The organism is Trinickia sp. Y13, assembly GCF_029522115.1.
Lineage (GTDB): Bacteria > Pseudomonadota > Gammaproteobacteria > Burkholderiales > Burkholderiaceae > Trinickia.
In genome coordinates this window covers 1-57,527 of the sequence record NZ_JAKWFK010000016.1, presented here as the reverse complement: position 1 = coordinate 57,527, position 57,527 = coordinate 1, and the positions used below count along the sequence as shown (strand labels likewise).

Annotated in this window: 50 protein-coding genes, 1 other RNA gene and 2 pseudogenes (1 of these 53 running past the window's edge); 38 read left to right on the top strand and 15 right to left on the bottom strand. The window is 64.0% G+C overall.

From position 1 onward, the window contains the following. From MMB74_RS22945 to nagZ, 10 genes are all read left to right on the top strand, one after another. Positions 1–755 carry the 3' portion of a DegQ family serine endoprotease gene (locus MMB74_RS22945; protein WP_277430956.1) on the top strand. 754 nt of this gene lie to the left of the window's left edge, so only the last 755 of its 1,509 coding nucleotides appear in the window; its start codon lies off the left edge, out of view; it ends in the stop codon at positions 753–755. After that, complete coding sequence (locus MMB74_RS22940) at positions 752–1,018, top strand: glutaredoxin family protein (RefSeq protein ID WP_277430955.1); 267 nt, start codon at positions 752–754, stop codon at positions 1,016–1,018. Before MMB74_RS22945 ends, MMB74_RS22940 begins: the two co-directional genes overlap by 4 nt. Before the next feature lie 152 nt (positions 1,019–1,170). Next, on the top strand, positions 1,171–2,964 hold the full coding sequence (gene lepA, locus MMB74_RS22935) for a translation elongation factor 4 (RefSeq protein ID WP_277430954.1): 1,794 nt from the start codon (positions 1,171–1,173) through the stop codon (positions 2,962–2,964). 15 nt (positions 2,965–2,979) lie between these two features. After that, positions 2,980–3,873, top strand: coding sequence for a signal peptidase I (gene lepB / locus MMB74_RS22930; protein WP_277430953.1), 894 nt, complete (start codon positions 2,980–2,982; stop codon positions 3,871–3,873). Positions 3,874–4,002: 129 nt separating this feature from the next. Then, positions 4,003–5,238: a ribonuclease III gene (gene rnc / locus MMB74_RS22925; protein ID WP_277430952.1), complete on the top strand. Its 1,236-nt coding sequence runs from the start codon at positions 4,003–4,005 to the stop codon at positions 5,236–5,238. Positions 5,239–5,341: 103 nt separating this feature from the next. Next, positions 5,342–6,205: a GTPase Era gene (era, locus tag MMB74_RS22920; protein WP_277431032.1), complete on the top strand. Its 864-nt coding sequence runs from the start codon at positions 5,342–5,344 to the stop codon at positions 6,203–6,205. Further along, complete coding sequence (gene recO, locus MMB74_RS22915) at positions 6,192–7,133, top strand: DNA repair protein RecO (RefSeq protein WP_277430951.1); 942 nt, start codon at positions 6,192–6,194, stop codon at positions 7,131–7,133. Before era ends, recO begins: the two co-directional genes overlap by 14 nt. Beyond that, entirely contained in the window at positions 7,130–7,894 is a 765-nt protein-coding gene (gene pdxJ / locus MMB74_RS22910; RefSeq protein ID WP_277430950.1) for a pyridoxine 5'-phosphate synthase, read from the top strand. Before recO ends, pdxJ begins: the two co-directional genes overlap by 4 nt. A gap of 17 nt (positions 7,895–7,911) precedes the next feature. Then, a complete protein-coding gene (gene acpS / locus MMB74_RS22905) occupies positions 7,912–8,325 on the top strand; it encodes a holo-ACP synthase (protein WP_277430949.1) in 414 nt (137 codons plus the stop codon). Between the two features lie 78 nt (positions 8,326–8,403). Then, positions 8,404–9,432, top strand: coding sequence for a beta-N-acetylhexosaminidase (nagZ, locus tag MMB74_RS22900; RefSeq protein WP_277430948.1), 1,029 nt, complete (start codon positions 8,404–8,406; stop codon positions 9,430–9,432). A gap of 130 nt (positions 9,433–9,562) precedes the next feature. On the opposite strand, the gene MMB74_RS22895 is transcribed toward nagZ, so the two are convergent. From MMB74_RS22895 to earP, 3 genes are all read right to left on the bottom strand, one after another. Continuing rightward, positions 9,563–10,942: a sigma-54 dependent transcriptional regulator gene (locus tag MMB74_RS22895; RefSeq protein ID WP_277430947.1), complete on the bottom strand. Its 1,380-nt coding sequence runs from the start codon at positions 10,940–10,942 to the stop codon at positions 9,563–9,565. 320 nt (positions 10,943–11,262) lie between these two features. Continuing rightward, positions 11,263–11,820, bottom strand: coding sequence for an elongation factor P (efp, locus tag MMB74_RS22890; RefSeq protein WP_277430946.1), 558 nt, complete (start codon positions 11,818–11,820; stop codon positions 11,263–11,265). Between the two features lie 133 nt (positions 11,821–11,953). Beyond that, positions 11,954–13,120: an elongation factor P maturation arginine rhamnosyltransferase EarP gene (gene earP / locus MMB74_RS22885; protein ID WP_277430945.1), complete on the bottom strand. Its 1,167-nt coding sequence runs from the start codon at positions 13,118–13,120 to the stop codon at positions 11,954–11,956. A gap of 151 nt (positions 13,121–13,271) precedes the next feature. Here earP and uvrC point away from each other — a divergent pair, with 151 nt between their 5' ends. Next, positions 13,272–15,458 carry an excinuclease ABC subunit UvrC gene (uvrC, locus tag MMB74_RS22880; protein WP_277430944.1) on the top strand — a complete coding sequence of 729 codons (2,187 nt, stop codon included), beginning with the start codon at positions 13,272–13,274 and terminating at the stop codon, positions 15,456–15,458. A 185-nt stretch (positions 15,459–15,643) separates the two neighbouring features. Next, positions 15,644–16,237, top strand: coding sequence for a CDP-diacylglycerol--glycerol-3-phosphate 3-phosphatidyltransferase (gene pgsA, locus MMB74_RS22875; RefSeq protein WP_277430943.1), 594 nt, complete (start codon positions 15,644–15,646; stop codon positions 16,235–16,237). 33 nt (positions 16,238–16,270) lie between these two features. Here the strand turns inward: pgsA and MMB74_RS22870 are convergent, their stop codons facing one another. Next, positions 16,271–18,154, bottom strand: coding sequence for a tetratricopeptide repeat protein (locus tag MMB74_RS22870; RefSeq protein ID WP_277430942.1), 1,884 nt, complete (start codon positions 18,152–18,154; stop codon positions 16,271–16,273). A 223-nt stretch (positions 18,155–18,377) separates the two neighbouring features. On the opposite strand from MMB74_RS22870, the gene MMB74_RS22865 reads away from it, so the two are divergent. Next, complete coding sequence (locus MMB74_RS22865) at positions 18,378–20,075, top strand: FAD-dependent monooxygenase (RefSeq protein WP_277430941.1); 1,698 nt, start codon at positions 18,378–18,380, stop codon at positions 20,073–20,075. A 19-nt stretch (positions 20,076–20,094) separates the two neighbouring features. Here MMB74_RS22865 and MMB74_RS22860 read toward each other — a convergent pair whose 3' ends face one another. Genes MMB74_RS22860 through MMB74_RS22845 form a run of 4 tightly spaced genes read right to left on the bottom strand, consistent with a single transcriptional unit; the run spans position 20,095 to position 25,445 of the window. After that, positions 20,095–20,337, bottom strand: a complete 243-nt coding sequence (locus tag MMB74_RS22860) for a formate dehydrogenase subunit delta (protein WP_277430940.1) — start codon at positions 20,335–20,337, stop codon at positions 20,095–20,097. Between the two features lie 52 nt (positions 20,338–20,389). Continuing rightward, complete coding sequence (fdhF, locus tag MMB74_RS22855) at positions 20,390–23,344, bottom strand: formate dehydrogenase subunit alpha (protein ID WP_277430939.1); 2,955 nt, start codon at positions 23,342–23,344, stop codon at positions 20,390–20,392. A 14-nt stretch (positions 23,345–23,358) separates the two neighbouring features. Continuing rightward, a complete protein-coding gene (locus MMB74_RS22850) occupies positions 23,359–24,921 on the bottom strand; it encodes a formate dehydrogenase beta subunit (RefSeq protein ID WP_277430938.1) in 1,563 nt (520 codons plus the stop codon). Continuing rightward, the gene (locus MMB74_RS22845; protein WP_277431031.1) at positions 24,918–25,445 is read right to left on the bottom strand and encodes an NAD(P)H-dependent oxidoreductase subunit E; all 528 of its coding nucleotides are present in this window, start codon (positions 25,443–25,445) and stop codon (positions 24,918–24,920) included. The genes MMB74_RS22850 and MMB74_RS22845 overlap by 4 nt, the downstream gene beginning before the upstream one ends. Before the next feature lie 154 nt (positions 25,446–25,599). On the opposite strand from MMB74_RS22845, the gene MMB74_RS22840 reads away from it, so the two are divergent. Next, the gene (locus MMB74_RS22840) at positions 25,600–26,703 is read left to right on the top strand and encodes a substrate-binding domain-containing protein (protein WP_277430937.1); all 1,104 of its coding nucleotides are present in this window, start codon (positions 25,600–25,602) and stop codon (positions 26,701–26,703) included. A gap of 146 nt (positions 26,704–26,849) precedes the next feature. Further along, positions 26,850–27,116 carry a hypothetical protein gene (locus MMB74_RS22835; RefSeq protein WP_277430936.1) on the top strand — a complete coding sequence of 89 codons (267 nt, stop codon included), beginning with the start codon at positions 26,850–26,852 and terminating at the stop codon, positions 27,114–27,116. 106 nt (positions 27,117–27,222) lie between these two features. On the opposite strand, the gene MMB74_RS22830 is transcribed toward MMB74_RS22835, so the two are convergent. From MMB74_RS22830 to ompA, 5 genes are all read right to left on the bottom strand, one after another. Beyond that, positions 27,223–27,582, bottom strand: a complete 360-nt coding sequence (locus MMB74_RS22830) for a sugar ABC transporter ATPase (RefSeq protein WP_277430935.1) — start codon at positions 27,580–27,582, stop codon at positions 27,223–27,225. A gap of 262 nt (positions 27,583–27,844) precedes the next feature. Continuing rightward, positions 27,845–28,201: a transfer-messenger RNA gene (ssrA, locus tag MMB74_RS22825) on the bottom strand. Positions 28,202–28,325: 124 nt separating this feature from the next. Beyond that, positions 28,326–29,039, bottom strand: coding sequence for an HAD-IA family hydrolase (locus MMB74_RS22820; protein WP_277430934.1), 714 nt, complete (start codon positions 29,037–29,039; stop codon positions 28,326–28,328). 84 nt (positions 29,040–29,123) lie between these two features. Further along, on the bottom strand, positions 29,124–29,822 hold the full coding sequence (gene ubiG / locus MMB74_RS22815) for a bifunctional 2-polyprenyl-6-hydroxyphenol methylase/3-demethylubiquinol 3-O-methyltransferase UbiG (RefSeq protein ID WP_277430933.1): 699 nt from the start codon (positions 29,820–29,822) through the stop codon (positions 29,124–29,126). Positions 29,823–30,066: 244 nt separating this feature from the next. Beyond that, positions 30,067–30,720 carry an outer membrane protein OmpA gene (gene ompA / locus MMB74_RS22810; RefSeq protein WP_277430932.1) on the bottom strand — a complete coding sequence of 218 codons (654 nt, stop codon included), beginning with the start codon at positions 30,718–30,720 and terminating at the stop codon, positions 30,067–30,069. A 497-nt stretch (positions 30,721–31,217) separates the two neighbouring features. On the opposite strand from ompA, the gene gyrA reads away from it, so the two are divergent. From gyrA to MMB74_RS22720, 18 genes and pseudogenes are all read left to right on the top strand, one after another. Continuing rightward, positions 31,218–33,845: a DNA gyrase subunit A gene (gene gyrA / locus MMB74_RS22805; RefSeq protein ID WP_277430931.1), complete on the top strand. Its 2,628-nt coding sequence runs from the start codon at positions 31,218–31,220 to the stop codon at positions 33,843–33,845. A gap of 192 nt (positions 33,846–34,037) precedes the next feature. Next, complete coding sequence (locus MMB74_RS22800; RefSeq protein ID WP_277430930.1) at positions 34,038–34,640, top strand: DUF2059 domain-containing protein; 603 nt, start codon at positions 34,038–34,040, stop codon at positions 34,638–34,640. 196 nt (positions 34,641–34,836) lie between these two features. Continuing rightward, on the top strand, positions 34,837–35,919 hold the full coding sequence (serC, locus tag MMB74_RS22795; RefSeq protein ID WP_277430929.1) for a 3-phosphoserine/phosphohydroxythreonine transaminase: 1,083 nt from the start codon (positions 34,837–34,839) through the stop codon (positions 35,917–35,919). A gap of 55 nt (positions 35,920–35,974) precedes the next feature. Next, positions 35,975–37,057, top strand: coding sequence for a prephenate dehydratase (gene pheA / locus MMB74_RS22790; RefSeq protein ID WP_277431030.1), 1,083 nt, complete (start codon positions 35,975–35,977; stop codon positions 37,055–37,057). Between the two features lie 111 nt (positions 37,058–37,168). Further along, positions 37,169–37,315 (top strand): annotated as a pseudogene (locus tag MMB74_RS22785) (histidinol-phosphate transaminase); the annotation flags it as partial. 92 nt (positions 37,316–37,407) lie between these two features. Next, positions 37,408–38,343 carry a prephenate dehydrogenase/arogenate dehydrogenase family protein gene (locus MMB74_RS22780; RefSeq protein ID WP_277430928.1) on the top strand — a complete coding sequence of 312 codons (936 nt, stop codon included), beginning with the start codon at positions 37,408–37,410 and terminating at the stop codon, positions 38,341–38,343. An 11-nt stretch (positions 38,344–38,354) separates the two neighbouring features. Next, positions 38,355–39,659 (top strand): 3-phosphoshikimate 1-carboxyvinyltransferase, encoded by a 1,305-nt coding sequence (gene aroA, locus MMB74_RS22775; RefSeq protein WP_277430927.1) that lies wholly within the window; start codon positions 38,355–38,357, stop codon positions 39,657–39,659. Positions 39,660–39,673: 14 nt separating this feature from the next. Continuing rightward, entirely contained in the window at positions 39,674–40,348 is a 675-nt protein-coding gene (gene cmk, locus MMB74_RS22770) for a (d)CMP kinase (protein WP_277430926.1), read from the top strand. Positions 40,349–40,480: 132 nt separating this feature from the next. Then, on the top strand, positions 40,481–42,193 hold the full coding sequence (rpsA, locus tag MMB74_RS22765) for a 30S ribosomal protein S1 (RefSeq protein ID WP_277430925.1): 1,713 nt from the start codon (positions 40,481–40,483) through the stop codon (positions 42,191–42,193). Between the two features lie 23 nt (positions 42,194–42,216). After that, the gene (locus MMB74_RS22760; protein ID WP_277430924.1) at positions 42,217–42,540 is read left to right on the top strand and encodes an integration host factor subunit beta; all 324 of its coding nucleotides are present in this window, start codon (positions 42,217–42,219) and stop codon (positions 42,538–42,540) included. A gap of 338 nt (positions 42,541–42,878) precedes the next feature. Continuing rightward, entirely contained in the window at positions 42,879–43,172 is a 294-nt protein-coding gene (locus MMB74_RS22755) for a LapA family protein (protein WP_277430923.1), read from the top strand. 48 nt (positions 43,173–43,220) lie between these two features. Beyond that, positions 43,221–44,396, top strand: a complete 1,176-nt coding sequence (lapB, locus tag MMB74_RS22750) for a lipopolysaccharide assembly protein LapB (RefSeq protein WP_277430922.1) — start codon at positions 43,221–43,223, stop codon at positions 44,394–44,396. A 22-nt stretch (positions 44,397–44,418) separates the two neighbouring features. Further along, positions 44,419–45,825 carry a UDP-glucose/GDP-mannose dehydrogenase family protein gene (locus tag MMB74_RS22745; RefSeq protein WP_277430921.1) on the top strand — a complete coding sequence of 469 codons (1,407 nt, stop codon included), beginning with the start codon at positions 44,419–44,421 and terminating at the stop codon, positions 45,823–45,825. Further along, the gene (rfaE1, locus tag MMB74_RS22740; protein WP_277431029.1) at positions 45,812–46,807 is read left to right on the top strand and encodes a D-glycero-beta-D-manno-heptose-7-phosphate kinase; all 996 of its coding nucleotides are present in this window, start codon (positions 45,812–45,814) and stop codon (positions 46,805–46,807) included. The genes MMB74_RS22745 and rfaE1 overlap by 14 nt, the downstream gene beginning before the upstream one ends. 77 nt (positions 46,808–46,884) lie before the next feature. Further along, the gene (gene rfaD, locus MMB74_RS22735; RefSeq protein ID WP_277430920.1) at positions 46,885–47,877 is read left to right on the top strand and encodes an ADP-glyceromanno-heptose 6-epimerase; all 993 of its coding nucleotides are present in this window, start codon (positions 46,885–46,887) and stop codon (positions 47,875–47,877) included. Positions 47,878–47,950: 73 nt separating this feature from the next. Beyond that, positions 47,951–48,340, top strand: coding sequence for a helix-hairpin-helix domain-containing protein (locus tag MMB74_RS22730; RefSeq protein WP_277430919.1), 390 nt, complete (start codon positions 47,951–47,953; stop codon positions 48,338–48,340). 211 nt (positions 48,341–48,551) lie between these two features. Beyond that, on the top strand, positions 48,552–49,454 hold the full coding sequence (gene cysM, locus MMB74_RS22725; protein ID WP_277430918.1) for a cysteine synthase CysM: 903 nt from the start codon (positions 48,552–48,554) through the stop codon (positions 49,452–49,454). 162 nt (positions 49,455–49,616) lie between these two features. Beyond that, positions 49,617–50,651, top strand: coding sequence for a hypothetical protein (locus MMB74_RS22720; protein ID WP_277430917.1), 1,035 nt, complete (start codon positions 49,617–49,619; stop codon positions 50,649–50,651). On the opposite strand, the gene mltB is transcribed toward MMB74_RS22720, so the two are convergent. Further along, positions 50,640–51,917: a lytic murein transglycosylase B gene (mltB, locus tag MMB74_RS22715; protein ID WP_277430916.1), complete on the bottom strand. Its 1,278-nt coding sequence runs from the start codon at positions 51,915–51,917 to the stop codon at positions 50,640–50,642. The two genes, MMB74_RS22720 and mltB, sit on opposite strands and share 12 nt — an antisense overlap. A gap of 310 nt (positions 51,918–52,227) precedes the next feature. On the opposite strand from mltB, the gene MMB74_RS22710 reads away from it, so the two are divergent. Then, complete coding sequence (locus MMB74_RS22710; protein WP_277430915.1) at positions 52,228–53,151, top strand: histone deacetylase family protein; 924 nt, start codon at positions 52,228–52,230, stop codon at positions 53,149–53,151. A gap of 203 nt (positions 53,152–53,354) precedes the next feature. After that, positions 53,355–54,170 carry an enoyl-CoA hydratase gene (locus MMB74_RS22705; RefSeq protein ID WP_277430914.1) on the top strand — a complete coding sequence of 272 codons (816 nt, stop codon included), beginning with the start codon at positions 53,355–53,357 and terminating at the stop codon, positions 54,168–54,170. A 57-nt stretch (positions 54,171–54,227) separates the two neighbouring features. Here the strand turns inward: MMB74_RS22705 and MMB74_RS22700 are convergent, their stop codons facing one another. Further along, positions 54,228–55,148 carry an alpha/beta hydrolase gene (locus MMB74_RS22700; protein WP_277430913.1) on the bottom strand — a complete coding sequence of 307 codons (921 nt, stop codon included), beginning with the start codon at positions 55,146–55,148 and terminating at the stop codon, positions 54,228–54,230. A 240-nt stretch (positions 55,149–55,388) separates the two neighbouring features. Between MMB74_RS22700 and MMB74_RS22695 the strand changes: the two genes are divergently transcribed. The 3 genes and pseudogenes from MMB74_RS22695 to MMB74_RS22685 all read left to right on the top strand — a co-directional run. Then, positions 55,389–56,423, top strand: coding sequence for a methionine ABC transporter ATP-binding protein (locus MMB74_RS22695; RefSeq protein ID WP_277430912.1), 1,035 nt, complete (start codon positions 55,389–55,391; stop codon positions 56,421–56,423). Continuing rightward, positions 56,413–57,066, top strand: a complete 654-nt coding sequence (locus tag MMB74_RS22690) for a methionine ABC transporter permease (RefSeq protein WP_277430911.1) — start codon at positions 56,413–56,415, stop codon at positions 57,064–57,066. The genes MMB74_RS22695 and MMB74_RS22690 overlap by 11 nt, the downstream gene beginning before the upstream one ends. A 315-nt stretch (positions 57,067–57,381) precedes the next feature. After that, positions 57,382–57,527, top strand: a pseudogene (locus tag MMB74_RS22685) (electron transfer flavoprotein subunit beta/FixA family protein); the annotation flags it as partial.

Sequence of the window (57,527 nt, the reverse complement as noted above, 5' to 3'; positions counted from 1 at the left end):
TCGGCATCAATTCGCAGATCTACAGCCGCACGGGCGGCTTCATGGGGATTGCGTTCGCCATTCCGATCGACGAAGCGATGCGCGTGGCCGATCAGCTCAAGTCGACGGGCAAGGTGGTGCGCAGCCGCATCGCCGTCTCGATCGGGCAGGTGACGAAAGACGTGTCCGATTCGCTTGGTTTGCCGCGCGCACAGGGGGCGCTCGTGAGCAGCGTCGAGCCCGGTGGCCCCGCCGACAAGGCGGGCATTCAGCCTGGCGACATCATCCTCAAATTCAACGGCGTGCCGGTCGAAGCCGAAACGGACCTGCCGCGCATGGTCGGCGACACCAAGCCTGGCACGCGGGCCACGGTGACGATTTGGCGCAAAGGGCAATCGAGCGAGTTGCCGATCACGGTGGTGCAAACGCAGCCCGAGAAGTTGGCCAAGACCGACGAGCAGCAGGCCCCGGCGCCGAAGGCCCATCCGTCCAATCCGCTGGGCGTGACGGTGTCCGATCTCTCGGCCGACCAAATCAAATCGATGAAACTGCACACGGGCGGGGTGCAGGTCGACGCGGTCGACGGCCCGGCCGCGCGCGTGGGGCTGCAAAAGGGCGACATCATTTTGCGCATCGGCGATACCGATGTGACGAGCGCGAAGCAGTTCGACCAAGTCGCGGCGCACGTGGATCCGCAAAAGATGGTGCCGGTGCTCGTGCGTCGCGGCGAGAACACGCAGTTCGTGCCCATCAAGCCGCGCCCGCAAGCCAAATGAAAAATACGGCCCCCGCAGCGCCGTCGCTGACGCTCTACTCGCGCTCTTGGTGCCATCTTTGCGAGGAGATGTTGACTGAGCTCGAGCCGCTCGCGCGCGCTTTCGGGGCGAGCGTCGAAGTGCTCGACGTCGACGCCGACCCGGCGCTGGTCGAACGCTACGACGAACTCGTGCCCGTGCTCGTGTACGAGGGCGTCGAGTTGAGCCGTTACCGCCTCGATGTCGAACGCGTGCGTGCTGCGTTGGCCACGCGCGCAGCGTGAGTGCGCCCGCCGCGTGCGCGCGCATCGGCCGCCCGCACCGCAAAATGTCCCGGCCAAGGCCCACTTCGGCTAAAATAGCCCGGTTTTTCACGTACTTACAAGGCGTGCTCCGCAGTCGTACGAGCGCGCCTTTTTCGCTTGATCGGCCCTGAATGGATCACATACGCAACTTCTCGATTATTGCCCACATCGACCATGGCAAGTCGACGCTCGCCGATCGCATCATCCAACTGTGCGGCGGCTTGTCCGACCGCGAAATGGAATCGCAAGTGCTCGACTCGATGGATCTCGAGCGCGAGCGCGGCATCACCATCAAAGCGCAAACGGCCGCGCTCCACTATCGGGCGCGCGACGGCAAGATCTACAACTTGAACCTCATCGACACGCCGGGCCACGTCGATTTCTCCTATGAAGTCAGCCGCTCGCTCTCGGCCTGCGAGGGCGCGCTGCTCGTCGTCGACGCGAGCCAGGGCGTCGAGGCGCAGACGGTCGCCAATTGCTACACCGCGATCGAGCTCGGCGTCGAGGTCGTGCCCGTGCTCAACAAGATCGATCTGCCCGCGGCCAACCCCGAGAACGCGATCTCCGAGATCGAGGACGTCATCGGCATCGACGCGGCCGACGCCGTGCGCTGCAGCGCGAAGACGGGCCTGGGCGTCGAGGACGTGCTCGAAGCGCTGATCGTGAAGGTGCCGCCGCCCAAGGGCGATCCCGCGGCGCCCCTGCAGGCGCTCATCATCGATTCGTGGTTCGACAACTACGTCGGCGTCGTGATGCTCGTGCGCATCGTGAACGGCACGCTGCGCCCGAAAGACAAGATCAAGCTCATGGCCACGGGCGCGCAGTATCCGGTCGAGCACATCGGCGTGTTCACGCCGAAGTCGAAAGACCTCGAGCAGCTCGCGGCGGGGCAGGTGGGCTTCATCATCGCCGGCATCAAGGAACTCACGGCGGCGAAAGTGGGCGATACGGTCACGCTCGCCGCGCGTCCGGCGCAAGAGCCGTTGCCCGGCTTCAAGGAAGTCAAGCCGCAGGTGTTCGCCGGCCTTTATCCCGTCGAGGCCAATCAATACGACGCGTTGCGCGAGTCGCTCGAAAAGCTCAAGCTGAACGACGCATCGCTGCAATACGAGCCCGAGGTGTCGCAAGCGTTGGGTTTCGGCTTTCGCTGCGGCTTCCTCGGTCTCTTGCATATGGAGATCGTGCAGGAGCGGCTCGAGCGCGAGTTCGACATGGACCTCATCACCACGGCGCCTACCGTCGTGTACGAGGTCGTGCAGCGCGACGGCACGACGATCATGGTCGAAAACCCGGCGAAGATGCCCGATCCGTCGAGGATCGAGGAGATCCGCGAGCCGATCGTCACCGTGAACCTGTACATGCCGCAGGACTATGTCGGTTCGGTCATCACGCTCTGCACGCAAAAGCGCGGGAACCAAATCAACATGCAGTATCACGGCCGCCAGGTGCAGCTCACCTACGAGATCCCGATGGCCGAGATCGTGCTCGACTTCTTCGACCGGCTCAAATCGGTGTCTCGCGGCTATGCGTCGATGGATTACGAGTTCAAGGAATATCGTCCGTCGGACGTCGTCAAGGTCGATATGCTGATCAACGGCGACAAAGTCGATGCGTTGTCGGTCATCGTCCACCGGTCGCAATCGCAATACCGCGGCAGGGAAGTGGCGGCCAAGATGCGCGAGATCATTCCGCGCCAAATGTACGACGTCGCGATTCAAGCTGCCATCGGCGCGCACATCATCGCGCGCGAAAACATCAAGGCGCTGCGCAAGAACGTGCTCGCGAAGTGTTATGGGGGCGACATCACGCGTAAAAAGAAGCTGTTGGAAAAGCAAAAAGAAGGCAAGAAGCGAATGAAGCAGGTCGGGTCCGTCGAGATTCCGCAAGAGGCTTTCCTCGCGATCTTGCGCGTCGAAGACAAATAACAGGACCTCTCTTACATGAACTTTGCGCTGATTCTTTTTGTGCTCGTCGTGTTGACGGGCATTGCGTGGGTTGCCGATAAATTGGTGTTTCTGCCGCAAAGACGGCGAGCGGCCGAGGCCGCCGTCGAGGAGTTCGACCGACAACAGGCCCGCATCGGCGAGCGCTTCGCCGACGAAAACGCGCCGCAAACGCGCGCACGGCTACGCGACGAGAAGCTGCGCCAGCCCTGGTGGCTCGAATACACTGCCAGCTTCTTCCCCGTCATCCTTGTCGTGTTCCTCGTGCGCTCGTTCGTGGTCGAGCCGTTCAAAATCCCGTCGGGCTCGATGGTGCCCACCCTGGTCGTCGGCGATTTCATCCTCGTCAACAAGTTCGAGTACGGCCTGCGCTTGCCGATCACCGATACGAAAATCACGCAGGGCCGAACGCCGCAACGCGGTGACGTCGTCGTCTTCCGCTATCCGAAGGACGAATCGGTCGATTACATCAAACGCGTGGTAGGCCTGCCGGGCGACGTCGTTGCTTACGAGAACAAGCGTCTGACGATCAACGGCAAGAGCATTGCTGAAACGCCGCTGCCCGATTACTTCGACGAAGAGCGCATCGGCTACGCCAAGCAATTCGAGGAGTCGCTCGACGGGCGCAAGCATGGCATTTTGAACAACCCGGCCGTGCCGCCGTTCGTGATCGGCGCCGAAGACTATCCGTATCGCGACAACTGCTCGTACAACAGCGCGGGCGTCGTCTGCAAGGTGCCGCCAGGGCACTACTTCATGATGGGCGATAACCGCGACAACAGCGCCGACAGCCGCTACTGGGGCTTCGTGCCCGATCGCAACATCGTGGGCCGCGCGTTTTTCGTTTGGATGAACTTCAGCAATCTGAAACGCATCGGTTCGTTCAACTGAGCGCAGGCGGGCGTTCCGCTTGCGCGCCGTCTTCGCCATCGTCGACGCTGACACACCCCCAGCTCGCTATGTTTTTCGCGCCTTGCCCCCGCAAACCGTCGGGTAAGGCGCGCGCGTTATACTCTGCACATGCCGCTATCTCCGCTGGAAAGCCGGTTGCGCTACGAATTTCGCAATGCGGAATTGTTGCGCCAGGCGTTAACTCATCGCAGTCACAGTGCCTCGCACAATGAACGGCTCGAATTTTTGGGCGATTCCGTTCTAAATTGCGCGGTGGCTGCGCTTTTGTATCAGCGATTCGGCAAATTGGACGAAGGCGATCTGTCCCGCGTTCGTGCCAACCTCGTGAAACAGCAGTCCCTGTACGAAATTGCTCAGGCCCTCAATATCTCCGATTCGCTCAGGCTCGGCGAAGGAGAACTGCGCAGCGGGGGCTTCCGGCGGCCGTCGATCCTCGCCGATGCGTTCGAGGCTATCCTCGGGGCGATCTTCCTCGATGGCGGTTTCGATGTCGCGCAGACGGTCATCAAGCGTTTGTACGTGCCGATCCTCGATCACATCGATCCGCGCACGCTCGGCAAGGATTCCAAGACACTGCTGCAGGAATATCTGCAAGGGCACAAGATCGCGTTGCCCACCTATACCGTGGTGGCGACGCACGGTGCGGCCCACAATCAGCAGTTCGAGGTCGAATGCACGGTGCCCAAACTCGACGTGAAAGTGTCGGGCTCGGGCGCGAGCCGGCGCGCCGCCGAGCAGGCTGCGGCCAAAAAGGCATTGGACGAAGTGATGTTGGTGCAACCGGCGCTCGAAACGAAACCGAAGCGATCGCGCGGTGCGCGGGCGGCCAAGACGGGCGAGCCCGAGGTCGTGCCGGGCGTCAAGGGCATTCAAGCGGCGCTCGATCTGAGGGCGCCGGAGCGCAAGGCCGAGAAGGACAAAGCGGGGCGCGGCGATGTCGCGAAAGCCGGTTCGGCAGCCGAAGCCGCCGAACGTGGCGCCGTGAACGTGCCGCCGGCCATGATTCGCGCGGCGCATGTCGAGCACAAGGGCGTGCTGCGTGCGCAAGAAGCGCCTGGGAAGGCGGAAGCGTCCGGTAAGCCCGACGCTCATGCGGCCAAGCCCGATGCGGCCGCTGCAAAGGTCGACGAGCCGGTGAGCCGGACTGAAGCAAAGTCCGATGGCAAACCCGATGCCAGGCTCGATGCCCCCGCGCCCAAGGCAGACTTGCAGGGCAAAGCCGAACCGGGCGCCGGCGTGAAAACGTCGATGAGCGGCGGCGCCGTCTCAGGCGGCGAAGCGGAGCTGGTCTCCGACATAGCCGGCGCCGCGCGTGCGCGCGCGCCGGAGCCCGATCACCCATGATCTTGTTAGCGTCCCCGGCGCCGCGCGTGCGCCGCGCCGCCTCTTCCCGAACCGCCAGTCCCGCATGATCGATACCCCCACTTCCTCCGGCTTTCGCTGCGGCATGGTCGCCATCGTCGGCCGCCCCAACGTCGGCAAATCGACGTTGATGAATGCGCTCGTCGGTCAGAAGATCAGCATCACCTCGCGTAAGGCGCAGACGACGCGTCATCGCATTACGGGGATCCACACGTTCGAGGATGCTCAGTTCATCTTCGTCGATACGCCGGGCTTTCAGACCCAGCACAGCGGCGCGCTCAACCGCTCGTTGAATCGCGCCGTCACGTCGACGCTGACGGCCGTCGATGTCGTGCTGTTCGTGATCGAAGCCGGGCGCTTCGGCCCCGACGATCAGAAGGTGCTCGATCTCGTTCCGCCCTCGGCGCCGCTGCTGCTCGTCGTCAACAAGCTCGATCGTGTCAGCGACAAAAAGACCCTCTATCCGTTCTTGCAGCGCATGGGCACGTTGCGCGAGTTCAAGGAGATCGTGCCGCTTTCGGCCAAGCGTGTCGAAGACGTCAAGCATTTGCTCGAGACGGTGAAGCCGTACCTGCCCGAGGGCGCTCCCATTTACGGCGAAGACGATCTGACCGACCGCAGCGAGCGGTTCCTCGCCGCCGAGATCCTGCGCGAGAAGGTGTTTCGCTGGACCGGTGACGAATTGCCGTACACGAGCACGGTGCTCATCGACAAGTTCGAAACGGAAGGGCGCCTGCGCCGCGTCTTCGCAACCATCCTCGTCGACCGGGATGCTCACAAGGCGATGATCATCGGCCACAAGGGCGCCAAGCTCAAGCAGATCAGCACCGAAGCGCGCCTCGATATGGAGAAGCTCTTCGACGGTCCCGTTTATCTCGAAACCTTCATCAAAGTGAAGAGCGGCTGGGCCGACAACGAAGCCGGGCTGCGTGCCTATGGGTACGAATGACGGGATCCGCGACGAGGCGGTGACGCTTCACCGCGTCGACGACGAAACCGACGAAGACGCCAATCGGCACGGTGCGGCCAAGCGCCGCGCCGCGTCGGCCAGATCGACCTCGACGGAGCCTCACGCGAAGGAGCGTCGACGCACGCGTCGAGCGCAAGGGAACGAAGCCGAGGAGGGCATGCCGGCGCGCGAGCGCCGCGTCGCCCGCGAGCCGTCGCTTCGCATTGCGGAGCAGCCGGCCTTCGTTCTTCACAGTTACGCTTATCGCGAAACGAGCCTCGTCATCGACGTCTTCTCGCGCGATCACGGCCGCCTGGCACTCGTCGCGAAAGGGGCGAAGCGCCCGCACTCGGCGTTGCGCGGCGTGTTGCAGACGTTTCAGCCGTTGTCGATGTCGTGGTCGGGCAAATCGGAGATGCGCACGTTGACCGGGGCCGAGTGGGTCGGCGGCATGCTGCCGTTGACGGGCGACGCGCTGCTCTGCGGCTTTTACGTCAATGAACTGCTAGTGAAGTTCTGCGCGCGCGAAGACGCCCATCCGCAACTGTTTCATCACTACGTCGTCACGCTCACGCGCCTTGCGCACGATGAGCCGCCCGTGCAGGTCCTGCGTTCGTTCGAGCGGGTGCTGCTGCGCGAGACCGGTTACGCCATGGCGCTCGATCGCACCGTGGCGCGCAAACCGGTGACGCCCGAGGGCCGCTACGTGTTCGATCCCGAGCGCGGGGTGCGCGAGGCCACGAGCGACTTGCCCGCGCATTGGCCGGTCATATCGGGGCAGACGTTGCTCGACATGGAGCGGGACGATTACCATCGTGCCCAGACCGTCGCGCAAAGCAAAACGCTGATGCGCTTCTTGCTCAACACTTATCTTGGCGGTGCGCCGCTCGCTACCCGCCAAATTCTTCTCGATCTGCAGAACCTATGAGCTTCTTTTTGACGTCGCCGACCGTCATCGAACTCGGCGTCAACATCGACCACGTCGCCACCCTGCGCAACGTGCGCGGCACGCGCTATCCCGATCCGATTCGTGCGGCGCTTGCCGCCGAGGCGGCCGGCGCCGACGCGATCACGCTGCATTTGCGCGAAGACCGCCGTCATATCGTCGACGCCGACGTCCGCTCGCTGCGCACGCAACTGTCCACGCGGATGAACCTCGAGTGTGCGGTTACCCGGGAAATGCTCGATATCGCCTGCGATGTGCACGCTCACGATGTTTGTCTCGTGCCGGAAAAGCGCGAGGAACTGACGACCGAAGGCGGGTTGGACGTGACGGCCCACTTCGAAGCCGTGCGCGCCGCTTGCCGGCAACTGGCCGATGCCGGTTCGCGCGTTTCGCTGTTTATCGATGCCGACGAGGCGCAGATTCGTGCTGCGCACGAAGCGGGCGCGCCCGTCATCGAACTGCACACGGGGCGTTACGCCGAAGCGCACGACGTAGCCGAGCAGCAGCGCGAGTACGAGCGCATCGTGCGCGGCGTGCAATTGGGCGTGTCGCTCGGCCTGAAGGTCAACGCCGGCCACGGCCTGCACTACACGAACGTGCAGCAGATCGCGGCGATCGAAGGCATTGTCGAATTGAACATCGGCCACGCGATCGTCGCGCATGCGATCTTTGCGGGGTGGGATAACGCGGTGCGCGAGATGAAGGCCATCATGGTGGCCGCGCGTCTTGGCGCGCTACACTGACCCTATACGGCATACGCATGGCGATCTACGGTATCGGCACTGACATCGTCCAGGTCAGTCGCGTCGCGGCAGTGATGTCGCGCACGGACGGGCGCTTCGCCGAAAAGGTGCTCGGACCGGACGAGCTGCGCGTCTACCATGCGCGCAACGCGCGCTCACAGGCGCGCGGTCTCGCTTTTCTGGCGACGCGTTTTTCGGCCAAGGAAGCGTTCTCCAAGGCAATCGGGCTAGGGATGCATTGGCCGATGACCTGGCGCGCGCTGCAAACGCTGAACGAGGCGAGCGGCAAACCCGTGGTGAAGGCTTCGGGTGAACTGGCCGAATGGCTCGCGGCGCGCGGCATCACTGCGCGCGTGAGCATCACCGACGAGCGCGATTACGCCGTGGCGTTCGTCATCGCCGAAACCGAGACGGCGACGCCCGCAACCTGACCGGCCAGCCCTCGCCCAGAGCGGAGGGTGGCGTGCATTCGGCCCTCGATACTTCGTCTTTTCTTCTCCCATTCTTCGATGAAAAAATCTCCCGGACCGGTGATGCTCGACGTCAAGGGGCCCGTCCTCACTGACGATGACCTTCGCCGCCTATCGCACCCGATGACGGGCGGCGTCATTTTGTTCGCGCGTCACTACGAGAGCCGCGGGCAACTGATCGCGCTGACCGATGCCATTCGCGACGTGCGCGACGATCTGCTGATCGCCGTGGATCACGAGGGCGGGCGCGTGCAGCGCTTTCGCACCGATGGCTTCACAGTGCTACCGGCAATGCGGCGTCTTGGCGAGCTATGGGACCGTGACGTGCTGTTGGCGACCAAGGTCGCCACGGCGACGGGCTACGTGCTTGCCGCGCAATTGCGGGCGTGCGGCGTGGACTTGAGTTTCACGCCCGTGCTCGATCTCGATTACGGGCGTTCGGCGGTGATAGGCGATCGCGCGTTCCACCGCGACCCGCGCGTGGTCACGCTGCTCGCCAAGAGTCTGAACCATGGCTTGGCGCTGGCCGGCATGAGCAATTGCGGCAAGCATTTTCCGGGGCATGGGTTCGCCGCGGCGGATTCGCACGTGGCGCTGCCGGTGGACGAGCGCGAGCTCGACGTTATTTTGCGCGAGGACGTCATGCCCTATGACTGGCTCGGCATGGCGCTCTCGTCCGTCATTCCGGCGCATGTGATCTACTCGAAAGTCGATGCGAAGCCGGCGGGGTTCTCACGCATTTGGCTCCAAGACATCTTGCGCGGCAAATTGGGCTTCACCGGCGCAATTTTCAGCGACGACCTGTCGATGGAAGCCGCGCGGGTGGGCGGCACATTGACGCAAGCGGCGCAGGCCGCGCTTCAGGCCGGTTGCGATATGGTGCTCATCTGCAATCAGCCCGACGCCGCAGAGGCGGTGCTCGACGAACTGAGATATACGCCGTCGAAAGAAAGCGTGCGCCGGATCAAGCAATTGCGCCCGCGCGGCGCTGCGCCGAGCTGGCGCAAACTGACCGACCGGCCGGTGTACCGAGACGCCCTGGCCCTAATGCGCGCGACGTTGGGTTGAGCGGGGGTAGGGCCTCCCGCCGACAAGCGCCATCTACGGCGTGATGCGCTGGGCAGGGCTCTTAGTTCAAAAGATGAGGTTCGATGAGGCGTGGGCGAGGAGGTCGCCCGCGCCGCGCCCGCGCCCGGTGTCAGGCCATCTTCATCCGCTGCAGCTTGTTGTAGAGCGTCTTCGGGCTAATGCCGAGCAGCGTGGCGGCGCGATGACGCGTGCCGCCCACAGCGTCTAGCGTGGCGCGAATCAACAAGTCTTCCACGTCGGACAGCGGCGTGCCGACGGTCACTTGCACGCTGCCTCCATTCAAACGCCGCCCCGTCGATCCGTTCGTTTCATCTGCGCGCAGCGAATCGACGATTTCGCCCGATGCGTTATAGGCACGCCGCACGCGCTCGTGCAATTCGCGCACGTTGCCGGGCCAATCGTAGCTCATGCACTCACGCACGAGATTCGACCCGATGCGTTTGTTCACCGTGGCGAGTCCGCTCGCGTTGATTTCACGGTTGAGTTCGTCGACGAGTGCCTCCGCAATTAGCACGGCATCGTCGTCGCGCTCGCGCAGAGGCGGCAGCGCGATCGACGCCGCGTCCAGGCGCAGCCATAAGTCCTCGCGCAAGATACCCTGCGCTACCGCGTCGCGGGCGGGCTTGCGCGAGGCTGCGACGATGCGGCAATCGACGCTGACTTGATTGCTGCCGCCCACGCGCATGTACGTTTGCGAATCGAGCGCGCGCAATAACGCTTCTTGTTGCGGCAACGGCAGCTCGGCGATTTCGTCCAAGAAGAGCGTGCCTCCGGCCGCTTGCTCGAACAGGCCCGGCTCGCGCCGCTCGATTGCGGGGATGGCGCTTTCCTGCCCGAACAGTATGCTGTCGAGCCCCCGCTCGCTAGCGGGATCTCGAGCGAACGCACGGCAGTCGAACACCACGAACGGGCCTTTGCGCCGGCGGCTCATCTCATGCAGCGTGCGCGCCGCGACTTCCTTTCCGGTTCCGGCTTCTCCGCAAATGAGCATGGCGGACTCGGTGGGCGCAAGGCGTTCGATGGAGTCGTAGACATGTTGAATCGCATTGCTGCGGCCGATCATCGGCCCGAAACGGCCCAACCGGCGCAACGTCGTGCGCAGCGTTTGCACTTCCTCGGTCAACTCGTACGGGCGGGGGATGCGCGCAAGCAAGCTACGCAGACGCGGAATATTGACGGGCTTGAGCAGATAATCCCAAATCCCGTGGCGCAATCCTTCGATGGCGCTTTCGACCGTTGCATTGCCCGTCATGACGATGACGGGGACGACGCCGTCCGGTTGAGCCGGCAAATTGTGCAGCAGCTCGAGCCCGCTGCCGTCGGGCAAATTGAGGTCGATCAGCACGACATCGGGGATGAAGCGCGTCAGCGCTGCGCGCGCCTCGGCGAGCGTGGCGGCCGTGTCGACGGAAAAGCCGTCCGCGGCGACGATGGCGTTGAGGCCGGACAAGCTATTGGGATCGTCTTCGACAATCAGGGCATGTGGCATGGCTGGCGTAATCAGTCAAGGAGTCAGAGCCCGTCGGCGCCGTGTACAAAAAACGCCATGCACGGGAAACGCCTTTCGACGGCGAACAGGTGGCGTAAGTAAAGCATATCCCGTGCCAGATCGTTCTCCTTTATAGAACAAGTACTTGCGGATGTCATTCGGCAAGAGCGGCAGTGCCGGTCGCGCTACAGTGCAAAAACGACCGGTAAAGATTGCTTAACCATACACTACTCATACGAAAAAAAAAGCGCCCCGTGGGGCGCTTTCAGTCGACATAACTTTCCGCATGCGCCCAAGGAGGGCTGCACGCGATCAGTCGGTTATGCGCGGCTACGGTATTCGTCGGTACGAGTATCGATTTCGATCTTGTCGCCGATGTTGCAGAACAGCGGGACTTGCAGCTCGAAGCCCGTGTTGATCTTCGCGGTCTTGAGCACCTTGCCCGACGACGTGTCGCCCTTCACGGCCGGTTCCGTATACGTGATTTCGCGCACGAGCGTGGTGGGCAACTCGACCGAAATGGCCTTCTCGTTGTAGAAGACCACTTCGCAGGGCATGCCGTCTTCGAGGTAGTTGAGCGCGTTGCCCATCATCTCGGCTTCCACTTCGAACTGGTTGTAATCGGCGTCCATGAACACGTACATGGGATCGGCGAAGTACGAATACGTGACTTCCTTGCGATCGAGCACGACGACGTCGAACTTGTCGTCCGCCTTGTACACCGATTCCATGCCTGCGCCCGTCAGCAGGTTCTTCATCTTCATCTTGACGACGGCGGCGTTACGGCCCGATTTGTTGTACTCGGTCTTTAGCACGACCATGGCGTCGTTGCCGATCATCACGACGTTGCCCGTGCGCAGTTCCTGTGCAATCTTCATAAAAAAACGATCCTATGCGAATAAGGTGGTTGATCTGTTGCTCAACGGCATCGACATCGATCGTTTAATCAGTCCCGCATCGCAGAGGTTTTCCCAATGCTTAACTCAATGCGCTACGCCGTCGGATAACCGTTTATTTTAACTGAGATTCGGCGAATTCCGCTAGGTTTGCGGCTAGATCCCCGACGGACGCGAGTTCTTCCGCCCATTCATCGGCGCGCGCTCGCAGCGCTTCCCGATGGCGCCAGAAGTCGTTCCAGTCGGGCGCGCAGGCGCCGTTCCAGGCATGCCAAAAGCGGCCGACGGCCGCACGCGCGGTCGCCGGCAGCGCTGCCGCATAGTGAGCTAGCGCGGCATCCAGTTTGGGTAAATGCGCCGCGTCAGCTTGCGGATAGATGTGCCAGACGAAGGGCCGGCGCGCCCATTGAGCCCGGACGAAGGAATCTTCGCCGCGCACGAAGTTGACGTCGCTCGCCCATAGCAGCCGGTCGAATTCGGGCTGTGGCCGAAACGCCAAGGCGTGCGCGCGCAGGTTGCCGCGCTCGGCATGCGCCCCCGCGCCGAACCGCGAGGCGCCGAAAAAACGCGCGAGCGCGCCGGAGATGCGGCCTTCGGGCGCAAGCAGCACGATGGGCTCGGTCCCGTCGCGCCACTGCTCCAATAGGCCATCGAGGGCCGGGTTCTCGTAGGAGAACAACGAAATGACGGTCGCGACCGGCTCGGGGCGCGGCGCTCCTGTGTTCTCGCGCCACCAGGCGTTTTGCGCGGCCTCGGAGGTTTCGAAGGCGACGCGCTCGGCGTCGAGCGTGCGTTCCTTCACGACACCGCCCGTGCCGGGACCGAGGCCCGGAAAGAAGAACGTTTTGGCGAGCGCATAGCGCGCGTGCGGCGAGGGCTTCAGGTGGTAATCGGCCACCCAGTCTTCGGCGCTCAAATATTCGAGATTGAGCCAAACCGGCGCCCGGGCGCGCCGGGCCATGGCCGCGACGTAGGCGGGGGGCAGCTCGCAGGCGAAGGCTTCGATCACGATATCGGGCACGGCGATCGGGTCACCGGCGTGCACGGGCTCGCGCCAATGTTCGACGACGATGCCCTCGACGCGCTGCCGCGCGAGCCCGACGTCCAGCGTGGGGCAAAGCCGCGCGAACGTATGCAGATCGTCGACGAACAAGCGCATCTGCCAGCCATACTCGGCGGCAAGCTGTCGCGCCAGGCGCCAACATACGCCGACGTCGCCGAAATTGTCGATGACGGCGCAAAACAGGTCGCAGGCAATCGTGTCGGGGCGAGCGGAGCACATGGCGCGGGCAACGGGCGAGGGTGGGCAGGCAGACCGTGAAACCGCGCGAAGCGGGATGCGCCGGACGGCGCGAACCGGTGCGCAAATGGTCTAAACTGGCGATTCTAAAGCACGCCGCCACTTGCCGTGCGCCGTTTCGCCCCCTATACGCATGACCGATTCCGACGCTCCCAAGCCGCCTTTCGAACCGAAGAAGCTCCTAGCTCAATTGCCGCACCTGCCGGGCGTGTACCGTTATTACGACGCGCAGGACAGCGTGCTCTACGTCGGCAAGGCGCGGGATCTGAAAAAGCGCGTGTCGAGCTACTTCACTAAGACGCAACTATCGCCGCGCATCGCGATGATGATCACGCGCATCGCGCGAATCGAAACCACGGTGACGCGCTCGGAAGCCGAGGCGCTGCTGCTCGAGAACAATCTCATCAAAGCGCTGGCGCCGCGCTACAACATCCTGTTTCGCGACGACAAGTCGTACCCGTATTTGAAGCTGACGGGACATCGCTTTCCGCGCATGGCTTACTACCGCGGCGCGGTCGACAAAAAGAACCAGTACTTCGGGCCGTTTCCGAGCGCTTGGGCCGTGCGCGAAAGCATTCAGATACTGCAGCGCGTGTTTCAGTTGCGCACTTGCGAAGACTCGGTGTTCAGCAACCGGACGCGGCCTTGCCTGCTGCATCAAATCGGCCGATGCACCGCACCGTGCGTGGGCGCGATCAGCGAGGAGGACTACGCGCGCGATGTGGCGAATGCCTCGCGCTTTTTGCTCGGACGGCAGAGCGAGGTGATGAAGGAGCTCGAAGCCAAAATGCATGCGTTCGCGGCCGAACTGAAGTTCGAGCAGGCTGCCGCCGTGCGCAATCAGATGAGTTCGCTTTCGACGGTGCTGCACCAGCAAGCGATCGAGGTGGGCGGCGACAGCGATGTCGACATCCTCGCTGTCGTGGCGCAAGGCGGACGCGTGTGCGTGAATCTCGCCATGGTTCGGGGCGGGCGGCATCTGGGCGACAAAGCGTACTTCCCGGCCCATCTCGAAAGCGCGCTTGCAGTCGACGAAGCGTCTTTGGACGAGGCGTGGGAAGGCGAGACCGAAGACAGCGACGCGGCGCAGCCGGCGCGCGCTTTGACGGTGGACGAGGCGCCGATGGACGAGCAGACGCCGGTGGAGCAACCGAAGAGCGAAGCGGCGCAGACCGGGCAAGCGCAGTCCGAGCAAGGACCGGCCGAAGAAGCCTCGACTGCACCGGCACAGCCCGAACAAGCGCAGACCGAGGGGGCGAATCGTCTCCCTTCCGGCATCGAGACGGAAGTGCTCGAAGCGTTCATCGCCCAGCACTATCTCGGCAATCGAATTCCACCGGTGCTCGTCGTGAGCCATGCGCCCGCCAATCGCGAGCTCGTCGATCTGCTTGCCGAGCAGGCTGGCCACAAAGTCAGCTTCGTGCGTCAGCCGCAAGGGCAGCGGCGCGTATGGCTGGCGATGGCCGAGCAAAACGCGCGGCTCGCGCTCACCCGATTGTTGTCCGAACGCGGATCTCAGCAAGCGCGCACGCGCGCGCTGGCCGATGTGCTGAACATGGAGTGCGACGACCTCGCGCATTTGCGCATCGAATGCTTCGACATCAGCCATACGATGGGCGAGGCAACCCAAGCGTCGTGCGTCGTCTACCGGGATCACAAGATGCAGCCGGGCGAGTATCGCCGCTACAACATCACCGGCATTACACCGGGCGACGATTATGCCGCCATGCGCCAGGTGCTTACGCGGCGCTACGAAAAGCTGGTCGAACTCGCCGCGGGCCATGCCAACGCGCCTGAGAGCGAGCCGCAGCCGCACGCCGTTGCCGAATCGGATACGGCGGCCGATGCGCCCGAACCGGCGGCGGCCGCGGGCGCATTGCCCAACATCGTGCTGATCGACGGCGGCAAAGGGCAGGTCGAGGTCGCCCGACAGGTCTTCACCGAACTCGGCCTCGATCGCTCGATGCTCGTGGGCGTAGCCAAGGGCGAGGGGCGCAAGGTTGGCCTGGAAACGCTCGTTTTTGCCGATGGCCGCCCCGCGCTCGAATTGGGCAAGGAAAGCGCCGCACTGATGCTCGTCGCGCAGGTCCGCGACGAAGCGCATCGCTTCGCGATCACGGGGATGCGAGCGAAGCGCGCGAAGGCACGCCAAACCTCGCGGCTCGAAGAACTCGAGGGCATCGGCGCGAAACGGCGTCAGCGGCTGCTCGCGCGCTTCGGCGGCCTGCGCGGCGTCGTCGCGGCGAGCGTGGAGGATCTGGCGAGCGTCGAAGGCATTTCGCGCTCGCTAGCCGAGCAGATTTACCGGCAACTGCATTGAGCCGCCGGCCGGCTCGCCGCGGAGGGTACGATTCGCGGGTTAAATGAGCATTCGTGGGGCCAACGCACGCCTGGAATCGGCATGAACGGGGCCCAGTCGGCGGCGCTTGGCTTGTGGCGGGTTCGGCGACGCGGCACAATGGCGTCTCCTTAGCCCGGTTCTTACTCCAACGCCCGCACTCGTCCATGCCGTTCAACTTTCCGATCTTTCTGACATGGCTGCGGATCGTGCTGATTCCGCTCGTCGTCGGCGTCTTTTACGTCCCCGATTCGATGATGAGCGCGGTCGATCGCAACATCGCAGCGGCGGCGATCTTCGTGCTGGCTGCGCTGACCGATTGGTTCGACGGGTTTCTCGCGCGCAAGTGGAATCAGACTTCGGCGTTCGGCGCGTTTCTCGATCCGGTCGCCGATAAGCTGATGGTCACCGCGGCGCTGCTCGTGCTCGTGCAACTGTCGCGCATCGAATCGGCGATCGCGCTCGTGATCGTCGGCCGGGAAATCGCCATTTCCGCGTTGCGCGAGTGGATGGCGCATATCGGCGCTTCCAAGAGCGTCGCCGTCAATCAACTAGGCAAGTTCAAGACGGCATGCCAGATGATCGCGATTCCCATGCTGCTCTATTACGGTAGCGTCCCGCTTGGTTCGTCGTTCGCCATCGATACCCGCGTGTGGGGCATATGGCTCATCTATCTCGCCGCCGTGCTGACCATTTGGTCGATGCTCTACTACATGAAGCTCGCGTGGCCGCAAATCCGCGAACGCGGCGGCGCGCAGTGAACGCGGGAAGCGCTGTTCGCACGGCGTGGTTCTTTATCGGTCTTTGTCCGGAAACTCACTCGAAACGGCGCGCGCAACTTCTTCGACGACGCTTGCCCATTGTCCCGGCGCGGGTTGCCGCACGAGCCGCGCACTCGGGTACCAGGGGCTGCGATCGGTGTTCGTGAACCAGCGCCAATCCGCCGCGAAAGGCAGCATGAGCCACAGTGGCTTGCCCAGCGCGCCGGCGAGGTGGGCGATAGACGTGTCGATCGAAACGACGGCGTCGAGCTTGTCGACGATCGCGGCGGTATCGGCGAAATCGCGGATACGCGTGTCGAGGCGGTGAAGCGACGCCGTACGAGCGTACAGGTCGAGCGAGCGCCGATCGTCCTTGCTCAGGTTAGGCTGCAGTACGAGCCAATCGATGCCTCCCAATTCGAATAGCGGTGCCAGCGTCGCCACGGACATGGCGCGGTTTTCCTGCGCTTGGATGCGGCCGGACCAAGCCAAGCCGATCTTCACCTTCGCATGGCCGCCGAGCGAACCTCGCCAATGACGGCGGTAGGCGGGCGGGACCTCCAAATAGCGGCGAGAGCAAGGCAACGTCTCGAGCCTCGTTCCCAACGCGAGCGGCAGGCTCAACAAAGGACAATGCAAGTGCGCTTGCGGCGCGGACTCGCCCGCGATGCCCAATGTAACGCCCCACGCGTTCGTAAGGGGCGCCACGAGCGGGGCGAGTTCGCGCTGCACCGTCAGCGTGACGCGGCCGGCGCGCGCTCGCGCAAGCGGCACGAAGCGCAGGAATTGGAGCGTATCGCCGAAACCTTGCTCCGCTTCGATCCACAGCGTTTTCGTGGGGATCGGTTCGCCGCGCCAACGCGGCAGGGCAGCCGCCTCGGCCGCCGCGTGCTCGTTTGTCGCCGCCGCGATCGCGAGCCGCGATTCGTACGCAGGCAAGCCTCGTTCGAAATCGCCCAGCGTCAACAGTGTCAGCGCCCGGTTCAATTGCGCCGAAGCTAGGTCCGGACGCAGGCGCAACGCCTGATCGAACGCGCGCAGCGCCGCTTCGTGCGCGCCCAGCGCGTGATGCGCATTGCCCAGGCCGAGCCAGGCCAGCGCCAGCTGTGGATCGAGGCCGACGGCGCGCTCGTACCGAGCGATCGCTTCTTGGTGGCGGTTAAGCGCTGCTAGTGCATTGCCCAGCCCCAGCAAAGCAGGCGGGAACGCGGCTTGCAACGACAGCGCGGCCTCGAATGCGGCGGCCGCTTGCGCATGAAGGCCCACCGCATCGAGCGTATTGCCCAGGTTGAAGTGGGCGGCGACATAGCGCGGCTCGGCCGTCAATGCAGCGCGAAAATGCGTGATCGCTTCATCGGCGCGCCCGAGCGCCGCGAGCGCCATGCCGAGGTTGTTGTGCGCCCCCGCATGGCCCGGGCGCAGCGCGAGCGCCTGCGAGAACGCCGCGATTGCTTCTTCGGTGCGACCCAACGCATGCAGCGCATTACCGAGGTTGTTGTAGGTCGACGCGTCGTTCGGTTGTAGCCGCAAGGAACGGTCGAACGCGTCGACGGCGTCTTCATGGCGCCCTGCCTGTGCGTAGGCGTTGCCGAGGTTGTAGTGGGCGAGCGGAAATTCGGGCGCAAGAGAGAGCGCATTGCGAAAGCGCTCGATCGCGCCATCGAGGCGCCCGAGCGCCTTCAGCGCATTGCCGAGGTTCAGTTGCAGGGCCGCATCGTCGGGGCGCAGCGCCACCGCCCGGCCGACGAGCTCGGCCGCTTCTTCGTGCCGCCCTTGCTGATGGCGGAGTACCCCCAGCAAATGGAGGGCGTCGGTGTGGACGGGGTCGGCCTCGATCGCCGCGCGATAGTCGCGCTCGGCATCGGCGAGTCGTCCGTCACGATGCGCCGCATAGGCGCGCGCGAAAAAGGAATCCATGACGGCAGGCAATTGCGCAAACGCAGCATTGTCCCATACTCGGGTACTCGTATAGTCTGGCGCCGGGTGCTAGGTGCTTAGGCGGCAAGCCCCCCCGCCTGCCGCCGCCGCGTGCAATCCGCCCATGACCGCCAAGGGCTGACGTCTGCGGGTGCGTTCGAGCGCCGATCCGGACGAGGCGGCGTACACTTGGCAAGATCTCGTGGTTCGTCGGAGGACAAGCATGGCCGCCGTTACCAACGACGCGCCGCCGGTACTGATCGTCGGGGCGGGGCCGACCGGGCTCGCCGCCGCGATGAGCTTGGCGCGCGCCCATACGAATGTGCGCCTCATCGACCGCGCGCTGGAGCCCGCCGCCTATTCGCGTGCGATCGGCATTCAAGCGCGCACGCTCGAACTGTTCGAACAACACCGCGTGGTCGAGCCATTTCTCGCGTTGGGCCACAGGTTGCGCGCGGCAAACCTGTACTCGAACGGACATCGGCTCGCACGGCTCGATTTCGACCCGCTGCACACGCGTTATCCCTATCTTCTCTGCCTCGATCAATCCATCACCGAGCGGCTGTTGACCGAGCATCTGGCCACCCTTGGAATACAGATCGAGCGCGGCGTCGCGCTTGTCGGCTTGAAACAGGATGCATCGCAAGTCGAGGCGCAGTTGCTGCGCGCCGACGGCAGGCAAGAGACGTGCCGCGCAGCCTATGTGATCGGCGCGGACGGCGCGCACAGCACTACGCGTCACCTGCTCGGCTTGGGCTTCTCGGGTAAGACGTTCGAACAGACCTTCCTTCTTGCCGATCTGCAAGTCGATTCCGATTTGTCGGAAGACGAGTTTCATCTGTTCGCATCGAGCGACGGGTTGGCTGCCGTCATTCCAATGGGGGGCGGGCGTCATCGGTTCATCGCCGATAACGTAAATGACGTAAATGACGTAAATGACGGAGGCGAGGCGAACGGCGGCGAGCGCAAACCCTCTCTCGATCTGTGCAGCGCGATCGCCACGCAGCGGATCGGCCATCCGCTGCAATTGTCGGCGTTGACCTGGTCGTCGCACTTCCATTTGAATAGCCGCATGGTCGAGCGGCTGCGCACGCAGCGCGTCTTCTTGGCGGGCGATGCCGCGCACGTGCATAGTCCCGCCGGTGCGCAGGGGATGAACACCGGCATTCAAGAAGCGCTGAATCTAGGTTGGAAGCTGGCACGGCGCATGGCGGGCCAAGCAAGCGAGGCGCTACTGGACACCTATCAGCTCGAACGCCATCCCATCGAACGCGACGTTCTACGCCAAACGGCGTTCATCACGCAACTGGCCGAAGCGGAACGCGGGCCGATGAAACTGCTGCGCGAGCGCATCATGCCGGTGCTGGCCGCTTTCGGGCCGCTGCGCGACGCCGCGCGGCTCATGGTCAGCGAGCTTGCGATTCAATACCGGCGCAGCCCGCTCACGCTCGAGCGTGTCTTGGACGGTGGCCCGCGAGCCGGTGAGAGGGCGCCCGATGCGCTCGTGCACGTGATCGACGGTCCGTTAGGCCGAGCGCCCGGCACCGCGCGTTTGTACGATCTGCACGATCCGGCGTTCTTTTCGCTGTTCTTGCTGGTGGCATTGCCCGGCGGCACGCAGGCCGCGATGGATGCGACCGGGGCGCTCGTCGAGCCGAAGGTCGCCGCGGACCCGGACCTCGACCGCTTGTGCTCGGCGGTCGAAGCCACGTTGCCCGGCGCGGTGCGTATTTGGCGTGTGACCGATGCGAGCGATGGCGAAGCACCGTCTCTCATGCATGCATACGGGCGTACGCGTCCGGCGTTTTACCTCTTGCGCCCGGACGGTTACCTATGCGCGCGCGGACGGCCCGCCTCCGATGCGAGCGCGCTCATGCGGCATTGCGAGACGTGGTTCGGCGGCCCAGGCGCCGCGCACTGAGTGCGGCGGCGCCGCTCCGTTACGAGACCGCGTGCGGCGTAAGCGCCTCGCGGGCGCGCGACAACGCTTCGCGCACGATCGGCGACACCGCTGCGCTTGCTGCCGGATCGTCGAGCGAGGCGAGGATCGTGCGCCGCATGCGCGGTTCCCAGAAGCGACGGATGTGATCGGCGATGCCGGTCAGCGCTTCCTCGCGATTGGGCATCGAAGCGAAGAACTCGCCGATTTGATTTGCCATTTCGATCAAATGCTCGAGGTTCATCGCCGCTCGCCCTTCTTCGTCAGTGTCGCGTTGCAGATCGTCGTGCGCATGCTCACTTCCCGTTCGTCGCGCCAGCCAGCGCGCGTTCACGCTCGCGCAACAATTCGAGCTGCGTTTCGTTGAACCGTTCGTATTGCCGCTGCCATTCGGACGGCTGCTGCACGGGCTGCACTTGTACCGCGGTGACCTTGTATTCGGGGCAATTGGTCGCCCAGTCCGAACTGTCCGTCGTGATGACGTTCGCGCCCGATTCGGGGAAATGGAACGTGGTGTAGACCACGCCCGGCTGCATCCGCTCGCTAACGAGCGCGCGCTGCACCGTTTGACCGGCGCGCGATTCGATGCCGACCCAATCGCCCGTCTTGATGCCGCGATCCTGTGCGTCGTGCGGATGGATTTCGAGACGATCCTCTTCGTGCCAGCGCGAGTTATCGGTGCGACGCGTCTGCGCGCCGACGTTGTATTGGGAGAGGATGCGTCCTGTCGTCAGTAGCAGCGGGTAGCGACGCGTGACTTTCTCGCGCGTGGCGACGAATTGCGTAATGACGAACTTGCCCTTGCCGCGCACGAATTCGTCGACGTGCATCGTCGGCGTGCCTTCGGGCGCTTGCTCGTTGCACGGCCACTGCACGCTGCCGAGCCGATCGATGAGCGCGTAGGACACACCGTGGAAGGTCGGCGTCAGTCGTGCGATTTCGTCCATGATCTGCGAGGGATGCGCGTAATCCATCTCATAGCCGAGCGCACGCGATAGCATCAGCGTGACTTCCCAGTCGGCGTAGCGCGCAAGCGGCGGCATCACGCGTCGCACGCGCGAGATCCGTCGCTCGGCGTTCGTGAACGTGCCGTCCTTTTCGAGGAACGAGGAGCCCGGCAGGAACACGTGCGCGTACTTGGCCGTCTCGTTCAGGAAGATGTCCTGCACGACGATGCATTCCATCGCCGCGAGCGCGGCGGCCACGTGCTGCGTGTCCGGGTCGGATTGGACGATGTCCTCGCCTTGGCAATACAGGCCGCGGAAGCTGCCGTCGAGCGCCGCGTCGAACATGTTCGGGATGCGCAAGCCGGGCTCGGGTTGCAATTGCACGCCCCACGCCGCTTCGAATTCATGCCGTACGGCATCGCCGCTGATATGGCGATAACCGGGCAGCTCGTGCGGGAACGAGCCCATGTCGCACGAGCCCTGCACGTTGTTTTGGCCGCGCAACGGATTGACGCCGACGCCTTCGCGCCCGATGTTGCCCGTCGCCATGGCCAAGTTGGCGATGCCCATGACCATCGTCGAGCCTTGTGCGTGCTCGGTGACGCCCAGGCCGTAGTAGATCGCGGCGTTGCCTCCCGTCGCGTAGAGGCGGGCTGCTTCGCGCACGAGTTCGGCGGGCACGCCTGTGACCTCGGCCGTCGCCTCCGGCGAATTCTCGGGTTGCGCGATGAACGCGCGCCATTGCTCGAAGGCGAGCGGCTCGCAGCGTTCGGCGATGAACGCATCGGCCAGGAGGCCCTCGGTCACGATCGTATGTGCGAGCGCGTTCACGAGTGCGACGTTGGTGCCGGGGCGCAGTTGCAGATGATAGGCCGCCTTCACGTGCGGGCCATCGACGAGATCGATGCGGCGCGGGTCGGCCACGATGAGCTTGGCGCCTTCGCGCAAGCGCCGTTTCAAGCGCGAGCCGAAGACCGGATGGCCATCGGTCGGGTTCGCGCCGATGACCATGATCACGTCGGACTTCTCGACGGAGGCGAACGTCTGCGTGCCCGCCGATTCGCCGATCGTCGTCTTCAGCCCGTAGCCCGTCGGCGAATGGCAGACGCGCGCGCAGGTATCGACGTTGTTGTTGCCGAAGGCGGCGCGCACGAGCTTCTGCACGAGGTACGTTTCTTCGTTGGTGCAGCGTGACGAGGTGATGCCGCCGACGGAATCGCGCCCGTACTTCCCTTGGATGCGGCGGAACTCCGAGGCGGCGTAGGCGATGGCCTCTTCCCACGATACTTCGCGCCACGGGTCGGTGATCTTCGCGCGAATCATCGGCGTCGTGATGCGATCTTTGTGCGTCGCATAGCCCCACGCGAAGCGGCCTTTGACGCACGCATGGCCTTCGTTGGCCTGCCCGTTCTTGTAAGGCGTCATGCGCACGACTTGCGAGCCTTTCATTTCAGCTTTGAACGAGCAGCCGACTCCGCAATAGGCGCAGGTGGTGATGACCGAGTGCTCGGGTTGCCCGACGAACTCGACCTTCTTCTCGATGAGCGTGGCGGTCGGGCAAGCGGCGACGCAGGCGCCGCACGAGACGCACTCCGACTCCATGAACGGCTGGCTTTGGCTTGCCGCGACGCGCGATTCGAACCCGCGCGCGGCGATCGTCAGCGCGAACGTGCCCTGCGTCTCTTCGCATGCGCGCACGCAGCGGTTGCAAACGATGCACTTGGACGGATCGTAAGTGAAGTAAGGATTGGACTCGTCCTTGACGTCCTTCAGATGGTTCGCGCCGTCGAAGCCATAGCGCACTTCGCGCAGCCCCACGACACCGGCCATGTCCTGCAATTCGCAATCGCCGTTGGCGGGGCAGGTCAGGCAGTCGAGCGGGTGATCGGAGATGTAGAGCTCCATCACGTTGCGGCGCAGCGATTGCAGCCGGTCGCTTTGCGTGCGCACGCGCATGCCCGCTTCGACGGGCGTCGTGCACGAGGCCGGATAGCCGCGCTTGCCTTCGATCTCCACGAGGCAAAGGCGGCACGACCCGAACGGCTCGAGCGAATCGGTCGCGCACAGCTTGGGTACGTTGACGCCGGCTTCGATCGCTGCGCGCATGACAGACGTGCCTGCCGGCACGGTGATCGCGACGCCGTCGATCTCGAGCGTGACATCGGTGTCGGCGTACCGGCGCGGCGTGCCGTAATCGATGTCGCTCGCCGGTGCGGCGGCGTTCGATCGGCATGCGCAGTGTGCGGAACCGCAACCGCCCGAGCTTGACGGGGCGGCGGGGGTGCGGGCGGGCGCATCGGACATGGGAGGCTCCATCTTCAAGCCGCAGCCGCTTTCGGCTGAACGGGGCGAAGACCGAAGTCTTCGGGGAAATGATCAAGCGCGGACAAGACCGGGTAAGGTGTCATGCCGCCCATCGCGCAGAGCGAACCGGACACCATCGTGTCGCACAGATCGCGCAGCAATTGAACTTGCTTTTCGGACGTGTCGCCGTTGCGGATACGCGCGATGACTTCGACGCCGCGCGTCGAGCCGATGCGGCAAGGCGTGCATTTGCCGCATGATTCGACGGCGCAAAAGTGCATCGCGTACTGCGCGAGTTCCGCGAGGTTCGAGCTGTCGTCGTGAACGACGAGCCCGCCGTGTCCGACGACGGCGCCGACGGCCGCGTAGGCTTCGTAGTCGAGCGGGATGTCCCACTGGCTCTCGGGCAGATAAGTGCCGAGCGGCCCGCCCACCTGCACGGCGCGCACCGGGCGGCCGCTTATCGTGCCGCCGCCGAACTCATCGACGAGCTCGCGCAGCGTGACGCCGAAGGCCAATTCGACGAGGCCGCCGCGCTTGATGTTGCCCGCCAACTGGAACGGCAGGGTTCCGCGCGAGCGGCCCATGCCGAAGTCGCGATAGAACGCGGCGCCGCGCGCGAAGATGATCGGCACCGTCGCGAGCGTGATGACGTTGTTCACGACGGTGGGTTGACCGAACAGGCCCGCGAGCGCCGGCACCGGCGGCTTCGCGCGCACGATACCGCGCTTGCCCTCGAGCGATTCGAGCAACGCCGTTTCCTCGCCGCACACATACGACCCCGCGCCTTTGGCGACTTCGAGTTCGAAAGCGTGGTTCGAGCCGAGCACGCGCTCGCCGAGCCAGCCTGCTGCGCGTGCTTTCTCGAGCGCGGCGTTCAAAGTCGCGATCGCATGCGGGTATTCGCTGCGCACGTAGATGTAGCCGCGCGTTGCGCCCGTCGCCACGCCGGCGATGATCATGCCTTCGATCAGCGCAAATGGGTCGCCTTCCATGGACAGACGATCGGAGAACGTGCCCGAATCGCCTTCGTCCGCATTGCAGACGATGTACTTTTGCGCTGCCTTCGCTTCGCGCACGGTGCGCCATTTGATGCCGGCGGGAAACGCCGCGCCGCCGCGGCCGCGCAGGCCCGAATCCAACACTGTCTGGCAGGCGTCTTCCGCGCTCATCCGCAGCGCTGCCTTCAGGCCTTCCAGGCCGCCATGGTCCGTGTAGTCGTCGATCGAGAGCGGGTCGGTCAGGCCCAACCGTGCGAACGTGAGACGTTGCTGACGCTTCAGATAGTCGATTTCATCGACGAGACCGACCGAGCGCGCGTGTGCGCCGCCCGTCAGAAAACCGGCATCGAACAGCGATCCGACCTCTTGCGCTTCGACATTGCCGTAGCCGACCCGTCCCGCGCTCGTCTGCACTTCGACCAGCGGCTCGAGCCAAAGCAGACCGCGCGAACCGTTGCGCACGAGTTCGACTGGAGTACCGCGTCGCGCGGCTTCCTGCACGATGGCATCGGCAATTGCATCGGCGCCGAGCGCCAGGGCCGACGAGTCGCGAGGAACGAAAACACGCGTGTTCATGCGTTCTCCTTGGCGTTTTCGGCCGGGGCCGCCGCCCGTGTGCGCGCTTCATCGAGCAGGGCATCGAACTTGTTCGGCGTGACCTTCACGTGCAGCGCGCCGTTGATCGTCATCGACGGCGATAGCGCGCACTGGCCCAGGCAGTAGACCGATTCGAGTTCCACCGGCTGCGCGCCGTGCTCGCCTGCGCCGCCCGCATCGCGCGAGGCATCGAAGCGGCATCCGGTGCGACTTTCGATGTGGCGCGCGAGCGCTTCGACGCCCATGCTGCGACACGCCTCGGCCCGGCACAGCGCGACAGTGACGTGCGCGGGCGGGTGCGTGCGGAAGTGGTGGTAATAGGTGATCACGCCGTGGACTTCGGCGCGGGAAAGATTGAAGGCGCGCGCGAGCGGCGCGACGACCTCGGGCGGGACGAGGCCCGTTTCGTCCTGTATGGCGTGCAGCACCGCAAGCAGCGATGCGCCCGGCGAAGCGTGTCGGCGGACGAGCTCGTCCGGCGCCGCGGCGCTGACGTGTTCCAAGGTGGGGCTCCTCATAGGCTCCGGCTCCTGTAGGGCACGATGACTAATATGCACTTGATAGACATATGGCGTGCATATATGCTCGGCTCTGGCCGTTGTGTCCACACGATAGGCGCGGGCTGCATCTTCTGCAATAGGAAATCGGACTGCATAAATGATCGACATCAAATGCGTTGCGGAATTGATCGTACGCGACATTTCGGGCCGCGAAATGAGCTTGACCGACATCGTGCCCCTTTTGGCGTCGATCGGCGAGACGGGTAGCATCGCGCAAGCGGCCGGCGAGCGGCAGCTCTCGTACCGGCACGCGTGGGGGCTATTGCGCGCGATCGAAGCGCGCCTTGGCGGCGAATTGATATCGAAGGAGCGCGGCAAGGGATCTGCATTGTCGGCGCTCGGCCGTGCGGTCGTGCAGGCGCAACGCTCCTGCGCGGAGCGGCTCGATGGGCCGCTGCAGCAATTGGCAAGCGAAGTCGCCGCCGAATTGAACCGGCAACTGGGCGCGAGCGGCGCCATGCGTATCCACGCTTCGCACGGATACGCGGTGGCGGCGCTGGTGACGCAGATGAACGGGCTCGATGCGAACGCCGTCGAGATCAAGTATCGGGAAAGCGCCGAAGCCGTTGCGGCGCTGGCGCGCGGCGAATGCGATTTCGCCGGTTTCCACCTGCCGCGCGGGGCGTTTCGCGAGTTCTGCGCCGACATTTACCGGCGCTGGCTGGATCCGCGGCGGCACGTTCTCGTCTATCTGACCGGGCGCAAGCAAGGCCTCTTTCTCGCAAAAGGCAACCCAAAGGGCGTGCGCGGCCTCGACGACCTGGCACGCGCCGATATTCGGTTCGTCAATCGTCAAGCGGGCTCGGGCACGCGGCTGCTGCTCGATTTGGCTCTGAACAGCGTGGGCGTCGATCCGGATCGCATCAACGGCTATGCATCGACCGAGCTCACGCATACGGCGATCGCCGCCTTCGTGGCGAGCGGGATGGCCGATGCAGGCTTCGGGGTGGCGCCGGCCGCACACCATTTCGGGCTCGATTTTCTGCCGATCGTCGACGAGGATTACTACTTCGCCTGCGATCGCAGCCGGCTGTCGACGCAGCCGTTGGCATCGGCGCTCGGGGTGCTGCGCAGCGACGACTTTCGCGCCAAGGTGGCGTCGCTCGAGGGCTACGACCCCGCGCATTGCGGCGAGCTGGTGGATGTGGCCGCAGGCTTGCGCGGCTCGCCGCATGGGGACGTTTCGTCGGTCAAGCGATAGCGATCGGGGCGGGTTGGCTCGCTGCGAGCGCGGCGGCGATTACGGCGGTAACGTGACTGGCTGCAAGCGCCGGCGATTCTGCGTTACTCTTGCTGGTCTCTCGTACGGACTGGCTTGGAACGCGCCGCGGGGCGCGGAAAATCGCTATGAAATCATTCGTCAACTTCTGCGCCGCCTTGGCCGCGGCCGGTACGCTGGCCACGGTCTCGACGCTTGCCTTCGCGCAGAATTCGCCCGGCGTGCCGGGCGGGATCCTGCAAGATCAATTCCGGCTGCAGGAGCACCCGCAATTGGAATTCGCCGCGTCGGCCCCATCGAAAAAATATCAATCGCGCCGCTCGCAGTTGCGCAAGCGCGGTGACAGGGGCGATCCCGATGGCTGCAACTTGCAGTGCCCGGAAGATGCGCAATAAGCGAGGGAGTGTCCGGTCGAACGCGTCGTCGACGTGCGATGGATTGGCGTGCGCCGTCGTGCGGCCGCGAACGCCTTGGGCGCGCCTAGTGCAGCCGCGGCGGCGCCTAGGTCGTGCAGCGCGCGATCGCGAAGCGCAACTCGGGCTCGGAGACGGAATCGTCGGGGCGAGCCTGCTCGACGCGCACGTTCGAGCCCGCGGCCGACGGCGCCAACGTGATGAGCCAGGCGTAGCCGCTGGCGGAGCGGCCCACTCCCAGTTCGGTGTAACCGGCTCCGGCGCGCCGATGCACATCCGATAAACGGCTCGTCAGGCAGTTGGCGATGGCGCGGGGAGAGTGCGACGAGGAGAATGCCATCGGCGCACTGGCATCGCGCGCATCGGCCGAGTCTTGCGGTGTGGACCCGCAGGCGGTCAGCAGCGCGGCGAGCGCTAGGGCGGCGGTTGAGAGCGGGAATCTTTTCATTGGCGAGTGGCTTGCCTGGCAAGGGATCGGTGTGCCAGTGTAACGGCGTGCACGGGGCGCGCAAAGGTACGCGCCGTGGAGGGGGGCTAGATGCGCGCTCGCGGCATGGGAGATGTCGCGCCCCAATGCGTTGTGCCCGACCGCATATAGCGTATAGATACGATACGGCCGTGGCCGCGCACCCGTTGGCCCAGAGAGGTCGGCGAAGACGGCGAAGCCCGCCAATGAAAAAGGCCAACCGAAAGGTTGGCCTTGCAAATGCTGGTGGAGCCGGCGGGAATCGAACCCGCGTCCGCAAATAGTCCACAGCCAGTTCTACATACTTAGTTCAGTCGTTTGATTTAACCGCACAGACGCGGACGAACACGCTTCGTTACGGCGAGTCACTTGGTTTTCGGCCCCGGCGTCGTGACACCACTGAGGATTATCTGACGTAAATGACCTCGCTAGTCTTGCGACCCTAGCCCGTCAGCGAGCTAGTGCGAGGCGAGCGGGGTTAAGCCGCTACGGCGAACGAGTTATCGTTTGCGGTTACTTAAGTCCCATTGATTTACGAGGTGACGGGTCCTCGGTATGCCCTGAACTGCTTCGTTATCCACGTCGAAACCAGGTCGGCCCCTTACGTTGGGAGTGATTATCCCACAGAAAGCAAGATGGTGCGGCTTGCCGAAAAATCAAGAGGGCGCCCGTGGGCACTCGGGCCTGTCGGGTGCCCTCGGATGATGCGCGTGCTCTGCTTCCCATCATCCGAGCGCGGCGAGTAGCAGGTGAAGCTGCTGCGGCGTATCGACGATGTGCTGCGCATGCCACATGGCCGGCGGCAGATCGGCGCCGCAGTAACCGTATGCCGCCGCGACCGTGGCCATGCCGGCCGCGAATCCCGCCTGCACGTCTCTCAAATCGTCGCCGACATACACGATTCGCTCGGGCGGCAACGCGAGCGTTTCGGCGGCATGGAGCAACGGCGCCGGATGAGGTTTGGAATGCGGCGTCGTGTCGCCGCTCACGACGCAGCCTGCGCGGGCCGCCAGCCCGAGCTGCGCGACGAGCGGCATCGTCAGCCGGCCCACCTTGTTCGTGACGATGCCCCAGCGAACGCCGCGCGCATCCAGTGCATCGAGCAGTTCCGCGATACCCGGGAACAGCGTCGTCTCGATGCATAGATCGGTCTCGTAATTGGCGAGGAATTCCTCGCGCATCGGGGCGAACTCGCGATCCTCCGGACCGATGCCGAAGGCTCCGCCGATCAGCCCGCGCGCACCGGCCGATGCGAACGGCCGCAACTGCTCGACGGGGACGAGCTCGAGCCCTCGGTGGCGGCGCATCTTATTGACGGCGGCCACGAGATCGGGCGCGGTATCGGCCAGCGTGCCGTCGAGGTCGAACAGCGCGGCGCGACATTGGGCGATCTGCGGCGCGTCGTCTTGACGCGCGGGTGGGGGCGACGGTTGGTTCATGGATCGAAAGCGGGATCAAGGAGGCTGGCGGGGCGGGCGATGCGAGCATGAGCGGCGCAGGTGAGGGCCACCGCTCGGTTTCGGTCAATCGTCGCGGCGGCAGGCAAACAAGTAGTTGACGCTCGTATCGTCGGACAAGGCGAAGCGCTTGCCGAGCGGGCGATAGGTGATGCCTTTAACCTCGACCTCGCGCAAGCCGGCCGCCCGGGCGAACCCAGCCAGTTCCGACGGACGGATGAAGCGCGCGTAGTCGTGCGTGCCTTTTGGCAGCATCTGCGCGATGTATTCCGCACCGATCACCGCGAACAGATACGCCTTCACGTTTCGGTTGAGCGTGGAGAAGAACACCCAGCCGCCGGGCTTGACGAGCGCGGCGCAGGCGCGAACGATCGCCGCGGGATCGGGCACGTGCTCGAGCATTTCCATGCAGGTCACGACATCGTAGCTGGCGGGTTCGCGGGCGGCGAGCGCCTCGGCCGCGATCTCTTCGTACTCGACGGTGATGCCGCTTTCCAAGCTGTGCAAGTCCGCTACGCCGAGCGCCTGATGGGATAGATCGATGCCTTTGACTTGCGCGCCAAGGCCGGCCATCGACTCGGACAGGATGCCGCCGCCACAACCGACGTCAAGGACGCGCTTTCCCGGTAAATGAGCATGCCCATCGATCCACGCAAGGCGGACGGGGTTCAGTTCATGCAGCGGTTTGAATTCGGCGTTGGGATCCCACCAGCGGTGCGCAAGGTCGCTAAATTTCCGTAGCTCGTGGGGATCGGCATTCGTCATAAGCTTGCAAACGTGGAGATGGAGTGGGCCAGAATTAGGCTGAGTATATCGAGGGTTGCGCGCTGCGGCAAAACCGCCGCGGCGCTCGGGGCGCGCCAAACTATCGCGGGCGAAACGGGTTCGCCGTGCTCGGCAAAGCGCCGGAAGGCGAAGTCGGCCAGGGTGGAGGCTGCTCGCGCGCTGCATGCCGCAGGCAGAAAAAAACCCCGCCGGAGCGGGGTTTTTCGTGAAGCGAAAGCGCGGCTTACTGCTTGTTTTGCGTGCCGACGATTTCGACTTCCACGCGACGGTTCGGAGCCAGGCAAGCGATGAGCGCCTTGCGGTTCTTCTGGTTGCAATCCGTCTTGACCGGGTTGCGCTTGCCCTTGCCTTCCGTGTAAATCTTGTTGGCGGGCACGCCCTTGCTGACGAGATAAGCCTTGACAGCTTGTGCGCGGCGCAGCGACAGACGGTCGTTGTACTTGTCCGAACCGATCTTGTCGGTGTAGCCCGTTGCAACGGCCACTTCCAGGTTCATGCCTTGGATCTTCGTGGCGAGTTCGTCAAGCTTTGCCTTGCCGGCCGGCTTCAGGATAGCCTTGTCGAAGTCGAACAGCGTATCGGCTTGATACGTGACCTTCTGGCTCGAGATAGCCGGAGCAGCCGGGGCGACCGGAGCGGGCGGCGTCGGGGCTTGGGCGACGAGTGCGCCGTCGCACTTCGCGTTGGCCGTGGCCGGCGTCCAGAACGCATCGCGCCAGCAAAGCTCGTTCGTGCCGTTCATCCACACGTATTCGCCGGTACCATTCACCCAGTTGTCGTTCGTAGCTTGTCGCGACGCCGGCACCGACTGTGCCGATGCGGATGCAGCCACAACTGCGGTAGCTGCAATGAACGCGAGCTTTGAAAATTTATTCATATTTCTCCTCTCGAAATTGAGATTACCGCAGGTTTACTGCGAGCCTGGATGACGTAGACAAGTCATACATTGCTCGAAGTATAACATTGGTGCGGCACAAAAAACGGCGACCCTGTGGACACTTCGAGCAGCGTCTAACCAAGTGCGTTGGCATTTTGCCATATCGTTCCCTTCTTACGAAAAAAAAATCCCGCCGTCCCAAATCGCTTCTTTCGATTGTGGTGCTGCCGCAACAGGGAAGCCAGGCGGGCTTCCGAAGGGGATGGCAGGTCGCACGATGCGTGCCAGCACGCCCGCAACAATCGCGTTCACGCACCGCAAAAATCGCTCGGAGCGGGTGCCCGGCGTCCGGGTGCGTGGGGGAGTACGCACCGGGTGTCGGGCGGCAAGGGCGGCCATGTTAGAATCGCGTGATGCCCGGCGCCTCCTGCCGGGTCGGCGGGGGTGGCGGTCCGGTTGGGTTTTCGCTCCGCTCGCGCCCGAAATCGATACGGATAATGGATCAATTCGCCAAAGAGACTCTGCCGATCTCCCTCGAAGAGGAAATGCGTCGTTCATATCTCGATTACGCGATGAGCGTAATCGTGGGACGGGCGCTCCCCGACGTGCGGGACGGCTTGAAGCCGGTGCATCGCCGCGTGCTCTATGCGATGCACGAACTGAACAACGACTGGAACCGCGCCTATAAGAAGTCCGCGCGTATCGTCGGCGACGTCATCGGTAAATATCATCCGCACGGCGACACCGCGGTCTACGACACCATCGTTCGGATGGCGCAGGACTTCTCGCTGCGCTACATGCTGGTCGACGGTCAGGGCAATTTCGGGTCGATCGACGGCGACAATGCCGCCGCCATGCGGTACACCGAAATCCGCATGGCCAAGATCGGCCACGAACTGCTGGCCGACATCGACAAGGAAACCGTCGACTTCGGGCCGAACTACGACGGCAGCGAGAGCGAGCCGCTCATTCTGCCGGCCCGCATCCCGAATCTGCTGATCAATGGCTCGTCCGGTATCGCGGTGGGGATGGCGACGAACATTCCGCCGCACAACCTGAACGAAGTCGTCGACGCCTGCCACCATCTGCTGAAGAATCCGCAGGCGAGCATCGACGAACTCATCGAGATCATCCCTGCCCCGGATTTCCCCACGGCCGGCATCATCTACGGCGTGGCCGGCGTGCGCGACGGCTACCGCACGGGCCGCGGCCGCGTCGTCATGCGCGCGGCCACGCACTTCGAGGAAATCGATCGCGGCCAGCGCATGGCGATCATCGTCGACGAGCTGCCGTATCAAGTCAACAAGCGCTCGCTGCTCGAGCGCATCGCCGAACTCGTCAACGAAAAGAAGCTCGAGGGCATTTCCGACATCCGCGACGAGTCCGATAAGAGCGGCATGCGCGTCGTCATCGAGCTCAAGCGCGGCGAAGTGCCCGAGGTCGTGCTGAACAACCTCTATAAAGCGACGCAGCTGCAGGACACGTTCGGCATGAACATGGTTGCGCTCGTCGACGGCCAGCCCAAGCTCCTGAACCTGAAGGAGATGCTCGACGCGTTCCTGTCGCACCGGCGCGAGGTGCTGACGCGGCGCACCGTGTACGAGCTGCGCAAAGCGCGCGAACGCGGCCATGTCCTCGAAGGGTTGGCCGTTGCGCTCGCGAACATCGACGAATTCATCGCGATCATCAAGGCCGCGCCCACGCCGCCGATCGCGAAGCAAGAATTGATGGCGCGCGCGTGGGACTCCTCGCTCGTGCGCGAGATGCTGGCGCGGGCCGAAACCGAGAATTCGGCGGCGGGCGGGCGCGAAGCCTACCGCCCAGAAGGATTGAATCCCGCGTTCGGCATGCAGGGCGACGGTCTTTACAAGCTGTCCGATACGCAGGCGCAAGAAATTCTGCAGATGCGCTTGCAACGCCTCACGGGCCTCGAACAAGACAAGATCATCGGCGAGTACCGCGAAGTCATGGCGCAAATCGCCGATCTGCTCGACATCCTCGGGCGGCCCGAGCGCATCACGGCCATCATCGGCGACGAGCTCACGGCCGTGAAGACCGAGTTCGGCGACGCGCGGCGCTCGAAGATCGAGTTGAACGCGACCGAGCTGAACACGGAAGATCTGATCACGCCGCAAGACATGGTCGTGACGATGTCGCATGCGGGCTACGTCAAGTCGCAGCCGCTTTCCGAGTATCGCGCGCAAAAGCGCGGCGGCCGAGGCAAGCAGGCCACGCAGATGAAGGAAGACGACTGGATCGACACGCTGTTCATCGCGAACACGCACGATCATATTCTGTGTTTCTCGAATCGCGGCCGCGTCTATTGGGTCAAGGTCTACGAGGTGCCGCAGGGTTCGCGCAACTCGCGCGGCCGCCCCATCGTCAACATGTTCCCGCTTCAGGATGGCGAGAAGATCAACGTCGTGCTGCCGGTCAAGGAGTTCTCGGCAGACAAGTTCGTGTTCATGGCGACATCGCTCGGCACGGTCAAGAAGACGCCGCTCGAGGCTTTCAGCAGACCATTGCGCAAAGGTATCATTGCGGTCGGTCTCGACGATGGCGATTTTCTGATCGGCGCCGCGATCACGGATGGGCAGCACGACGTCATGTTGTTCTCCGACGCAGGCAAAGCCGTGCGCTTCGACGAGAACGACGTGCGTCCGATGGGCCGCGAGGCGCGCGGCGTGCGCGGCATGCAGCTCGAAGAGGGGCAGCAGGTGATCGCCATGCTCGTGGCGGGCAGCGAGACGCAGTCCGTGCTGACGGCGACGGAGAACGGCTACGGCAAGCGCACGCCCATCACCGAGTACACGCGGCACGGGCGCGGCACGAAGGGCATGATCGCGATCCAGACGTCCGAGCGCAACGGCAAGGTCGTGGCGGCCACGCTCGTCGACGCCGAAGGCCAAATCATGCTGATTACCACCACGGGTGTGTTGATTCGCACACGTGTTTCGGAGATCCGCGAGATGGGCCGGGCTACGCAGGGTGTTACACTCATCAGCCTCGATGAGGGGACGAAGCTCTCCGGCCTGCAGCAGATCGCGGAAGCCGAAGTCGACGTCGAAGGCGCGGCGGCCGAAGAGGAAACCGGCGAAGACGGCGAAGACGGCGCGCAACAGTAAGTATCGATGCGGCCGACACTGGTCGGCCGTGTGCATCAAGCGCCGCGCGGCATCGCTGCGGTTCTTGACGAAAGACAACGAAGCGCGCGAGCCATCGTGCTATAGGTCGGGTCTGCCGCCGCGTGCGACGGCGGCGCAACGAACCGAACTGACGGCTGCGCGCTAACGACTCATTTTTTAGAGGGAGTGAAGATGCAACGACGATTCAAGCAATGGATGCTGCTGGCTGCTTTCGTGCCGACTTTCGCAATGGCGCAAGCGCTCCAGTCTCAAGCGCCGGCGGCTTCCGCTGCTGCAACTGCTCCGGTCGACGCGGCCAAGCAGGCTGCGATCAAGGAATTGCTCGAAGCGATCGACGCGCAAAAGCTCGTCGGCGCCATCGGCAACAGCGCGCAGATGCAAGCGCGCCAGTACGTTCCGGAAATCCTGTCCGAAGCGCTTTCGGAAAACAAAACGCTGACGGACAAGCAAAAGCAAGCGGCCGTGCCCACCTTGCAAAAGACGGCCGTGCAGAAGCTCGTCGATTCCGCGGGCCAAGTGTTTGCGACGGACGCGTTCCGCCACGACGCGATGCAAGCGCAGTACGACGCCTATGCGAAGTACTACTCGACGCAGGAAATCAAAGATCTGACGACGTTCTACAAGAGCCCGACGGGTCGCAAGTTCATCCAAGTGCAAGATCAAGTCGGCCGCGACGTCGTGGGTGGATTGATGCAGAAGTACATGCCGCAATCGATCCAGGCAACGCGCACGCAAGCCGATAAGGAAGTCGCCGCGGTCAAGCCCGGCAAGTAAACCGCAAAGCCCCTCGGGCTTGTCGGCGTAGGCTCGCGCTCGGGCCTGCGCGAGCGGTTTTCGATCGGCGGTGCGATAATGGCCGTTTGCGCGAAACGCGCGAACGGCCATTACTATTTGCGGCATGCGTCCGCCGTGAGGCGTCACCAGTGGTGCGCCACGCTTCAGTTCATTTCATTCTTCGGGGAGTCTCACGATGCGGGTCTTCAATTTCTCGGCGGGGCCGGCAGCGTTGCCCGAGGAAGTGCTGCGCCAAGCGGCCGACGAGATGCTCGATTGGCATGGCAGCGGCATGAGCGTGATGGAAATGAGCCATCGCGGGCGCGAGTTCATGTCGATCCACGAAGAAGCGCTCACCGATCTGCGCGAGCTGCTGCAGGCGCCGGCCAGCCATCGCATTCTCTTTCTGCAAGGCGGCGGCCTGGGCGAGAACGCGATCGTGCCCATGAATATGCTGGGCAAACGCGATGTCGCAGACTTCGTCGTGACGGGTTCGTGGTCGCAAAAGTCGTTCAAAGAGGCCGGCAAGTACTGCAAGCCGCATCTGGCCGCGAGCGGCGAAACGGCGGATGGTTTCACGCGCGCGCCCAAACGCAGCGAATGGCAGCTCTCGAGCAATCCGGCCTACGTTCACCTGTGCACCAACGAGACGATTCACGGCGTCGAGACTTTCGATATCCCCGATCTCGGGGATATTCCGCTCGTCGCCGATGTTTCGTCGCACGTGCTGTCGCGCCCGCTCGACGTGGCCAAGTACGGTGTGATGTTCGGCGGCGCGCAAAAGAACATCGGCATGGCGGGCTTGACGATCGTCGTGGTGCGCGAGGACTTGCTCGATCGCTCGCTGCCGATCTGCCCGTCAGCATTCGAGTGGCGCATCGTCGCCGAGAACAATTCCATGTTCAACACGCCGCCTACCTATGCGATCTACATCGCGGGCCTCGTTTTCAAGTGGCTCAAGCGGCAGGGTGGTTTGAAGGAAATCGAGGCGCGCAACCTCGAGAAGTCGAAGCTGCTTTACGACACGATCGATGCAAGCAGCTTCTATATCAACAAAGTGGAGCGCGATTCGCGTTCGAGAATGAACGTACCGTTCTTCCTCGCCGACGAATCGCGCAACGAAGATTTCCTGGCCGGCGCGAAAGCGCGCGGGCTAATGCAGCTCAAGGGCCACAAGTCCGTCGGCGGCATGCGGGCGTCGATCTACAACGCGGTGTCGCTCGAAGGCGTCAAGACGCTTGTCGAGTACATGTTGGAATTCGAACGGACTCGCGCATAAGTCGCGCGGGCGGGGCGGCATGACGCCGCCCGTTTTCGATACGGCCGTTTTACGCATGGATGACGAACTCAATTCAAAGTTGAAGCCGCTGCGCGATCGGATCGATGCGATCGACGAGCAGCTCATCGCGCTGCTCAACCAGCGCGCCGCGATCGCGCTCGAAGTGGGCGAGGTCAAGAAGCTGTACAACGCGCCCGTGTTTCGGCCCGAGCGCGAGCAGCAGGTCATCGCGCGCTTGCAGAACATGAGCGCGGGACCGCTGGCCAGCGATCACATCAGCGCGATCTGGCGCGAGATCATGGCGGCAAGCCGTTCGCTCGAGCGCCCCGTCACCGCCGCCTATCTCGGGCCGGCCGGCACCTATAGCGAAGAGGCGATGTACGAGTACTTCGGTCATTCGATCGAAGGCTTGCCGTGTCTGTCGATCGACGAGGTGTTCCGGTCGGTCGAAGCCGGCGGCGCCGAGTTCGGCGTCGTGCCCGTCGAGAATTCGAGCGAGGGCGCCGTGTCGCGCACGCTGGATTTGTTGCTGCAGTCGCAGTTGCTGATCGGCGGCGAGCTTGCGTTGCCGATTCGCCATAACTTGCTGACGCAAAGCGGCGCGGTGACCGGCATCGTTCGGGTTTGCGCTCACGCGCAAGCGCTGGCGCAGTGTCAGCGCTGGCTCGCGACCCACATGCCGCACGTCGAGCGGCAGGCGGTCACGAGCAACGCCGAAGCGGCGCGCTTGGCGGCGCAGGATCCGGCGGTCGCGGCGATCGCGAGTGATCGTGCGGCGGCGTTTTACGGCCTGCAGGTCGCCTATCCGATGATCCAGGACGATCCGCACAACCGCACCCGCTTCGTCATGATCGGCCACGCGCCGGCAGGCAGCAGCGGACACGACCAGACCTCGCTCATCGTGTCGGTGAAGAACGAGCCGGGCGCCGTGTTCAAGCTGCTCGAACCGCTCGCGCGTCATGGCGTGTCGATGACGCGCTTCGAGTCGCGTCCGGCGCGCGTGGGCACCTGGGAATACTACTTTTACATCGACGTCGAAGGTCATCGAGAAGACGCGGCTGTCGCTGCAGCGCTCGCGGAACTCGAAAAGAAGGCGGCGTTTCTGAAGATCCTCGGCTCGTATCCGCGCGCGCGCTAGCGCGGTGCGAATCGCGCGCTCGACGCGGCTCGCGATGCGAGCCAGCGCGCCGCTGCATGCGCTCGCGCAGCGCGGCGCAATGCACCGGCTTCGTCCGCTTTGGAGAAAGACATGACAACGCAATACGGCCCGTCCTACGTGCGCGGCATCGCGCCGTACGTCGCCGGCAAGCCGATCTCGGAGGTCGCACGCGAGTTCGGACTCGACGAGGCGCGCATCGTCAAGCTCGCCTCGTTGCGCGTGACGATCGGCCTGCCGCACGAAAACGAGGCGTTCCTCGCCGCCCTGCACACGGCGCTCGCGCAGCCGTAAGGCGCGGCGCACTTCGACCTTCAGCCTGCGAGCCATTCGTGACTTCGTTTTCCTTCGACAAACTCGTGATTTTCGGCGTGGGCCTCATCGGGGGCTCGCTGGCGCGTGCGCTGCGCGAGCGCGCCGGTGTGGCGAGTGTTGGCCGCATCGTCGGCGTGGGCCGTTCGCGCGCATCGGCCGAGCGCGCGAGAGCGCTTGGCGTCGTCGATGAAGTCGCGGCGCTCGATGACGACGCCGAACTGCGCGCCGCGTTGGCTGGCGCGGACCTCGTGCTGCTGGCCGCGCCGGTCGCGCAGACGCTGCCGCTACTCCTGCGCATCGCGCCTTTTTTGGGCGCCGACACCATCGTCACCGACGCCGGCAGCACGAAGTCCGACGTCGTCGCCGCTGCTCGCGCAGCGCTCGCCGAGCGCGCCGCTCAGTTCGTGCCCGGACACCCGATCGCCGGCCGCGAATCGAGCGGCATCGAGGCGGCGCTGCCCGATCTCTACGTCGGCCGCAACGTCGTGCTGTGCCCGCTTCCGGAAAACCGGGCGCAAGACGTCGCGCGCATTGAGGCGCTTTGGCGCGCCACCGGCGCGATCGTCAGCACGATGACGCACGAGCAGCACGACCGGGTGTTCGCATCCGTTAGCCACTTGCCGCATCTGCTTTCGTTCGCGCTCGTCGAGTGCATCTTGAACGCGCCCGATGCGGCGCTGAAGTTTTCGTTCGCGGCTGGCGGTTTTCGCGATTTCACGCGGATCGCTGCCTCGAGCCCCGAAATGTGGCGCGATGTCTGTTTGGCCAATCGCCATGCCCTCGTCGACGAACTCGACGGCTACTTGACGGTGCTCGGGCGCTTGCGCGCCGCGATCGTCGCCGAAGACGGCGCGGCGCTCGAGGCCGTGTTCGCGCGTTCGCGCGAGGCGCGCACGCAATGGCAAGAACGCGGGGGGCAAGCGGTTGCGCCTGCCGGTCTCGCTCCGAAATGAAAGGACATGTTATGGATCACCTCGATCTCGGACCCTACTCGCGCGCGCAAGGCACGGTGCGCCTGCCCGGTTCCAAGAGCATTTCGAACCGCGTGCTGCTGCTGGCGGCGCTGGCAGAGGGCGAAACGACCGTTTCGAACTTGCTCGATTCCGACGACACGCGCGTCATGCTGGCTGCGCTCGAGAAGCTCGGCGTCAAACTGACGCGCGATGGCGAGCGCTGCGTCGTCCAGGGCGCGCGCGGCGCATTCACGGCGAAGACGGCGGACCTCTTTCTCGGCAACGCCGGCACGGCGATCCGTCCGCTGACCGCCGCGCTCGCGGTCAACGGCGGCGACTATCGCGTGCATGGCGTGCCGCGCATGCACGAGCGGCCCATCGGCGATCTCGTCGACGGCCTGCGTCAGATCGGCGCGCGTATCGATTACGAGGAAAACGAAGGCTACCCGCCGCTGCGCATTCGCGCGGGCGAGATCGCGATCGAAGCGCCGATCCGCGTGCGCGGCGACGTGTCGAGCCAGTTCCTGACGGCGCTCCTCATGACGCTGCCGCTCGTGCGTGCAAAGACCGGCGAGATCGTGGTGGAAGTCGAAGGCGAGTTGATTTCGAAGCCTTACATCGACATCACGATCAAGCTGATGGAGCGTTTCGGCGTGACCGTCGCGCGCGAGGGCTGGCAGCGCTTCACGGTGCCGGCCGGCGTACGCTACCGGTCGCCGGGCGCGATCATGGTCGAGGGCGATGCTTCGTCGGCGTCGTATTTCCTCGCGGCGGGTGCGATCGGCGGCGGCCCGGTGCGCGTCGTCGGCGTCGGCCGCGACAGCATCCAGGGCGACGTGGCGTTCGCGGACGCACTGACCGCGATGGGCGCCAACGTAACGATGGCGCAGGACTGGATCGAGGTGCGCGGCGTGGGCCACGATCACGGCCAGCTCGAAGCGGTCGACATGGATTTCAATTTGATTCCCGATGCGGCGATGACGATCGCCGTCTGTGCGCTGTTCGCGCGCGGCACGACTACGCTGCGCAACATCGGCAGTTGGCGCGTGAAAGAGACGGATCGGATCGCGGCAATGGCCAACGAGCTGCGCAAAGTCGGCGCGCAGGTGGAGGAGGGCGAAGATTTCCTTGTCGTGACGCCCCCCGCCAAGCTCACGCCCAATGCGGAGATCGACACCTATGACGATCACCGCATGGCGATGTGCTTCTCGCTCGTATCGCTCGGCGGCGTTCCGGTACGGATCAACGATCCGAAGTGCGTCGGCAAGACGTTTCCCGATTATTTCGCCCGCTTCGAGACGCTCGTTCGCGCGTGACCTCCCTTTATTAGATGAAACCGACTCGCCCTTTTCACCAGACTCCCGTCATCGCGATCGACGGCCCGACCGCTTCAGGCAAAGGCACGGTCGCGGCGCTCGTCGCCGCGCGACTCGGCTTTCACTTGTTGGATAGCGGCGCGCTTTACCGGCTTGCCGCCCTTGCAAGCGTGCGTTATGGCGTGGCGCCGGATGACGCCGACGCGCTCGCCGCCCTCGTCAACGACTTGCACATCACGTTCCGGGAAGGCTGCGCGCAGCTCGACGGCGTCGATGTGTCGAGCGAGATTCGCGCCGAGGAAATCGGCAATCGGGCCTCGGCGATCGCGGTCCATCAGAACGTGCGGGCCGCGCTCGTGGCGCGCCAGCGGGCGTTTCGCAAGGAACCGGGGCTCGTCGCGGACGGCCGCGATATGGGCACCGTCATCTTCCCCGACGCCATGCTGAAGGTGTTTCTGACGGCCAGTGTGGAGGCGCGCGCGGCCAGGCGGCATAAGCAATTGATCCAAAAAGGCTTTTCTGCTAATATGGATAACTTGCTCCGGGATTTGCGAGAGCGGGACGAGCGCGACAGTCAGCGCGCCGTCGCGCCGCTCAAGCCCGCGGCAGACGCAAAGCTGCTTGACACTTCAGCGCTGTCGATCGACCAAGCGGTCGAAGCCGTGGTGCAGTGGTATCGAGAGCGGTAGGTGCTTGGGCCCCTTTTGGGCCCAAGCGTGGTGTTAACCCTTAACCCCGTATGGCGTTCGCATCGACGTCGCAGCGTGTCCGGTCCTAGTCGCCGGCACTGACACTCGCGAAGCCATGCATTTACGATTTTTATGTCCGACCTGCAAACTTCCAACCCGAACACCGAATCTTTTGCGGCCCTCTTCGAGGAGTCGTTGACCAAGCAAGACATGCGCGCCGGCGAAGTGATTTCCGCCGAAGTCGTGCGTGTCGACCACAACTTCGTGGTCGTCAATGCAGGTCTCAAGTCCGAAGCCTACATCCCGCTCGAAGAGTTCTTGAACGACGCGGGCGAGGTAGAAGTGCAGGCGGGCGACTTCGTTTCGGTCGCGATCGACGCGCTCGAAAACGGTTATGGCGACACGATTCTGTCGCGCGACAAGGCCAAGCGTCTCGCTTCGTGGCTGTCGCTGGAAAAAGCGCTCGACAACAACGAGCTCGTGACCGGCACGATCACGGGCAAGGTCAAGGGCGGCATGACCGTCATGGTCAACGGCATCCGCGCATTCCTGCCCGGTTCGCTCGTCGATACGCGTCCCGTCAAGGATACGACGCCGTACGAAGGCAAGACGCTCGAATTCCGCGTCATCAAGCTCGACCGCAAGCGTAACAACGTCGTGCTATCGCGCCGCGCCGTCATCGAGGCGACGCAGGGCGAAGAGCGCGCGAAGCTGCTCGAGACGCTCAAGGAAGGCGCGATCGTCAACGGCGTGGTCAAGAACATCACCGATTACGGCGCGTTCGTGGATCTGGGCGGCATCGACGGCCTGCTGCACATCACCGACATCGCATGGCGTCGTGTGCGTCATCCGAGCGAGGTGCTGTCGGTCGGCCAGGAAGTCACGGCCAAGATCCTCAAGTTCGATCAAGAGAAGAACCGCGTTTCGCTGGGCATCAAGCAACTCGGCGATGATCCGTGGGAAGGCATTTCGCGCCGCTACCCGTCGGGCACGCGTCTGTTCGGCAAGGTCACGAACATCACCGATTACGGCGCGTTCGTCGAAGTGGAATCGGGCATCGAAGGCCTCGTCCACGTTTCGGAAATGGACTGGACGAACAAGAACGTCGCTCCGTCGAAGGTCGTTCAGCTCGGCGACGAAGTCGAAGTCATGGTGCTCGAGATCGACGAAGACCGTCGTCGTATCAGCCTCGGCATGAAGCAGTGCAAGCCGAATCCGTGGGATGACTTCAGCCGCAACTTCAAGAAGGGCGACAAGATCAGCGGCGCCATCAAGTCGATCACCGACTTCGGCGTGTTCATCGGTCTGCCTGGCGGCATCGACGGCCTCGTCCACCTGTCGGATCTGTCGTGGAGCGAAGCCGGTGAAGAAGCCGTGCGCAAGTACAAGAAGGGCGACGAAGTGGAAGCGGTCGTGCTCGGCATCGACGTCGAGAAAGAACGCATTTCGCTCGGCATCAAGCAGCTCGAAGGCGACCCGTTCAGCAACTTCGTTGCCATGAACGACAAGGGTTCGATCGTCGACGGCACGGTGAAGTCGGTGGATGCCAAGGGCGCGGTCGTGGCGCTGACGGCAGACGTCGAAGGCTACCTGCGTGCGTCGGAAATCGCGCAAGACCGCGTGGAAGATGCTCGCAACGTGCTGAAGGAAGGCGACAAGGTCAACGCGATGATCATCAACATCGATCGCAAGTCGCGCGGCATCAACCTGTCGATCAAGGCCAAGGATTCGGCCGAGCAGCAAGAGGCGATTCGCGGCCTGGCGGCCGATACGAGTTCGGCGGCAACGGGCACGACCAATCTTGGCGCGCTGCTCAAGGCCAAGCTCGACGGCCAGAATCAGTAAGCCTTTGAGAGGTCTGCCGCAGTATGACCAAATCGGAATTGGTCGCCCAGTTGGCAGCGCGATTTCCGCAGCTTGTTCTCAAGGATGCGGATTTCGCGGTCAAGACGATGCTCGATGCGATGTCGGAGGCCTTGGCCAAAGGCCATCGCATTGAAATTCGCGGCTTCGGCAGCTTCGGTCTGAACCGTCGCCCATCCCGCGTCGGGCGTAACCCGAAATCGGGCGAGAAGGTGCACGTGCCCGAAAAGCATGTGCCGCACTTCAAACCCGGCAAGGAACTGCGCGAGCGGGTGGACGGCCGGGCTGGCGAGCCACTGAAGCTCGATTCGGCTGACGACGATCTTTGAGTGCGGCGTTGCCCTTGCGGTGGCGTTCACTACGCGAAGATCGAAATCGCTGATGGTGTCGTCGACGCCAAGGCCGACAGTGAGAACCGGCAATACGGTACGAGAAGCGCCTTCGGGCGCTTTTTTGTTTTCCGTCCCCTTTCACGCGCGCCGGGCTGGCTACGTCGGTCGGTGGTCCGGGCGTGACGCACTCGCGCGGCGCGGCCTGGCCCGCATCGTTTCCATTACAATACGGGCACTTTTGTCCAGGCGTCGGGCGCCTTGGCGCCAGGCGCAGCGCCGGCAGCAGAGGTATCGACGCCGGCACGACAATCGCAGTCGCCGCCAAGAGAACGCTTATGAAAATTATCGTCTGGTTGATCCGTGTGCTCGTGTTCGTCGTCCTGCTCGTGCTCGCGATGGGCAATACGCAGAGCACGTCGATCTCGTTTGCCGGATACGCGTGGCAGGCGCCGCTCATTTTGATCGGCCTCGCGTTTTTCCTCGTGGGGCTGCTGGCCGGCCTCGTCTCGGCGGTGCCCGCGCTCGTGCGGCTCCGCCTCGAAAACGGCCGCTTGCGGCGAGAGTTGCGCGCCGCCCGGGAGAACACGCCGCCCGTTGTCGTCGAGCCGCCGATGCCCCCCGTTATCTAAGCGCACGGCACGCCCGCGCGCTCTCATCCCCGCTTCCTCGACCTTCGCATGGATCTCGATTTCTGGTGGCTGCTGGTCGTCCCCGTCGCTTTCGCGCTCGGCTGGATGGCTTCGCGCTACGACTTGAAGACGCTGTTGTCCGAAAGCGCCAACTTGCCGCGCTCTTACTTCCGCGGCCTGAACTTTCTTCTGAACGAGCAGCCGGACCAGGCGATCGATGCGTTCATCGAAGTCGTGAAGCTCGATCCGGAGACGATCGAACTGCACTTTGCGCTCGGCAATCTGTTTCGTCGTCGCGGCGAAACCGACCGCGCTATCCGCATCCATCAGAACCTGTTGAGCCGCGCGGATTTGCCGGTGACCGAGCGCGATCACGCTCTGTTCGAGTTGGGGCAGGATTTCCTGAAGGCCGGGCTGCTCGATCGCGCCGAGGAAGCGTTGAGCCGGCTCGACGCCGGCGAATACGCTCGCGATGCGCAACGCGCATTGCTGACGATCTACGAGATCGAGAAAGACTGGACCAAGGCCATCGATGCCGCGCGTCGGCTCGAGACGATGGGCGCGGATTCGCTTGCCAAGGAGATCGCGCAATTTCATTGCGAGCTGGCTCAGGAAGCCTTGCAGCGCAAGGATGCCGCACAGGCATCGAGTCAGCTCGATCTGGCCCTCGAGGCAAATGCCCGCAATGTGCGGGCGACCATTCTGCGCGGCGATGTCGCGCAGGCGCGCGGCGATTACGATGCGGCGATCGAGGCTTGGCGCCGCGTCGAATCGCAAAATCCGTCGTACTTGCCGCTCGTGGCCGAAAAGCTGATGAAGGCCTATGCGGCGCTCGCGCGCCCGCAGGAAGGCGCGGCGTTGCTAGAAGGCTATGTCAAGCAATACGCTTCCAGCGATTTGCTCGATGTCGCCTATCCGCACGTCGCCCAGCTTTGCGGGACCGAAGTGGCGCATGCGCTGGCGCGCACGCAGATGCAGACGGCGCCGAACCTGTCGGGCATGACTCGCTTGCTCGATGCGCAAATCGACTCGGCCGAGGAACCGCGTCGCGGGGAACTCGAATTGATGCGCACGCTGATCAAGCAGCGCACCAAAAATCTGCCACGTTACACATGCCAAAATTGCGGTTTCCGGGCGCGTCTGTTCTATTGGCAGTGCCCCGGCTGCAGCGGCTGGGAAACCTATGCGCCACGCCGCATAGAGCCCATTGCAGCGCAAGCTTGAAGCATCCACCATCGGAACGCGTATGAAAATCACCATCATCGGCACGGGCTACGTCGGTCTCGTCACGGGCGCTTGCTTGGCGGAAATCGGCAACGACGTTTTCTGCCTCGACGTCGATCCGCGCAAGATCGATATCCTGAACAACGGCGGCGTGCCGATTCACGAGCCGGGCTTGCAAGAAATCATCGCGCGCACGCGCGCCCACGGTCGCATCACGTTCTCGACGGACGTGAAGGCCAGCGTCGAACACGGCGACGTGCAATTCATCGCGGTCGGCACGCCGCCGGATGAGGACGGTTCCGCCGATTTGCAATACGTGCTCGAAGCGGCGCGCAATATCGGCCGTTATTCGAACGGGTTCAAGGTGGTCGTCGACAAATCGACGGTGCCCGTGGGCACGGCCGAGCGCGTGCGGGCGGTGATTGCGGCCGAACTCGACGCGCGCGGCTTGGGCGCGAGCGCGGCCCATCGCTTCTCGGTCGTATCGAACCCCGAGTTTCTGAAAGAAGGCGCCGCCGTCGACGATTTCATGCGGCCCGACCGCATCGTCATCGGCATCGACGACGACGATGCGGGCATCCTCGCACGCGAGAAGATGAAGCGGCTGTACGCGCCGTTCAACCGCAATCATGAGCGCACGCTGTATATGGACGTGCGTTCGGCCGAGTTCACGAAGTACGCCGCCAACGCCATGCTTGCGACGCGCATCTCCTTCATGAACGAGATGTCGAATCTGGCCGATCGCGTCGGCGCCGACATCGAGGCCGTGCGGCGCGGCATCGGCTCCGATCCGCGTATCGGTTACCACTTCCTCTATGCGGGCGCCGGTTACGGCGGCTCGTGCTTTCCCAAGGACGTGCAGGCGCTCGTGCGCACCGCGAGCGAGAACGGACAGCGGCTGCGCATTCTCGAAGCGGTGGAAGAGGTCAATCACGATCAAAAGCAGGTGCTCGTCGAGAAGATCGTCAAGCGCCTCGGGGAGGATCTGACCGGCCGCACGTTCGCCGTCTGGGGGCTGGCTTTCAAGCCCAATACGGACGATATGCGCGAGGCGCCGAGCCGGCGCTTGATTGCGGCGTTGCTCGCGCGCGGCGCCAAGGTGCAGGCCTACGATCCTGTCGCGATCGAGGAGGCGCGTCGCGTCTTCCCGCTCGATTTGGCCGATGCGCCCGATTCGCTCGCGCGCTTGACGTTCGCGAAATCGCAAGACGAAACGCTCTCGGGCGCAGATGCGCTGGTCATCGTCACCGAGTGGAAGGAGTTCAAGAGCCCCGATTTCACGCACTTGAAATCCGTGCTGAAAGCGCCCGTGATTTTCGACGGCCGCAATCTCTACGAACCGTTGACGATGGCCGAGCTCGGCATCGACTATTACGCAATCGGGCGTCCCTATGTCCAAGTCAATACCGCAAGCGATGCACGCGTCTGAGCCATCGAAAGAGACGGCTTCGCGCGAGGCCGGCGTTGCGCGCGTGCCGCGCGAGCGGCTCGGCGAGGCTCGGGTGCTGATCGTCGGCGACGTCATGCTCGATCGCTATTGGTTCGGCGACGTCAATCGCATTTCGCCCGAAGCGCCTGTGCCGGTCGTGCATGTCCAGCGGCAGGAAGACCGCTTGGGCGGCGCGGCGAACGTCGCCCGCAACGTGGCGGCGCTCGGCGCGCGCGCCGGACTGCTCTGTGTCGTCGGCCACGACGAGCCGGGCGAGCGCATCGTCGAGCTGCTCAAAGCGACCGGTGTAGCGACGCATTTGGAGCGCGATCCCGAGTTGCCGACGACGATCAAGCTGCGCGTCCTGTCGCGCCAGCAGCAGTTATTGCGCGTCGATTTCGAGAAGACGCCGGCGCACGAAGCGCTGTTGGCGGGGCTCGCGCGCTTCGACGCCCTGCTTGCCTCGCACGACGTGATCTTGCTGTCCGACTATGCCAAGGGCGGCTTGACCCACGTCACGCAGATGATCGCCAAGGCGCGCGCAGCGGGCAAGCCGGTGCTCGTCGATCCGAAGGGCGACGACTGGGAACGCTACCGCGGCGCCACGCTGATCACGCCGAATCGCGCCGAGTTGCGCGAAGTGGTGGGTCACTGGAAATCGGAAGACGATTTGCGCTCGCGCGTCGACGCGTTGCGTGCATCGCTCGACATCGAATCGTTGCTGCTGACGCGTTCGGAGGAAGGCATGACGCTGTTCACGGCCGACGGCGCCGTGTTGACTGCGCCCGCCGTCGCGCGCGAAGTGTATGACGTTTCCGGGGCTGGCGATACCGTCATCGCCACGTTGGCCGTCATGCTCGCGGCCAAGCTTCCGCTCGTGGCGGCCGTGACGCTGGCGAACCGGGCGGCTGGCATCGTCGTCGGCAAGCTCGGCACGGCCACCGTCGATTACGACGAGCTGTTCGGAGCCGACGCGCGCTAGCTGCGCGATAGACTAGCCCGCGGCGCCGCAGGAGGCCTCTCGCCCATCACCGTTATCGAATAACCGCTATCACGATCATGACTCTCATCGTCACCGGAGCCGCCGGGTTCATCGGCGCCAATCTCGTCAAGTCGCTGAACGAGCGCGGCGAGACTCGCATCATCGCCGTCGACAACCTCTCGCGCGCCGACAAGTTCAAGAACCTGGTCGATTGCGAAATCGACGATTACCTCGACAAGACCGAATTCGTCGAGCGCTTCGCGCGCGGCGACTTCGGCAAAGTGCGGGCGGTATTCCACGAGGGCGCTTGCTCGGACACGATGGAGACCGACGGCCGCTACATGATGGAGAACAACTTCCGCTACAGCCGTGCCGTGCTCGACGCGTGCTTGGCGCAGGGGGCGCAGTTTCTCTATGCATCGTCGGCGGCGATTTACGGCGGCTCGAGCCGCTTCGTCGAAGAACGGGCGGTCGAGGCGCCGCTCAATGTCTACGGCTATTCGAAGTTTCTGTTCGATCAGATCGTGCGCCGCGTCATGCCGGCCGCGCGCAGCCAAATCGTGGGCTTTCGCTACTTCAACGTGTATGGCCCGCGCGAAGCGCACAAGGGGCGCATGGCGTCCGTGGCGTTTCACAACTTCAACCAGTTTCGCGCCGAGGGCAAGGTCAAGCTGTTCGGCGAATACAACGGTTACGCCGCGGGCGAGCAGACGCGCGATTTCGTCTCCGTCGAAGACGTCGCGAAGGTCAATTTGTTCTTCTTCGACCATCCCGAAAAATCGGGCATTTTCAACCTTGGCACCGGCCGTGCTCAACCGTTCAACGATATTGCATCCTCCGTCGTGAACACGCTGCGTGCGCTCGAGGGCCAACCGGCGCTTTCGTTGGCCGAGATGGTCCAGCGCGGGCTCGTCGAATACGTGCCGTTCCCCGATGCGCTGCGCGGCAAGTACCAATGTTTCACGCAGGCCGACCTCGGACGCTTGCGCGCGGCCGGGTACGACGCGCCTTTCCTCACCGTGCAAGAAGGCGTCGACCGCTACGTACGTTGGCTATCCGGCCAACTGTAATCCGCGGCGCGCACTGCTTAGACTGGGACTTCTCGGTCGGCGCTCGCCGGCCGGCTTTTTGCACGGAGGTCCCATGGTCAAGCGCATTCTTTTTCTCGCGGCGCCGCTCGTCGCCGCATTCGTTTCCTTTTTCGCTCATGCTGTCGACGTCAATGCCGCCGACGAGGCGGCGTTGCGTGCGATCAAGGGCATCGGTCCGGCCAAGGCGCGAGCGATCGTCGAAGAACGCGCCACGGGCGGCCCGTTCATGGACGCGGGCGATTTGAGCCGCCGCGTCAAAGGCATGGGTGGTCAAACGGTCGAGCGCCTGCGCGCCGAAGGGCTCACGGTTGGCTCGCAAACGCAATGGGAACGGGCCCCTGAGTCGTTCGCGTCCACCGGTCGAGGGACCGGCACTGCCGGTGTCGCTGGCGGCGCGCGGCGCGATCGCATCGATGCCGATCCGGTGTCAATCAAGCGCTGAGCGTTCGTCATCGAGGGCGGCAGACGTTTTACCGGCTCCTTCAGCCGTCATGCGGTTTCGACGGTTTCCCGCGCTCGTGCGCGGGTTTTTTGCTGGTAGGCCCGTTGCCCGGCGTGCGCCAAAAAGACCCTACGCGGCGGTCGCTGGCTGCGTGCTTTACAATCGGCTCATTCCTATCGCCAAAGATGAGCGCGCGCCGCGCGTCACGCCTATGCCTTACAAAACCATCGAAGACACGATCGGCAACACGCCGCTGGTCCAACTCGTCCGCTTATCCGACGACGAGATCCGCAGCCGCAACAACGTCGTGCTCGCGAAGCTAGAAGGGAACAATCCCGCGGGCTCCGTGAAAGATCGTCCAGCCTTGTCGATGATCAAGAAAGCGGAGGCGCGCGGCCGCATCAAGCCGGGCGACACGCTGATCGAAGCGACGAGCGGCAACACCGGGATCGCGCTCGCCATGGCGGCGGCGATCCGCGGCTACAAGATGGTCTTGCTGATGCCGGAGGACCTATCGGTCGAGCGGCGCCAGAGCATGGCTGCATACGGTGCTGAAATCGTGCTGACGCCGGTGAAAGGCGGGATGGAATATGCGCGCGATCTGGCCGAGCAAATGCAGCGCGACGGGCGCGGCATCATCCTCGATCAGTTCGCGAACCCCGACAATCCCGCGGCGCATTACGAGGCGACGGGGCCTGAAATTTGGCGTGATACCGAAGGTCGCGTCACGCATTTCGTCTCGTCGATGGGTACGACCGGCACGATCATGGGCGTCTCGCGCTATTTGAAAGAGCAGAACCCGGCGATCGAGATCATCGGGGCGCAGCCCGAGGAAGGTTCGCGCATTCCGGGCATCCGCAAGTGGCCGGAGGCGTACATGCCGAAAATCTTCGACCGCACTCGGATCGATCGCACCGAGAACGTCTCGCAAGCGGCGGCCGAGACCATGGCGCGGCGCCTGGCCGCTGTCGAAGGCATCTTCTGCGGAATCTCGTCGGGCGGCGCGTGCGAGGTTGCTCTGCGCGTGGCGCGGCAAGTCGAAAACGCAACAATCGTGTTCATCGTATGCGATCGCGGCGATCGGTATCTCTCGACCGGCGTGTTTCCCGCTTGACGGGCGTATGCCCCGGAGATCGTGTTTTCTATCGAATGCACACCCTGATCATCTGGATAGCTGTGTCTCGGTGAAGACGCGTCCTATATTGCCAGTCGACAAGCGCCACCGCGTTGCGCCCCAAGAGGGCGCGACGATCTCGACCGCTCGACAGGAGCCGATATGGGACATCGCATCGCCAAGCCGCCGATCGCGCGAATCGGCGCGCTCGCTGTTCTCTTCTTAGGCATCGTCTTGTATTGCGCGGTGCCGACCGCGGGCTGGGCCGACGAGACCCCGGCCGCCACGGGGCCCGCGCCCACGCTTGCGCATCATGCGCCGTCCAACGTGCCGCAAGGCTATGTCATTACGCCGTTCGGTTATTTTCATCCTTCCTGTGTGCGCACGGTCGGCCGCTCCGACATCTTGCTAGCCGACGGGCGGGTGCTGCATGCCGACGGCACACGTTCGCCCGCTCACGCCTGCGGCTATGCGCGCTATACCAAAAGCGGGAGCCGCATCGAGCCCGGGATGTCGGCGGCGCCTGGGGCAAAGCCCCCCGCGGCCGGCGCAAATCGACCGCCTCGAGCCGACGGTTGGCTCGAAGCAAGTTGGTACCACGACAAAGCGCCGTTCGGAGGAATCAGCGCGAACTGGCTCGTGCCGTCCGCACCGGCATCGGATGTCGGCCAGGTGCTGTACTTCTTTCCCGGGCTCGAGGATTACGAGAACATCGTCAGCATCTTGCAGCCGGTGCTCGGTTGGAATGGCTTCAACGATCACGCATGGACCATTGCCAGTTGGAATTGCTGCCAAGGCGGCAACGTCGATCACAGCGTGCCGGAGCCGGTCGCCACGGGCGATTTGATCGTCGGCAAGATCGCCGGCGACTGCGCGGTGGGGCAAGTGTGCTCGAGGTGGGATATCGCAACGATCGATAAGACGAGCGGCCGCGCGTCCACCCTGAAGAAAACGAGCAGTTATGGGCAAACATTCGATTGGGCGTTTGCCGGTGTCGTCGAAGTTTACGGGGTTGGCGCATGCGCCCACTATTCGAGCAACGGCTTCGTCGACTTCACTCAGGTCTCATTGCTCGATGTCGAAAAGAAGCGCATTCGCAATGTGCGGTGGGCCGCGAGCGGGCTACTGCAAGCCGGTGCTCCCGTCTGCAACTACGGCGTCACGGTGACGCCGACGAGTGCGAGCCTAACGTTCTGACGCCGAAGCCGAATTCACGCCCGAAGCCGGCGCCGATGCCGAAGAAGCCGAGGGCGCAGTCGAACCGGCACTCTGAATGGTCCCATCTTCTTGCTCGATACGCGCCTTGACGCGCTGGCCGAGCTCGTACACGGCGAGCGCGTAGAAGAAGCTGCGGTTATAGCGAGTGAGCGCGTAGAAATTCTGCAGCCCGAGCATGTACTCGGTCGGTTGGCCGGGCGTCGGCAGATCGATGACGGTGATGGGCGTGCTGGCTTCCGAAGTTAGATCGAGCCCCGGCTGATCGAGCAGCATGCCCGCACGCAGCAGTTGAGCGAGTGGCCAGTGCGGCTGTGGCTGCCCATCGGCGGCAGCCTGCGCGACGCCGAGGCTGCCGGCGTCGTGCGCGATCCGCCACACGACCGGACGCCCGTTCTCCCAGCCGTTTTCCTTCAGGTAGTTGGCCACGCTGCCGATTGCGTCGGCTGTGCTCGTGCGCAGATCGATCCGCTTGTTGCCTTCGTAATCGACCGCGTACTTGACGATGCTGCTCGGCAAGAATTGAGGAATCCCGATGGCGCCCGTGTATGAGCCGAGCACCGACGTCGGGTCGATCTGGGCGTCGCGTGTCCAGACGAGATAGTCCACGAGGTTCTTGCGAAACGTCATTTCGCGCTCGGCGCGGTTCGGCGTATTCGGATAGTCGAACGCGAGCGTCGTGAGCGCATCGAGCACGCGGAAGTTGCCCATATAGCGGCCGTATATCGTCTCCACACCGATGATGCCGACGACGATCTCGGGCGGCACGCCGAATTGCTCGTAGGCGCGTTGCAGCGTCGCGCGGTTCTCGCGCCAGAATTCGACGCCCGCGTTGATGCGCACCGGATCGAGGAAGCGCGCCTGATAGACTTGCCAATTCTTGACGAACGGCGTCGGCGCCGGGGTGACGAGCTTGACGGCGGTAGCCGAGTAGCTCACGCCGGCGAATAGGGCGTGCAGCGCGGTCGCGTCGAAGTCATAGCGCGCCACCATATCGTCGATGAATGCGTTGACATCCGCGTTGTCGACGTAACGTTGCGGAATGATCTCTTCTTCGAAGGTCGCGCCCGGCGAGGCCGAATGCGTCCGTTGACCTTGCGCGCCTTGCGCAAGATGGCTTCGGTGCTTGGCGGGGGCAGCGTTCTGGGCGTAGCCGTTCTGCGACGAAACGGCGGCGCCGAGCATCAGTGCGAGAAGAACGGCGAGGCGCCGGCGTGGGGCGGCGGTAGATGCGAGTTGACCGGTCATAGAAGAGAGCGAAAGAGGGCGTCGGACCGCTCGGGTTCGCGTGCGCATCGAAGGCACAGCTGCGAACTCGTTCTGGCGTTCGGCGCAGTATAGCGAACGGTCGGCGCGGGCGGAACCGCAGGCGAGCGCGGTGCGCGGTGAGATGGCACGGCGACGCCGGTTGACGCACCTTAGACGCGCGGCGTCCGGGAACGGGCGCCGGCTCCTGTGGTAACGTAGTTCGGTGCGCGGCCGCACCTGCGACACAAGGCCGACGAAGGCCGACGAAGCAACCCAGGAGACATGCCGCGACTGCGGCAAACGAACGATCATGGCCACCGCTGTCTACTCACACCCCGACTGCCTGCTGCACGAGATGGGGCGCGGGCATCCGGAATGTCCCGAGCGTCTCGTCGCGATCGAGGATCAGTTGATCGCGAGTCGCATTGCCGAATTCATCGAGCGCGAGAGTGCGCCGCTCGCGCAAGTGGCCGATCTCGCACGTGTGCATACACGCGCGCATATCGAATTCATCGAGCGCAGCGCGCCGAGCGAGGGCCATGCGTGGATCGACCCCGATACCGCCATGAACCCCCATACGTGGCAGGCCGCGCTACGAGCGGCCGGCGCGGCCGTCGCCGCCACCGACGCCGTGATCGACGGGCGGTACGACAACGCGTTCTGTGCCGTGCGGCCCCCGGGACACCATGCGGAGCCCGCTCGCGCGATGGGTTTTTGCTTCTTCAACAACGTGGCGATCGCCGCGCGTCACGCGCTCGAAGTGCGCGGCTTGTCGCGCGTGGCCATCATCGACTTCGACGTGCATCACGGCAACGGCACCGAGGCGGCGTTTGCCGGCGATGAGCGCGTGCTGATGTGCAGCTTCTTTCAGCACCCGTTCTATCCGTTCAGCGGCGCCGACAACCACGCGCCGAACATGGCCAATGTGCCGTTGCCGGCGCGCACGCCGGGCGCCGCGGTGCGCGAGGCGATCGATCTCGTGTGGCTGCCGCGGCTCGAAGCGTTCAAGCCCGAGATGATCTTCGTCTCGGCGGGTTTCGACGCGCATCGAGAAGACGATCTCGGCAACATGGGGCTCGTGGAGGACGACTACACGTGGATAACGGATCAAATTCGCCGCATCGCCGAGCGCTACGCGCACGGCCGTATCGTTAGCTGCCTCGAAGGGGGCTACAACTTGTCGGCGCTCGGACGTAGCGTCGTTGCGCACTTGCGCGCGTTGGCTGGAATCTGAAGCGCGCCCGAACGCCCAGAGGCACGCCGCGGTAGGCAGCGGCACGCTGAAGCAGCTGAAGCAGCTGAAGCAGCTGAAGCAGCTGAAGCAGCTGAAGCAGCTGAAGCAGCTGAAGCAGCTGAAGCAGCTGAAGCAGCTGAAGCAGCTGAAGCACGAACCCACGACCGATCGCATTTGTATTTGTTGCCAGGAGCGAGCGCATCATGAATCACCCATCTTCCTCTTCTTCGCGTTCCACTTCGGAAGCGCTCTTGATCGAGCGCGACGCGTACGGACTTGCGGGCGTTGTGCGGGTCACCCTGAATCGCCCCGACGCCTTCAATGCACTGTCGGAAGATCTGATCGAGCAGTTGCAGGCAGCGCTCTCCGCGATTGCGCAATCGGACGCGCGCGTCGTGGTGCTCGCGGCCGAGGGGCGCGCGTATTGCGCCGGGCACGACTTGAAGGAGTTGCGAGCGAGTCCTTCGCTCGAGTTCTATCAGCGGCTCTTCGGGCGTTGTTCCGCGCTGATGATGACGATTCAGCGGATGCCGCAGCCCGTGATCGCGCGCGTGCAGGGGATTGCGACGGCGGCGGGCTGCCAGCTCGTGGCGATGTGCGATCTCGCGGTGGCGGCCGATACGGCGCGTTTCGCGACCTCGGGCATCCATTACGGCTTGTTCTGCTCGACGCCGGCCGTGCCGCTCTCGCGCAATATTCCACGCAAAGCGGCGTTCGAGATGCTCATGACCGGCGATTTCATCGATGCGGCCAAGGCGCGCGAACTCGGGCTGATTAACCATATGACGCCGCTCGATGCGCTCGACACCGATGTCGCCGCGCTGGCCAAACGCATCTGCGACAAACCGGCCGCCGCCGTGAGCATGGGCAAGTCGCTGTTCTATCGGCAACTGGAAACGGGCATCGAAGCGGCCTATCAGATGGCCGGTCAGACGATCGCCTGCAATGCGAACGACCCGGTTGCGCAGGAGGGCATGCAGGCGTTCATCGACAAGCGCGCGCCCAACTGGCGCGCCTGACGAACCCGATAGATCACGCTGGCGCTTCGATGGAACCTGCCGCGAACGGCGTCGAACTCAGACGTGTGCGAGGATCCACTGCGTCAGCGCATCGATGACTCGGTCTCGATCGAGGTCGTTCATGGTTTCGTGATACGCGCCTTCATAGAGCGAGAGCGTTCGGTCGGTAGCGCCGACGTGCTCGATGAACGCGCGACTGCCGTCGGGCTCGGTCAGTTTGTCGGCCGTGCCGTGATAGACGAGCACCGGCAAGTGCAGCGACCCTCGGCCTTGCTCGATGCGCGCCATGGCTTCGAGGATCTGCGCGCCTGTGCGCGCTGGGACGGCGGCGTGATGGACGAGCGGGTCGAGGCGGTTCGCTTCGACGACGCCCGAGTTGCGCGAAAGCAGCGCAGGCTCGATCTTCATCGCCTTGTAGCGCGGCCATAGGCGGCTCACGATCCGGCTCGCCGCCAGCATCCAGCGGGGCACGTCCTTGCCCGGCGCAAGCGCGGGGCTCGAAAGGATCAGCCCTGCCACCGGCCTGCCCGCGCGCTCGAACGCTTCCATTCGCTCGATGGCGAACAATGTGGCGATCGTGCCGCCCATGCTGTGGCCCATGAGGAACAGCGGGGCATCGGGGCGCGCCGCGGCGTCTAGCAATGCGCGGGCATCGTGCAGATAGTCGTCGAAGGCCGTGACCCAGGTTCGTTCGCCAGGCGAGTGCCCATGGCCCCGCAAATCGACGGCGACCAGTTCGATGCCCCGAGCGCCCAGCCGCTCCGCCAGTGCGGCATATCGCCCCGCGTGCTCGGCCAAGCCATGCAGCAGTGCCACGGTCGCGCGAACCGGGAGCGTGCACGGCCAGCGGTACAGCGCGAGGTCCACGCCGTCGGCGGTCCGTACCGTTCCGATAGCGTGCGGTTCGGCTGCACTCGGAACGCCGCCAGCCGGGGGAGTGGGGGTGGTGCCATCGGGCAGCGCGGTTCTCGTCGACATCGTCGGGGCCTCCTCGTCGGATGTGCGCGATCATAGCCGCGCTGCCGCAAACGGGCGAGAACGCTTGCACGGTGGCTTCCTCTAATTTCAAAAACTCATTAAGGCGTGGCAATTAATTATTAAAGCCTATTTGTGCGGTGCGATAAAATTGGACCTCGTCTTCTTTTCTCGCAACAGCGACGGCGGTTGATTGGCCCAGCGCACATGCGCCGGCGGGCAGTCGCCGCCGTTTCGTCATTTATGATCGAACTTCGTCATCTCTCGCAGCGTTTCGCCGGTCCGAGCGGCTGGGTCGAGGCCCTGCACGACATCAATTTGAGCATTGCCGCAGGCCAGATCTTCGGCATCATCGGCCGCAGCGGCGCGGGCAAGAGTACGCTCGTGCGCACCATCAATCTGCTCACGCGCCCGAGTGCGGGTGAAGTCGTGGTCGACGGCAAGGTGTTGACCGCACTTGCGCCAGCGGCGTTGCGCGAGGCGCGCCGCGAAATCGGGATGGTGTTTCAACACTTCAACCTGCTCAGTTCGCGCACGGTGTTCGATAACGTCGCCCTTCCGCTCGAGCTTGCGGGCATGAAACGCACCGAAATCGAACGAACGGTGTTGCCGCTGCTCGAGCTCGTGGGGCTCACCGCGCTCAAGGACCGGTATCCGGCGCGCATCAGTGGCGGACAGAAGCAACGCGTCGGAATCGCGCGAGCGCTGGCGAGCCGGCCGAAGGTCTTGCTCTCCGATGAGGCGACCTCCGCACTCGATCCCGAAACGACGCGCTCGATCCTCGAACTGCTCAAGCGCATCAATCGCGAATTGGGCCTCACGATCGTGCTCATCACGCACCAGATGGAGGTGATCAAGGACGTCTGCGACCGTGTCGCGGTGCTCGATGCCGGTCGTATCGTGGAACAGGGCAATGTGGTCGATGTCTTCCTCGAGCCGCGTCACGATGTCACGCGCGCGTTGCTGGGCGATGTCATTGCGCACGAACTGCCCAGCGCCGTGAAAGCGCGCGTCGCCGCGCAAATCGAGGCGGGCGAAGGCCAGTTATTGCGGCTCGCGTTCGCCGGCGGCGGCGTCGATCGGCCGATTCTGTCGGAGACGATTCGTCGCTACTCGCTCGACTTCAACATCCTGCATGGCCAGGTGGACGAGATTCAAGGGCGCGCGTTCGGCTCGCTCGCCGTGCTCGCAGACGGCGAACCGAAGCAGCTTGACGCCGCTCTCGCATTCTTGCGCGAGCAAGGCGTTGTCGTGGAGGCGCTCTCGCATGTTCAGTGAAATGTCGTCGATGTTCGTTCAGTCGTTCTGGGAGACGCTCGTCATGGTCGGCATCTCCGGCCTTCTCGGCGCGCTCGTCGGTTTGCCGCTCGGCGTGCTGCTGTTCCTGACCGATCGCGGTGGGGTGCTGCAAAGCGTCGCAGCGAACCGCGCCATGGGATTGACCATCAATGCGGTGCGATCGACGCCGTTCATCATCCTGCTCGTGGCCGTGATTCCGTTCACGCGCGCGATCGTCGGCACGTCGATCGGCACGGCGGCCGCGGTCGTGCCGCTGACGATCGCCGCCGCGCCGTTTGTTGCGCGGTTGGTCGAGACGGCTTTGCGCGAGGTCGACCGCGGCCTCATCGAAACCGCCGAAGCGCTCGGCGCGACGACGCGCCAGATCGTCTTCAAAGTCTTGCTGCCCGAAGCGTTGCCGGGCATCGTCGCGGGGCTCACGATCACGTTCGTCTCGCTCGTGGGCTATTCCGCGATGGCGGGCGCGATCGGAGGCGGCGGCCTGGGCGATCTCGGAATCCGCTACGGCTATCAACGGTTTCTGCCCGAAGTGATGGTGACGGTCGTCGTGATCCTGATCGTCTTCGTGCAGTTGGTGCAGTCGTTCGGGGACTGGCTCGTGCGCCGGCTGAGCCATCGGTGAGCGGCCGGGCGTTAGAGGCGGTGATCGATAGCCGGGCTTGGCGCTTGAGCTATTTGCCCATAGAATAGAACGATCGTTCGTTAATCGGAAGCATTGTGGCGCCGCGCGCGGGCTGCGGTGCTGGCCGCCGCTTGTATCCGGACCGGCCGTGTGCGCAGGCCGTCGGGTAGTCCGAGACCGGGCTGCCGTCCATTACTCCGGCACGGCCGTTTTTGCCCATTGGGGGTTTGCCGATCTGCGGTCGGCGCGGCCGCGGGACCGGCTGTCGCTATAATGGCCGCTGGGTTGACGTATTCGTAACTTTGGAGCGAGTGCATGAAAATTTTGGTGCCAGTCAAGCGCGTGGTCGACTACAACGTCAAGGTCCGGGTGAAGTCGGACGGCACGGGCGTCGACATTGCAAACGTGAAGATGTCGATGAACCCCTTCGACGAAATCGCCGTGGAAGAGGCGGTGCGTCT

Coding starts and splice junctions, on each gene's coding strand:
- MMB74_RS22940 (WP_277430955.1), top strand. CDS start 752: ATGAAAAATACGGCCCCCGCAGCGCCGTCGCTGACGCTCTACTCGCGC.
- lepA (WP_277430954.1), top strand. CDS start 1,171: ATGGATCACATACGCAACTTCTCGATTATTGCCCACATCGACCATGGC.
- lepB (WP_277430953.1), top strand. CDS start 2,980: ATGAACTTTGCGCTGATTCTTTTTGTGCTCGTCGTGTTGACGGGCATT.
- rnc (WP_277430952.1), top strand. CDS start 4,003: ATGCCGCTATCTCCGCTGGAAAGCCGGTTGCGCTACGAATTTCGCAAT.
- era (WP_277431032.1), top strand. CDS start 5,342: ATGGTCGCCATCGTCGGCCGCCCCAACGTCGGCAAATCGACGTTGATG.
- recO (WP_277430951.1), top strand. CDS start 6,192: ATGGGTACGAATGACGGGATCCGCGACGAGGCGGTGACGCTTCACCGC.
- pdxJ (WP_277430950.1), top strand. CDS start 7,130: ATGAGCTTCTTTTTGACGTCGCCGACCGTCATCGAACTCGGCGTCAAC.
- acpS (WP_277430949.1), top strand. CDS start 7,912: ATGGCGATCTACGGTATCGGCACTGACATCGTCCAGGTCAGTCGCGTC.
- nagZ (WP_277430948.1), top strand. CDS start 8,404: ATGAAAAAATCTCCCGGACCGGTGATGCTCGACGTCAAGGGGCCCGTC.
- MMB74_RS22895 (WP_277430947.1), bottom strand. CDS start 10,942: ATGCCACATGCCCTGATTGTCGAAGACGATCCCAATAGCTTGTCCGGC.
- efp (WP_277430946.1), bottom strand. CDS start 11,820: ATGAAGATTGCACAGGAACTGCGCACGGGCAACGTCGTGATGATCGGC.
- earP (WP_277430945.1), bottom strand. CDS start 13,120: ATGTGCTCCGCTCGCCCCGACACGATTGCCTGCGACCTGTTTTGCGCC.
- uvrC (WP_277430944.1), top strand. CDS start 13,272: ATGACCGATTCCGACGCTCCCAAGCCGCCTTTCGAACCGAAGAAGCTC.
- pgsA (WP_277430943.1), top strand. CDS start 15,644: ATGCCGTTCAACTTTCCGATCTTTCTGACATGGCTGCGGATCGTGCTG.
- MMB74_RS22870 (WP_277430942.1), bottom strand. CDS start 18,154: ATGGATTCCTTTTTCGCGCGCGCCTATGCGGCGCATCGTGACGGACGA.
- MMB74_RS22865 (WP_277430941.1), top strand. CDS start 18,378: ATGGCCGCCGTTACCAACGACGCGCCGCCGGTACTGATCGTCGGGGCG.
- MMB74_RS22860 (WP_277430940.1), bottom strand. CDS start 20,337: ATGAACCTCGAGCATTTGATCGAAATGGCAAATCAAATCGGCGAGTTC.
- fdhF (WP_277430939.1), bottom strand. CDS start 23,344: ATGTCCGATGCGCCCGCCCGCACCCCCGCCGCCCCGTCAAGCTCGGGC.
- MMB74_RS22850 (WP_277430938.1), bottom strand. CDS start 24,921: ATGAACACGCGTGTTTTCGTTCCTCGCGACTCGTCGGCCCTGGCGCTC.
- MMB74_RS22840 (WP_277430937.1), top strand. CDS start 25,600: ATGATCGACATCAAATGCGTTGCGGAATTGATCGTACGCGACATTTCG.
- MMB74_RS22835 (WP_277430936.1), top strand. CDS start 26,850: ATGAAATCATTCGTCAACTTCTGCGCCGCCTTGGCCGCGGCCGGTACG.
- MMB74_RS22830 (WP_277430935.1), bottom strand. CDS start 27,582: ATGAAAAGATTCCCGCTCTCAACCGCCGCCCTAGCGCTCGCCGCGCTG.
- MMB74_RS22820 (WP_277430934.1), bottom strand. CDS start 29,039: ATGAACCAACCGTCGCCCCCACCCGCGCGTCAAGACGACGCGCCGCAG.
- ubiG (WP_277430933.1), bottom strand. CDS start 29,822: ATGACGAATGCCGATCCCCACGAGCTACGGAAATTTAGCGACCTTGCG.
- ompA (WP_277430932.1), bottom strand. CDS start 30,720: ATGAATAAATTTTCAAAGCTCGCGTTCATTGCAGCTACCGCAGTTGTG.
- gyrA (WP_277430931.1), top strand. CDS start 31,218: ATGGATCAATTCGCCAAAGAGACTCTGCCGATCTCCCTCGAAGAGGAA.
- MMB74_RS22800 (WP_277430930.1), top strand. CDS start 34,038: ATGCAACGACGATTCAAGCAATGGATGCTGCTGGCTGCTTTCGTGCCG.
- serC (WP_277430929.1), top strand. CDS start 34,837: ATGCGGGTCTTCAATTTCTCGGCGGGGCCGGCAGCGTTGCCCGAGGAA.
- pheA (WP_277431030.1), top strand. CDS start 35,975: ATGGATGACGAACTCAATTCAAAGTTGAAGCCGCTGCGCGATCGGATC.
- aroA (WP_277430927.1), top strand. CDS start 38,355: ATGGATCACCTCGATCTCGGACCCTACTCGCGCGCGCAAGGCACGGTG.
- cmk (WP_277430926.1), top strand. CDS start 39,674: ATGAAACCGACTCGCCCTTTTCACCAGACTCCCGTCATCGCGATCGAC.
- rpsA (WP_277430925.1), top strand. CDS start 40,481: ATGTCCGACCTGCAAACTTCCAACCCGAACACCGAATCTTTTGCGGCC.
- MMB74_RS22760 (WP_277430924.1), top strand. CDS start 42,217: ATGACCAAATCGGAATTGGTCGCCCAGTTGGCAGCGCGATTTCCGCAG.
- MMB74_RS22755 (WP_277430923.1), top strand. CDS start 42,879: ATGAAAATTATCGTCTGGTTGATCCGTGTGCTCGTGTTCGTCGTCCTG.
- lapB (WP_277430922.1), top strand. CDS start 43,221: ATGGATCTCGATTTCTGGTGGCTGCTGGTCGTCCCCGTCGCTTTCGCG.
- MMB74_RS22745 (WP_277430921.1), top strand. CDS start 44,419: ATGAAAATCACCATCATCGGCACGGGCTACGTCGGTCTCGTCACGGGC.
- rfaE1 (WP_277431029.1), top strand. CDS start 45,812: ATGCACGCGTCTGAGCCATCGAAAGAGACGGCTTCGCGCGAGGCCGGC.
- rfaD (WP_277430920.1), top strand. CDS start 46,885: ATGACTCTCATCGTCACCGGAGCCGCCGGGTTCATCGGCGCCAATCTC.
- MMB74_RS22730 (WP_277430919.1), top strand. CDS start 47,951: ATGGTCAAGCGCATTCTTTTTCTCGCGGCGCCGCTCGTCGCCGCATTC.
- cysM (WP_277430918.1), top strand. CDS start 48,552: ATGCCTTACAAAACCATCGAAGACACGATCGGCAACACGCCGCTGGTC.
- MMB74_RS22720 (WP_277430917.1), top strand. CDS start 49,617: ATGGGACATCGCATCGCCAAGCCGCCGATCGCGCGAATCGGCGCGCTC.
- mltB (WP_277430916.1), bottom strand. CDS start 51,917: ATGACCGGTCAACTCGCATCTACCGCCGCCCCACGCCGGCGCCTCGCC.
- MMB74_RS22710 (WP_277430915.1), top strand. CDS start 52,228: ATGGCCACCGCTGTCTACTCACACCCCGACTGCCTGCTGCACGAGATG.
- MMB74_RS22705 (WP_277430914.1), top strand. CDS start 53,355: ATGAATCACCCATCTTCCTCTTCTTCGCGTTCCACTTCGGAAGCGCTC.
- MMB74_RS22700 (WP_277430913.1), bottom strand. CDS start 55,148: ATGTCGACGAGAACCGCGCTGCCCGATGGCACCACCCCCACTCCCCCG.
- MMB74_RS22695 (WP_277430912.1), top strand. CDS start 55,389: ATGATCGAACTTCGTCATCTCTCGCAGCGTTTCGCCGGTCCGAGCGGC.
- MMB74_RS22690 (WP_277430911.1), top strand. CDS start 56,413: ATGTTCAGTGAAATGTCGTCGATGTTCGTTCAGTCGTTCTGGGAGACG.